This is a genomic window from Duganella sacchari (genome assembly GCF_900143065.1).
GTDB classification, from domain to species: Bacteria; Pseudomonadota; Gammaproteobacteria; order Burkholderiales; family Burkholderiaceae_D; genus Rugamonas; species Rugamonas sacchari.
Window position 1 is genome coordinate 1 of sequence record NZ_FRCX01000008.1, and the last position, 55,679, is coordinate 55,679.

A 55,679-nucleotide genomic window follows, 5' to 3' on the forward strand; every position below is an offset into this window, starting at 1 on the left:
ACGTGTTCTCGATCTCGGGCCGCGGTACCGTGGTTACCGGTCGTGTTGAGCGCGGCATCATCAAAGTCGGCGAAGAGATCGAAATCGTCGGTATCGTTGACACCGTGAAAACCACCTGCACCGGCGTGGAAATGTTCCGCAAACTGCTGGACCAAGGTCAAGCAGGCGACAACGTTGGTCTGCTGCTGCGCGGCACCAAGCGTGAAGACGTGCAACGTGGTCAAGTTCTGGCAAAACCAGGCTCGATCAAACCGCACAACCACTTCACCGGCGAGATCTACGTTCTGTCGAAAGATGAAGGCGGCCGTCACACCCCGTTCTTCAACAACTATCGTCCACAGTTCTACTTCCGTACGACTGACGTGACCGGTTCGATCGAACTGCCAGCGGACAAAGAAATGGTTATGCCAGGCGACAACGTGTCGATCACTGTGAAGCTGATCAACCCGATCGCAATGGAAGAGGGTCTGCGTTTCGCTATCCGTGAAGGCGGCCGTACCGTTGGTGCAGGCGTTGTTGCTAAAATCATCGCCTAATTTTTAAGCGCTGATGTAAGCAGGGGCGGCATGGTTGTGCTACCATGTCGCCCCTGCTGTACCACAATCGTTCTTTTTAAAATTGCTGGCGCTACAAAGTTGCCAGTTCGCTCTTTGAGGGAATTATCATGACCGTTACCAATCAAAAAATCCGCATCCGCCTGAAGGCTTTCGACTACAAGCTGATCGACCAGTCCGCACTGGAAATCGTTGACACCGCTAAGCGCACCGGCGCCGTTGTCAAAGGTCCAGTCCCACTGCCAACCCGCATCCAGCGTTTCGACGTTCTGCGTTCGCCGCACGTCAACAAAACCTCGCGCGACCAGTTCGAAATCCGTACCCACCAGCGCCTGATGGACATCGTTGACCCAACCGACAAGACCGTTGACGCACTGATGAAGCTGGACCTGCCAGCTGGCGTTGATGTCGAAATCAAACTGCAGTAATCGATTTTAAGCAGGCAGCTTCGGCTGCCAGCTGATGATGGGCCCGGACGTGCAAGCGTCCGGGCCCATTGTTTTTTTGGTTGGTTTGTTTTTCAGTCGCTACAGCTTGCAAATAGCAATTAATTAAAAGTATTGTTTTGGTAATTACTATATGATAATTTTATATAAATAAAACGAAGACAGGGGATGCAATGCTGACCGCCAAGCGTTTGAAGGAACTGATGTTTTATTTGCTGTTGCTGGCCGCAGGCCTGGGCGTGGGCTATGCCGCCACCCACGTGCGCGAGTGGATGGCGCCGCGCTACACGGAAGGCGATTATGCCGCCTATTTCGCGCAACACCAGACCCGGGTGGTCATGTACGGCACCAGCCATTGTCCCTATTGCGCCAAGACGCGCGACTATTTGCGTGAGCACGGCATTGCGTTTGCCGATCGCGATATCGAGAAGTCTGACCGCGCGCGCCAGGAATTCGAGCAATTGGAAGGGCGCGGCGTGCCGGTGATCCTGATCGGCAATCGCCGTATTGTTGGCTATCAGCCCGCCACGATCGCTGCGGCCCTTCAGCGCAGCACTGCGCTGGCCCGCCAGTGAGCTGAACTACACGCAGCACCCCGTTGTCGTGTCGGGGGCGCGCGTAGCGGCGTGCGCTCTGCCGTTCATCATCCGCTTGCATCTCTCTTGGAGCCATGAATATGAATAAAAAAATTGGGGTATTCCTGTTCGCCCTCGGCCTGGGCGTGTCGTCGGCGTTTGCCGGCACCCGTTGCACCAATAATTGCGATTACCTGGAGCAATATTGCCTGCGCCATGGTGGCAGCTATCACGACTGCTACGTCCAGCGTCTGGACTGCTACGACACCTGCTCTGGTATCGACGGCAACTAAGTAGCGCTAAGCTCGGGGTCCTGGACCCCGATGTCGCTACCATGGTGCCGGATACACGCCAGCCCATTGTCTTTTGGGGCGCGAACCGCTACAGTCCGTTGCCATGTTAGCTACCCTCGACGCCCACCTGCTTAATCTCAACGACCGCCAGCATCTGCGCGGCTGGCAGCGCTTTGCGCTGGAGTTCCTGTATTTTGGTATCAAGGAAGCGCGCGCCTGCCTGTTTGTCGCGCTGTTCTTTGCGGCCGTGGTTCTGGTACCGCGCGCCGGCCTGCTGGGCGTGCCGCGCTATGACTTGCTGCTGCTCATTGCGCTGGCCATCCAGGGCTGGATGGTGTGGGCCGGTCTGGAAACCTGGGACGAGCTCAAGTCCGTCTGCCTGTTCCACCTGGTGGGCTTCGGGCTGGAAGTGTTCAAGGTGTCGGGCGCGATCCAGTCATGGAGCTATCCCGATTTTGCGTACACCAAACTGTTCGGCGTGCCGCTGTTTTCCGGCTTCATGTATGCGGCCGTGGGCAGCTACGTGATCCAGGCCTGGCGCCTGTTCGACCTGCGCATCCGCCATCATCCACCGTACTGGATGGCGGTGCTGATTGCGCTGCTCATCTACGCCAACTTCTTTACCCACCATTACATCGGCGACTACCGCTGGTATCTGGCCGCGTGCGCGCTGGGCCTGTATGCGCGCACCACGGTGCTGTTTCGTCCGCTCGACCGCGAACGGCGCATGCCGCTGCTGCTGGCGTTTGTGCTGATCGGCTTCTTCATCTGGCTGGCGGAAAACATCAGCACCTTCTGGGGCGTGTGGCGCTATCCCAACCAGCTGGGCGCCTGGTCGGTGGTGCATGTCAGCAAATGGAGCTCATGGTCGCTGCTGGTGGTGATGACGTTTACCATCGTTGCCCATCTCAAGCATGTGAAAGCCCGGATTCACGTGCCGGAATAAAATATCCGCCAGCCTGGTTCGTCTCCAGGCTATGGATACCCCTACCTCTCCCCAACGCGCTGGCCGGTTCGAGTCGGCGCTGCAAAAATGGTTCACGCGTAGCGCGCAAGTGCTGGCGGTGGAACCGATTGGCGACCGCTTCCGCCTGGTCACACTGGGCGGCGGCGCATTGCGCAACGTGGCCTGGACGCCCGGCGACAAGCTCCAGGTGCAGTTTGGCGGCTGGGTGCAGCGCACCTACACGCCGATAGACTGGGACGCCACCAACGGCCGCACCCGCATCTTGGTCTACCTGCATGGCGACGCGCCCGGCACCCGCTGGGCACGCGCGCTGCGTGCCGGCGACCCTTGCGTGTTCTTCGGGCCACGCCGCTCGGTACGCCTGGCGCCCGGCGCGTCGCCGGTGGTGCTGTTTGGCGATGAAACCTCGCTGGGACTGGCCGCTGCGTTGTCACGCCAGGCGACCTTGCACATGCTGTGCGAAGTCACGGCGCGCGCGGAGGTGCTGGCGGTGATTGCGGATCTGGGGCTGGAGCATGTGCGGCTGGCCGCGCGCGGGGAGGGCGCCGCAGGCATGGCGGCTCTACTGCAGGCCGATCCCATGGCCGACATCGTGCTGACCGGTCAGGCCAGCGCCATCCAGCAGGTCACCCGGATGTTGCGTGAACAGGGCCTTGCTAGTGGGCAGCGGCACAGCAAAGCCTATTGGGCCGCCGGCAAAACCGGACTCGATTAAGGTGGTCAGGCCCGCTTGCCCGATCACGATTGGCTGCCGGCGATGATCGTGTTTTGCTGCGGAATGGCAGGTCCTGGCGGGCATGCCGCCCGCCGCCTGCACGCCCGGCGAGGCCGCCCTGCAGTCGTGATCGTTTCTTATTTTATTTGGCGTTTTTGCAAGAGTGATTGCGTAAATGTGGTCGCGCTTGATACAAAAAAACAACAAAAATATGGCGAAAAGTTGTCACGGCCATAAAAAAAGTGAAATTTTCCTTTGTGAAGCTTGCAATATTGTGCGAAATTGCGCCCTTGGCGTTGAAAGTGACGGTCGCAGCAAGACGGCCGCGTTGATCAGTGCCTGGAGAGAAGTACGAAATTCGAGAACCACCACTTCAGGGAGTAGTTTTGAAACACGAGCAGTTCTTCAAACAGAGCGCGCTGTCGCTGGCGCTCGCCATGGCTTTTGCCAATCAAGCCTCTGCACAACAAGCAGCAGAGCCAGAAAAAATCCAACGCGTCGAAATCACCGGTTCCAGCATCAAGCGCACCGCCGCTGAAGCCGCCGGTTCGATCCAGGTGCTGGGCCGTGATGACATCGCCCGCACCGGTGAAACCACCGTGCTGGGCATCCTGAGCTCGTCGTCGGCGATCGGCACCGACATCAGCTCGGCCAGCTCGTCGTCGGGTAGCTTCGCGACCGGTTCGTCCGCCGCCGGCATGCGTGGTCTGGGCAAGGTTGCCACGCTGGTGCTGGTCAACGGCCGCCGCATTGCACAGTACGGTCTGTCTGACGGCGCGCAGCAGAACTTCACCAACCTGGATGCGATCCCGGCTGCAGCCGTTGAGCGTATCGAGATCCTGAAAGATGGCGCATCGGCCATCTACGGCTCCGACGCGATCGCCGGCGTGATCAACATTATCCTGATGAAGGACTATGTAGGCGCCGAGATCAGCAGTAACTACAAAGAAGCCGATGGCTTCCGCGACATGCGCAACCGCAGCGTATCGGGCAAGATCGGCTATGGCGACATCGACGAAAACGGCTTCAACACCTACCTGACCTACGAAGCGTACAAGAGCGACGGCTACACCACCGACGACCTGCGCAACCACGTACCGGACTGGCACCGCCTGACCCCGGGCCGTTCGACCTGGGACAACCGCAGCTCGTTCTCGCCAACCGGTAACTACTTCCTGAGCGCGACCAACATCGTTGCCGCTCCAGGCTGCCCTGCAGGCAATGTGGATGCCAACGATAAACAGTGCAAAATGGATGCGCTGCCCTACGCTGGCCAGACCACCGATGCCAAGCGCTATGCGGTTGCCAGCAACACCCACTTCCGTCTGGGCAAAGAGATCGATGCCAACTTCGAGCTGACCTACGCCAGCGCATCGAACGCCTACATCGTGCCACCATTCTCGACCGCCAACGGCGGCACCACCACCTCGACCAACATCTGGTACAACGTGTACGGCGGCAAAATGGTCGGCCCGTTCAGCTATCCTAAGCTGCCAGTCGGTCACCCGAACAATCCCTACGCGGTGCCGGTGGAATACCGCGCCCGCCTGATGGATACCGGTGATGGCTTCAACTTCAACCGCACCGAATCCGACCAGTACCGCGCCATGTTGAGCCTGACCGGCGAAATCGCCGGCTTCGACTGGAAATCGGCGTTCGGCCACATGGAGTCGAAAGCCACCAAGGCTACCCGCGCACCGAGCGCCAAGGGTTATACCGACGCGATCGTCAACGGCACCTACAAGTTCGGCCAGAAGAACGACAGCGCGCTGCTGGAATCGATGTTCCCAGTCCGTACCACCGAAGGCAAATCGAAGATCACCTTCTTTGACGCCACCATTTCGGGCGAAGTGGCACAGCTGCCAGCCGGTCCGCTGGCGATCGCGGTGGGCACCGACATCCGCCGTGAATCGTACGAGATGAAGAGCTCGGACAACGTGCTGAACGGCGACCTGGTCGGCATCTTCGGTCTGCAGGTGAAAGACGCGGTGGACCACTACGCCATCTTCACCGAAGCCACCATCCCGGTGGTGAAGAAGGTGGAACTGAGCGCCGCACTGCGCGCCGACAAATCCAGCCACAGCGAAGCCCACATTTCGCCTAAACTGGGTCTGCGCTACAACGTGACCGACAGCCTGTTGCTGCGTGCGACCGCTGCGGGCGGCTTCCGTGCGCCTAACATCGTTGAATCCGGTAACGGCCTGGGTCGTAGTGCCATCACCAATTCGGTGGAAGATCCACGCCGCTGCCCGATCGCCAACCAGCTCAACGCGCTGGTGCAGAACGCCCCTGGCGCCACGGCCGGCGACAAGGCACTGGCCAACACCTACCGCGGCTACGACTGCGCCGGCTCGCTGCCAAGCTTCGCTTCCTCGAACCCTAACCTGAAGCCAGAAACCTCGCGTTCGCTGACCGCCGGTTTCGTGATCGAGCCAGTCAAGAACTGGACCGCAGCAGTGGACTACTTCTTCATCGAGCGCCGTAACGAAATCGGTACCCGCGGCACCATCGACATCCTGAAAGGCGAGGCAGGCCTGCCAGCCGGCCAGCTGGTGCGTATCGACAACACCGCGACCGACAACGAGTTCCTGGCGCTGGTGAAGAAATACGCACCGGGCACCACCCTCAACTACGGTGGCGTTGGCAAGCTGGGCATGGCGTATGATCCTTACGTCAACAGCGGCCGTACCCGTGCTTCGGGCTTCGACTTCGACGCGTCGGGCCGTTTCGATACCGATCTGGGCCAGGTCCGCATGAAGCTGGAAGGGGCCTACCTGTGGAAATACCAGGCCTTCTCGGTGGCGGACAACGCCTACGGTCCTAACCAGGCTGGCATGTACGTGGCTGGCAACAATACCTTCGCCAGCGGCTACCAGGGCATGTCCCGCCTGAACACCAAGTTCCGTCTGTTCCTGAAAAAGGGCGCCTGGGATAATGGTGTGACTGTCAACTACCGTAGCGGCTACAGCAATAACGACGAGTCGTCGCCGAACTACTGCGCTACCCAGAAAGTGGCGGCCCAGTACCTGGACACCTGCGGCAAAGTGGGCAGCAACACCACCGTCGACTACAACCTGGCTTACACCGGCATCAACCATGTCCGCCTGAGCCTGTACATCGACAACATCTTCCAGATGGAAGCGCCGATGCAATGGCGTGATGGCTACCAGCCACAATTCCGCAAGATTGGCGTTGGCGCAAACTACAAGTTCTAATCAGGTAGTGTGCTAAGCCCGAGGGGCCGGTCTGCCGCAGCAATGCGGTGGACCGGCCCTTTTTTGCATGGGACGCCGCTTTGCGGCCCGGGCAGGGTGGTGAAATGGACAAGCTGGACCCGGTAGCAACGCCATCTTCCGCACCCGTCGGCCTGCGCCGCAAGCCGCATGGCGCCGTGGTTTGCGCGGGGCTTGGCGACCGCCGCAAAAAACTGACATACCTCGTACTAAGTTGTTGCGTCAAGCCCCAAATCAAGATACACTAGCCGGCTTCGGTATGGATTCATCTTTTTATTGGTCCGTACTAATTTTAGTAGTTCAACATATCCCCGCCCAATCGTAGGTGGGAATTGGAGAAAAAATGAGCCTTGGCCTCCTCGGTCGCAAGGTTGGTATGATGCGTATCTTCACCGATGACGGGGACTCGATCCCAGTCACCGTGGTGGACGTATCGAACAACCGTGTTGCGCAAATCAAAACCCCTGAAACTGATGGTTACACTGCAGTTCAGGTCGCATTCGGTCAACGTCGCGCTTCCCGCGTGACCAAAGCCGTTGCTGGTCACCACGCTAAAGCGGGTGTTGAAGCTGGTACTCTGCTGAAAGAGTTCCGCGTTGACGCTGCCAAAGCTGCCGAACTGAAAGCTGGCGAAGTTGTCGCCGCTTCGCTGTTCGAAGTTGGTCAAAAAGTCGACGTACAAGGTGTATCGATCGGTAAAGGCTACGCCGGTACCATCAAGCGCCACAACTTTGCTTCGGGTCGTCAGACCCACGGTAACTCGCGTTCGCACAACGTTCCAGGTTCGATTGGTATGGCGCAGGATCCAGGTCGTGTATTCCCTGGTAAGCGCATGACCGGTCACATGGGTGACGTCACCACGACCGTGCAGAACCTCGAAATCGCCCGTATCGATGCCGACCGCCAGCTGCTGCTGGTCAAAGGTGCGATCCCTGGCGCCAAAAATGGCCAGGTAGTGGTTTCGCCGGCTGTCAAAGTTAAAGCAAAGAAGGGAGCTTAAACGATGGAACTCAAGCTCTTGAACGCTCAAGGTCAAGCCGCCTCTAACGTAGCAGCTGCCGATACCGTCTTCGGCCGTGACTACAACGAAGCCCTGATCCACCAGATCGTCGTTGCTTACCAAGCCAATGCTCGCAGCGGCAACCGTAAACAAAAAGACCGTGAAGAAGTCCACCACACGACCAAAAAGCCATGGCGCCAAAAAGGTACCGGCCGTGCTCGTGCAGGTATGTCGTCGTCGCCACTGTGGCGCGGCGGTGGTCGCATCTTCCCGAACTCGCCTGACGAGAACTTCACCCACAAAGTGAACAAGAAGATGTACCGCGCTGGTCTGTGCTCGATTCTGTCGCAGCTGGCCCGTGAAGACCGTCTGGTCGTGATCGAAGATCTGTCGATCGAAGCACCAAAAACCAAGCTGCTGTCGCAAAAGCTGACCGGCCTGGGCTTCGACTCCGTGCTGATCATCACCGATACCGCCAACGAAAACCTGGAACTGGCTTCCCGCAACCTGCCGAACGTGCTGGTTGTCGAGCCACGTCACGCTGATCCAATGTCGCTGGTCTTCTACAAAAAGATCCTGGTGACCAAGGCTGCGCTGGCGAAGATTGAGGAGATGCTGGCATGAGCGCATTGAAATTTAGCGAAGAGCGCCTGCTGAAGGTGCTGGTAGCTCCAGTGATTTCCGAGAAGGCCACCCTGGTCGCGGAAAAGAACGAGCAGATCGTGTTCCGTGTTACCACCGACGCGACCAAGCCAGAAATCAAAGCGGCCGTTGAACTGCTGTTCAAAGTCCAAGTGGAATCGGTGCAAACCGTGAACCGCGAAGGTAAGCAGAAGCGTTCCGGCGCCCATATCGGCCGTCGCAACCACACCAAGCGTGCTTTCGTGTGCCTGAAACCAGGCCAGGAAATCAATTTCACCGAGGAGGCTAAATAATGGCACTCGTTAAGATGAAGCCAACCTCCCCAGGCCGTCGCGGCATGGTGAAAGTTGTGAACTCGGACCTGTTCAAAGGCCGTCCGTTCGCAGCCCTGGTTGAGAAAAAATCGAAAACTGCTGGCCGTAACAACAACGGTCACATCACCACCCGCCATATCGGTGGTGGTCACAAGCAGCACTACCGCGTGATCGACTTCAAGCGTAACAGCAAAGATGGCATCCCAGCGAAAGTGGAGCGTATCGAATACGATCCAAACCGCACGGCCCACATCGCACTGCTGTGCTACGCCGACGGCGCGCGCAGCTACATCATCGCCACCAAAGGCATGGCGGTGGGCGATGCGGTGATGACCGGTTCGGAAGCGCCGATCAAGTCGGGCAACTGCCTGCCGATCCGCAACATCCCAGTCGGCACCATCATGAACTGCGTGGAAATGCTGCCAGGTAAAGGTGCCCAGATGGCCCGTACCGCCGGCGCTGGCGTGGTGCTGATGGCGCGTGAAGGTACTTACGCTCAGGTGCGTCTGCGCTCGGGTGAAGTGCGTCGCGTGCACATCGAGTGCCGTGCGACCGTGGGTGAAGTCGGCAATGCCGAACACAGCCTGCGCAAGATCGGTAAAGCTGGTGCGATGCGTTGGCGCGGTGTTCGTCCTACCGTTCGCGGTGTGGTCATGAACCCGGTCGATCACCCGCACGGTGGTGGTGAAGGTAAAACCGCAGCTGGTCGTCACCCTGTTTCGCCATGGGGCCAACAGACCAAGGGTAAGAAGACTCGCAGCAACAAGCGTACTTCTTCGATGATCGTCTCGCGCCGCGGCAAGAAATAAGGATAAATCATGACTCGTTCATTGAAAAAAGGGCCGTTCTGTGACGCCCACCTGGTGAAAAAAGTCGAAGCCGCGCAAGCGACCAAAGACAAAAAGCCAATCAAAACCTGGTCCCGTCGCTCGACCATCATGCCTGACTTCATCGGCCTGACGATCGCTGTTCACAACGGCAAGCTGCACGTGCCAGTGTACGTTTCCGAGAACATGGTAGGTCACAAGCTCGGCGAATTCGCGCTGACCCGCACGTTCAAAGGCCATGCCGCTGACAAGAAGGCGAAGAAATAATGGAAACCAAAGCTATCCTCAAAGGCGTGCGCCTGTCGGACCAAAAGGGCCGTCTGGTTGCTGACCTGATCCGTGGCAAGAAAGTTGACGCAGCCCTCAACATTCTGCAGTTCAGCCCGAAAAAAGGCGCCACCATCATCAAGAAAGTGCTGGAGTCGGCTATCGCCAACGCCGAGCACAACGATGGTGCCGACATCGACGAACTGTTCGTGAAAACGATCTACGTTGAAAAGGGCCCGATCCTGAAGCGCTTCACCGCGCGTGCAAAAGGTCGTGGCGATCGTATCTCGAAACAATCGTGTCACATTTATGTGACCGTCGGCAACTAAGGAGCCAAGATGGGTCAGAAAATTCATCCAACTGGTTTCCGCCTGGCGGTAACCCGTAACTGGGCTTCGCGTTGGTACGCTGGCAATGGTAACTTTGCCGACATGCTGAACGAAGACCTGAAAGCACGTACCTACCTGAAAGCCAAGCTGAAGAACGCTTCGGTCGGCCGCATCGTCATCGAGCGTCCTGCCAAGAATGCGCGTTTCACCATCTACAGCTCGCGTCCAGGCGTGGTCATTGGTAAAAAAGGCGAAGACATCGAAGTACTGAAGTCGGCGCTGACCAAGATCATGGGCGTGCCGGTGCACGTGAACATCGAAGAAATCCGCAAGCCGGAAATCGATTCGCAGCTGATCGCTGACTCGATCGCTCAGCAGCTCGAAAAACGTATCATGTTCCGCCGCGCCATGAAGCGCGCGATGCAGAACGCGATGCGCCTGGGCGCCCTGGGCATCAAGATCATGTCGTCGGGTCGTCTGAACGGCATCGAGATCGCCCGTACCGAATGGTACCGCGAAGGCCGTGTGCCACTGCACACCCTGCGCGCTGACATCGACTACGGCACGTCGGAAGCTTCGACCACCTACGGCATCATCGGTGTCAAGGTCTGGGTCTACAAGGGTGACCGCTCGCCGACCGGCGAAGCCCCTGTGATCGATACCCCGCCAGACGAGAAAAAGCCACGTGGCCCACGTCGTGAAGACGGCAAGCCAGCTGGCCGCCCACGCCCAGCTGGTGCTGGTGGCGCCCGCCGCGCTGCTAAGCCAGCCGAGAAAGCAGGAGAATAATCATGCTGCAACCAGCACGCAGAAAGTATCGTAAAGAGCAGAAAGGCCGTAACACCGGCATTTCGCACACCACCGGCACCAACGTGTCGTTTGGCGAGTTCGGTCTGAAAGCCGTGGCTCGTGGCCGTATCACTGCCCGTCAAATCGAAGCAGCGCGTCGCGCCATGACCCGCCACATCAAACGTGGTGGCCGTATCTGGATCCGTGTGTTCCCGGACAAACCGATCTCGAACAAGCCTGCCGAAGTCCGTATGGGTAACGGTAAGGGTAATCCAGAGTACTACGTTGCTGAAATCCGTCCGGGCAAAGTCCTGTACGAGATGGACGGCGTAGGCGAAGAACTGGCGCGCGAAGCATTCCGCCTGGCCGCTGCCAAACTGCCACTGGCGACCACGTTCGTGGTCCGTCAAGTTGGTCAATAACAGGAGTGAATTATGAAAGCATCTGAACTCCGCGGCAAAGACCAGGCAGCTCTGCAGAAAGAGCTGAACGATCTGCTGAAAGCCCAGTTCGGCCTGCGTATGCAAACCGCTACGCAACAGCTGAGCAACACTTCGCAGCTCAAGAAGGTACGTCGCGATATCGCACGCGTAAAAACGGTAATGAACACGAAGGAAGCAAAATGACCGAGCAAGTAAAGCTGAAGCGTACGCTGATCGGTAAAGTTGTGTCCGACAAGATGGACAAGACCGTTACCGTGCTGATCGAACGTCACGTGAAACACCCTCTGTATGGCAAGATCATCGTTCGTTCGGCCAAGTACCACGCCCACGACGAGACCAACCAGGTGAAAGCCGGTGATACGGTGGAAATCACCGAAGGTCGTCCGATCTCCAAAACGAAGGCATGGACCGTGACCCGTGTGGTGCAAGCCGCACAAATCGTTTAATTGAGAAGCGCGCCGCCAAGCCTGTGGTGTTGGCGGTGTTTTTCAATTAGTTCTTGCAAGCCCGCGAGTTGTATGTAATACTCGTGGGCTTCGTTCATGTAACGCCGCAAAGTGTCTGGCCACAGACGCTGAACCGTGCGGTCAGTATGCAGTTCGAAGGTCAAGCACCCAAGCAGCGGCGCCAGCAGGCGCTTCTGGCGGGACCAAGACTGACCGCAGGTCCGCATTGTGTGGATTCTTCGGCTTAAGTTGGGAAAGAGAATATTATGATTCAAACTGAAAGCCGGCTCGAAGTAGCCGACAACACCGGTGCCAAGGAAGTCATGTGCATCAAGGTGTTGGGCGGTTCCAAGCGCCGTTATGCTGGCATTGGCGACGTGATCAAGGTCACCGTAAAGGTGGCTCAGCCACGTGGTCGTGTCAAAAAAGGTGAAATTTATAACGCCGTGGTAGTGCGCACCGCTAAAGGTGTTCGCCGCCAAGACGGTTCCCTGGTGAAGTTCGACGGCAATGCCGCCGTACTGCTGAACGCCAAGCTGGAACCGATCGGTACGCGTATCTTTGGACCAGTGACGCGCGAACTGCGCACTGAAAAGTTCATGAAGATCGTGTCCCTGGCACCTGAAGTACTGTAAGGAGTCAGTAATGGATAAGATTCGTAAAAACGACGAAGTCATCGTTCTGGCCGGTAAAGACAAGGGCAAACGCGGTGTCGTTTCGCGTCGCGTAGACGCAGAACACGTTGTGGTTGAAGGCGTCAACGTTGCTAAGAAAGCGACCAAGCCGAACCCAATGACTGGCGTTCAAGGTGGTATCGTCGACAAGACTATGCCGATTCACGTGTCCAACGTTGCATTGTTCAATGCAGCGACTGGCAAGGCAGACCGTGTTGGTTTCAAAGATGTCGACGGCAAAAAAGTCCGCGTCTTTAAATCGTCCGGCGAAGTAGTGAAGGCTTAAGAAATCATGGCACGTCTCCAAGAATTCTATAAAGAAAAAGTCGTCGCTGACCTGACCGAGAAATTCGGCTACAAGTCGGTGATGGAAGTTCCGCGTCTGACCAAGATCACCCTGAACATGGGTGTGGGCGAGGCGATTGCGGACAAGAAGGTCCTCGAGCACGCGGTAGGCGACCTGACCAAGATCGCTGGCCAGAAGCCAGTGACCACCAAGGCACGTAAAGCGATCGCGGGTTTCAAAATCCGTGAAGGCTACCCGATCGGTACGATGGTGACCCTGCGCGGCGCCCGTATGTACGAGTTCCTCGACCGCTTCATCACCGTGGCCCTGCCACGCGTGCGTGACTTCCGCGGTGTGAATGGCAAGGCCTTCGATGGTCGTGGCAATTACAACATCGGTGTGAAAGAGCAGATCATCTTCCCTGAGATCGAGTACGACAAGATCGATGCGCTGCGTGGTATGAACATTTCGATCACCACCACCGCTAAGACCGACGACGAAGCGAAAGCTCTGCTCGCCGCCTTCAAATTCCCGTTCAGGAACTAAGAGATCATGGCAAAACTCGCACTGATTAACCGTGAAGCGAAACGCGTAGCGCTGGCGAATAAATTCGCCGCCAAACGCAGCTCGCTCAAGGCCATCATTGATGACCAGTCGAAGTCGGAAGAAGAACGTTACGAAGCGCGCCTGAAACTGCAAGCGCTGCCACGTAACTCGGCCCCGACCCGCCAGCGTAACCGCTGCGCCATCACCGGTCGTCCGCGCGGCACCTTCCGTAAATTCGGTCTGGGCCGTATCAAGCTCCGTGAATTCGCCATGCGTGGTGAAATTCCGGGTATGACTAAAGCTAGCTGGTAATAGGAGAATAAGCAATGAGTATGAGCGATCCTATCGCCGATATGCTGACCCGCATTCGCAACGCCCAAGGCGTTCAAAAAACGACCGTGGCCATGCCATCGTCGAAAGTCAAAGTAGCGATTGCCAACGTCCTCAAGGACGAGGGTTACATTGAAGATTTCGCAGTCGCTGAAGATGGCGGCAAGTCGGAACTGAAAATCGGTTTGAAGTACTACGTAGGCCGTCCTGTTATCGAGCGCCTGGAACGTGTTTCGCGTCCAGGTCTGCGCGTCTACAAAGGCAAGGACGAAATCCCATCGGTCATGAATGGCCTGGGTGTGGCAATCGTGTCGACTCCGCAAGGCGTCATGACCGATCGTAAAGCACGCGCTACCGGTGTCGGCGGCGAAGTGATTTGCTTCGTGGCTTAAGGAGTTAGACATGTCCCGTGTAGCTAAAATGCCAATCGCTGTGCCAGCTGGCGCTGAAGTCGCCATCTCCGCAGCAGCGATTACCGTCAAGGGCCCGCTGGGCGTCTTGACCCAGAGCCTGAACGGCCTGGTTAAAGTGGAAAACAACGCTGGTACCCTGAGCTTTGAGCCGTCCAACGACAGCCGCGAAGCCAACGCCATGTCCGGTACGCTGCGCGCACTGGTCAACAACATGGTGAACGGTGTGACCAAGGGCTTCGAGAAAAAGCTGAACCTGGTGGGCGTGGGCTACAAAGCCCAGGCCCAAGGTGACAAGCTGAACCTGTCGCTGGGTTTCTCGCACCCGGTCGTGCACGCCATGCCAGAAGGCGTGACCGTGACCACCGCCACCCCGACCGAGATCGTCATCAAAGGCATCGATCGTCAAAAGGTGGGTCAGGTTGCTGCAGAAGTTCGTGCTTACCGCGCTCCGGAGCCTTACAAAGGCAAGGGCGTCCGTTATTCGGACGAAGTGGTTAAGATCAAAGAAACCAAGAAGAAGTAATTAGGGGCTGACGATGGATAAAAAAGAATCTCGTCTGCGTCGCGGACGTCAAACCCGGATCAAGATTGCGCAACTGAAAGTGAACCGCCTGTCGGTTCACCGCACTAACCTGCACATCTACGCAAACCTGATCAGCCCGGAAGCCAAAGTACTGGTTTCGGCCTCGACCGTTGAAGCGGAAGTACGCGCTGAACTGGCTGGCCAATCGGGCAAGGGTGGCAACGCCGCCGCCGCCGCACTGGTCGGCAAGCGCGTAGCAGAAAAAGCACTCAAAGCCGGTATCACCGAAGTCGCCTTCGACCGTTCCGGTTTCCGTTATCACGGCCGTGTGAAGGCGCTGGCAGAAGCCGCGCGTGAAGCCGGTCTGAAGTTCTAAGGAACGATCATGGCAAAAATGCAAGCAAAAATGGCAAGCGACAAGCCGGATGATGGCATGCGCGAAAAAATGATCGCGATCAACCGCGTGACCAAAGTGGTCAAGGGTGGTCGTATCATGGGTTTCGCCGCGCTGACCGTAGTAGGTGACGGCGATGGCCGCATCGGCATGGGCAAGGGCAAGTCGAAAGAGGTACCAGTCGGTGTGCAGAAGGCAATGGAAGAAGCCCGTCGCAACCTGATCAAAGTACCACTGAAGAACGGCACGCTGCACCACACCGTCCTGGGTCGCCACGGCGCCTCGAAAGTCATGATGTCGCCTGCTAAACCAGGTACCGGCGTCATCGCTGGCGGCGCAATGCGCGCGATCTTCGAAGTCATGGGCGTTACCGACGTGGTCGCGAAATCGACCGGTTCGAGCAACCCGTACAACCTGGTTCGCGCCACGTTGGACGGCCTGGCTAAACTGAGCACTCCTGCTGACATCGCTGCGAAACGCGGCAAGTCGGTGGAAGAGATCCTGGGCTAAGGTGACCACATGACTACGAAAACCCTCAAAGTACAACTGGTGAAGGGCCTGATCGGCACCCGTCAAGACCACCGTGCCACCGTGCGCGGCCTGGGCCTGCGTCGTGTCAACTCGGTTGCAGAACTGCAGGACACCCCATCGGTACGCGGCATGATCAACAAAGTGTCGTATCTCGTTAAAGTAGTTGCGTAAGCCCCGGCTTACTCACGGAGAAATCATGGAACTGAATACCATTCAACCAGCCGACGGCGCCAAGCACTACAAGCGCCGCGTCGGCCGCGGTATCGGCTCCGGCCTGGGTAAAACCGCAGGCCGCGGCCACAAGGGTCAGAAATCGCGTTCGGGCGGCTTCCACAAAGTCGGCTTCGAAGGCGGTCAGATGCCTCTGCAACGTCGTCTGCCGAAGCGCGGTTTCAAGTCGCTCAACGCCACCTTCAAAGCTGAAGTGCGTCTGTCCGACCTGAACCACCTGGCCGTTGGCGATGTCGACATCCTGGTGCTGAAACAAGCTGGCGTACTGAGCGTGCTGGCACGTGATGTACGCGTCATTCTGTCCGGCGAGATCACCAAAGCGGTGAACCTCAAAGGCCTGAAAGTGACCGCTGGCGCGAAAGCCGCCATCGAAGCAGCCGGCGGCTCGGTAGCTTGAGCCACCGCTAACAGCTTGATCGGAGCGAAAATTGGCGACTAATCCACAATTGGCTAAAAGTGCAGCAGCTGGTTTCCCTTGGGGCCGGCTCTGGTTCCTGCTTGGCGCATTGGTGGTTTATCGTATCGGCGCTCACATCCCGGTTCCCGGGATCGATCCGGTACAATTGGCCGCGCTGTTCAAGTCGCAAGAGGGCGGCATCCTGGGCATGTTGAACATGTTCAGCGGTGGCGCGCTCGCGCGCTTCACGGTGTTTGCGCTGGGTATCACGCCGTACATTTCGGCCTCGATCATCATGCAGTTGGTGTCGATCGTGTCGCCGCAGATGGAAGCGTTGAAGAAGGAAGGCGAGGCTGGCCGACGCAAGATCACGCAGTACACCCGGTATTTCACGGTGTTGCTGGCGGCGTTTCAGGCGTTGGGCATTGCAGTCGCGCTGGAGTCGCAGGCAGGTCTGGTGCTGGATCCAGGCTATGCATTCCGTTTCGTGACGGTCGTTACGCTGTTGACCGGAACCATGTTCGTGATGTGGTTGGGCGAGCAAATTACCGAGCGTGGTCTGGGTAATGGCATCTCGATCATCATTTTCGCGGGTATCGCTGCCGGTCTGCCGGGCGCACTGGGTGGCCTCGGCCAGTCGGTGAGCAACGGTTCGATCGGTGCCTTGTCCGCGATCATCATCATGGCCTTGGTGGTGGCGGTGACGTTCCTGGTGGTATTCGTGGAACGTGGCCAACGCAAGATTCTGGTGAACTATGCGAAACGCCAGGTGGGTAACAAGATTTACGGTGGACAAACCTCGCACCTGCCATTGAAGTTGAATATGGCCGGCGTGATCCCACCGATCTTCGCTTCGTCGATTATCTTGTTCCCAGCAACGATCGTGGGCTGGTTTACGACGGGCGCCGATACGGCCAACCCGGCGGTCCGGTTCCTGAAAGATTTGGCAGCATCGATGGGGCCAGGCGAGCCCATCCACGCACTGTTGTACGCCATTGCGATCGTGTTTTTCTGTTTCTTCTATACAGCGCTGGTCTTCAACAGCAAGGAAACAGCAGATAACTTGAAGAAGAGCGGGGCCTTTGTGCCAGGGATCCGTCCCGGTGAGCAGACTGCCCGCTACATCGACAAGATTCTGACCCGATTGACACTGGCTGGCGCCATCTACATCACCTTGGTGTGTTTGTTGCCGGAATTCATGGTAGCCGAGTGGAAAGTGCCGTTTTATTTTGGTGGTACTTCTCTGTTGATTATTGTGGTTGTGACCATGGACTTCATGGCCCAAGTACAAAACTACGTGATGTCGCAGCAATATGAATCGCTGCTGCGCAAAGCAAACTTCAAAGGCGGAATTCCGACGCGATAAGCGCGGTTTCAAACATACCGAATGGCAAAAGACGACGTCATACAGATGCAGGGCGAGATCCTAGAAAATCTCCCTAATGCAACATTTCGAGTAAAGCTGGAAAACGGGCACGTGGTGCTGGGGCATATTTCAGGTAAAATGCGGATGAACTACATCCGCATCCTGCCTGGCGATAAGGTGACGGTCGAACTGACACCTTACGACCTGTCCCGCGCCCGCATTGTGTTCCGGACCAAGTAATTTTAGATAATCGAACCTTAGAAGAGAGTTCATCATGAAAGTTAACGCCTCAGTCAAGCGGATCTGCCGCAACTGCAAGATCATCAAGCGCAAGGGCGTTGTTCGCGTAATCTGCGTCGAACCACGTCACAAGCAGCGTCAAGGTTAATAACCGTTATTTATCGAGGAATAACGAATGGCACGTATTGCAGGGGTTAATATCCCAAATCATCAGCACACCGTTATCGGCCTGACCGCCATCTACGGTGTTGGCCGTCCACGCGCGAAGTTCATCTGCGCGCAGACCGGTATTGCGACCAACAAAAAGGTCAAAGACCTGGACGACAGCGAACTGGAAAAGCTGCGCGATGAAGTAGCAAAATTCATCGTTGAAGGCGATCTGCGTCGCGAACTGTCCATGAACATCAAACGTTTGATGGACCTGGGTTGCTACCGCGGTATGCGTCACCGTAAGGGCCTGCCGGTCCGCGGTCAACGCACCCGTACCAATGCACGTACCCGCAAGGGCCCGCGCAAAGCCGCTCAATCGCTCAAGAAATAATCTAGGGAAATCACATGGCTAAGCAACAAAGCAGCGCAGCAGCAGCGCGCGTACGCAAGAAGGTCAAGAAGAACGTTGCCGAAGGTATCGCACACGTTCACGCTTCCTTCAACAACACCATCATCACCATCACCGACCGTCAGGGCAATGCCCTGTCGTGGGCGACCTCCGGTGGTGCTGGCTTCAAGGGTTCGCGTAAATCGACCCCGTTCGCAGCGCAGGTTGCTGCTGAAGCCGCTGGTAAAGTCGCGATCGAATGCGGCGTGAAGAACCTGGAAGTACGCATCAAGGGCCCAGGCCCAGGCCGTGAATCGGCCGTGCGTGCACTGAACAACCTGGGCATCAAGATCACCGAGATCCAGGACGTGACGCCAGTTCCACACAACGGCTGCCGCCCTCCAAAGCGTCGTCGTATCTAATGGCCGAGACCGGCGTTGCCGGTCTCGCTGTTACACAATAAAGCTGGTGCAGGAAGCTGGTGACGGCTATACTGCCCGGCTATTGTCGTCTGTTGGCTTGCCGGCAGACTTTAAGCCACGTCTGGCTCCCCGCAGACCAGACTAGCGTTCAGCCCGCGTGGGTTGGGACGTCATTATTTTAAAAAGGAAGTACCGTGGCACGTTATATCGGACCAAAAGCAAAACTTTCCCGCCGTGAAGGCACTGATCTGTTCCTGAAGAGCGCCCGTCGCTCGCTGGACAGCAAATGCAAACTGGACGTCAAACCAGGTCAGCACGGCGTGAAGTCGGGCGCTCGTACCTCGGACTACGGCAACCAGCTGCGCGAAAAGCAAAAAGTCAAACGTATGTACGGCGTGCTGGAACGTCAGTTCCGTCGCTACTTCGCAGAAGCCGACCGTCGCAAAGGCAACACCGGCGAAACCCTGCTGAAGCTGCTGGAAGCCCGTCTGGACAACGTTGCGTACCGTATGGGCTTCGGCTCGACCCGCGCTGAAGCACGTCAGCTGGTATCGCACAAAGCCTTCACCGTGAACGGCAATGTGGTGAACATCGCTTCGTACTCGGTTAAAGTGGGCGACGTCGTTGCTGTGCGCGAAAAAGCCAAGAAACAAGTGCGTATCGTTGAAGCGCTGTCGCTGGCGGAACAAGTTGGCATGCCAGCTTGGGTGTCGGTGGATGCCAAGAAAATGGAAGGTACTTTCAAGTCCCTGCCAGAGCGCAATGAGATCGCTGCTGACGTCAACGAATCGCTGATCGTCGAACTGTACTCGCGTTAATCTGTCGTCTAAGTAGCACCAAAACCCGCCCGCTTTGTTAAGCGGGCGTTTTCACTAATGCCATCAGCCTTATCGGCCTAACGCGCCGAGGGTATTGAAAAGGACATTTCATGCAAAACAGTTTGTTGAAACCACGTATTATCGATGTAGAAGCGCTGGGCGCCGGTCACGCCAAAGTCGTGATGGAACCATTTGAACGCGGCTACGGCCACACCCTGGGCAACGCGCTGCGCCGCGTACTGCTGTCCTCGATGATCGGCTACGCGCCGACCGAAGTGACCATCGCCGGTGTGGTGCACGAGTACTCGTCGCTGGACGGCGTGCAAGAAGACGTGGTTGACCTGTTGCTGAACCTGAAGGGCGTTGTGTTCAAAGTGCACAACCGTGACTCCGTCACCCTGACCCTGAAAAAAGAAGGCGAAGGCGCTGTGCTGGCATCGGACATCGATCTGCCGCACGACGTCGAGCTGATCAACCCGGACCACGTGATTGCTCACCTGACCGCCGGCGGCAAGCTGGACATGCAGATCAAGGTTGAAAAAGGCCGCGGCTACGTTCCTGGTAACGTGCGTCGCCTGTCGGAAGACACCAACAAAACCATCGGCCGCATCATTCTGGACGCGTCGTTCTCGCCAGTGCGCCGTGTGTCGTACTTCGTTGAGTCCGCCCGTGTGGAACAGCGTACCGACCTGGACAAGCTGATCATCAACATCGAAACCAACGGTGTGATCTCGCCAGAAGAAGCGATCCGTCAATCGGCGCGCGTGCTGGTGGACCAGCTGAATGTGTTCGCGGCACTGGAAGGCACCGAAGCGGCGGCGGAAGCGCCATCGCGTGCGCCGCTGGTCGATCCGATCCTGCTGCGTCCAGTCGACGACCTGGAACTGACCGTGCGTTCGGCCAACTGCCTGAAAGCCGAAAACATCTACTACATCGGCGACCTGATCCAGCGTTCGGAAAACGAACTGCTGAAGACCCCGAACCTGGGCCGCAAGTCGCTGAACGAGATCAAGGAAGTCCTGGCTTCCCGTGGTCTGACCCTGGGCATGAAGCTGGAAAACTGGCCGCCTGCTGGTCTGGAAAAGTAATTTTTGTAGCACCGCCTGCTGCATGTCGTAGCGGGCGTATTTAACTGAAACCGGTCCGCGCTCCTGCCTGGCTTGAGCGATCGAAGAACTCGGGTATAAACATCGAAAGGAAGTACCATGCGTCACCGTCACGGCCTCCGTAAACTGAACCGTACCTCGTCCCACCGTCTGGCTATGCTGCGCAACATGACCGTCTCGCTGCTGCGTCATGAAGCCATCAAAACCACGCTGCCAAAAGCTAAAGAACTGCGCCGCGTTGTTGAGCCTATCCTGACCCTGGGCAAGACCGACACCCTGGCAAACAAGCGTCTGGCATTCGCCCGTCTGCGCGACCGCGAAATCGTAGGCAAACTGTTCTCGGAACTGGGCCCACGTTACGCTGCACGTAACGGCGGCTACCTGCGCATCCTGAAAATGGGTTTCCGCGTTGGCGACAATGCTCCTATGGCTTACGTTGAACTGCTGGACCGTCCAGAAGTCACCGCTGTAGAAGACGCTCCAACCGCTGAGTAATCCGGTTCTCGCATCACTGAAAAGCCAGGCCTAGCCTGGCTTTTTTTTCGTCTGTTGCCGAGAAGACGATTGACTTTGAAATAGGAATCGTTATCATTCGCGTTTCTATATTAAAGTCAATACTGGGGAACTGATGGATAAGCAAGTCACAATGAAGCCGTTGGCCATGCTGGTCAGCCTGGCCCTGCCGCTGCTGGCGCAGGCGCAAAGCGGCGCGGAACAGGCGCTGCCGACGGTGCAGGTCACCTCGCAGAAGATGTCGGACACCACCGAAGGCACCGGCTCCTACACCACCGGCAAGGCGCGCAGCGCAACCCCGCTGGACATGTCGCTGCGCGACACGCCGCAATCCATCACCGTGGTGACCCAGCAGCGTATCGAAGACCAGGGCATGGTCACCGTAACCGACGTGGTCAACAACACCACCGGCGTCTCGGTCAACCAGTACGAAACCCACCGCGCCGGCTTTACCGCGCGCGGGTTCGACATCGACAACCTGCAGATCGACGGCGTACCGACCACCTGGGAGCAGCCATGGTCGTCCGGCGAAGTGCTGAGCACGCTGGCGATCTACGACCGCGTGGAAATCGTGCGCGGCGCCACCGGCCTGATGACGGGCGCTGGCAATCCGTCGGCCTCGATCAACCTGGTACACAAACGCGCCACCAGCAAAGAGCTGAGCGGCACCGCTGAACTGGAAATCGGCAGCTGGAAACAGCGTCGTGGCCTGGTCGATGTTTCGACCGCACTGAACCAGGAAGGCACGGTGCGCGGCCGCGTGGTGGGCGAATACCAGCAGGGCGACAGCTGGGCCGCGCTGCAAAAGAACAAGAGCAAAACCTTCTACGCAACCGTGGAAGCGGATCTGACGCCCAAGACCCTGCTCGTGGCCGGATTCAGCCGTCAGGAAACCGAACCGAAAGGCCCGATGTGGGGCGGCCTGCCAGTCTGGTATTCGAACGGCCAGGAAGCCAACTGGGATGTCTCCAAAACCACCTCGGCCAGCTGGACCGATTGGCAGACCGCGTACAACAACACCTTCGCGCGCCTGGAGCACACCTTCGACAACGGCTGGAAAGTCACCGCCACCGCCGCCCATGGCGACCGCAAGGCCGACTCGCACCTGCTGTACCTGTCCGGCGTGCCGGTGAAGGGCGCGGACGGCGGCATGTCGCTGTTTGCCGGCTCCTACCTCACCCACACCAAGCAGGACAATTTCGGCCTGATGGCCAGCGGTCCGTTCGAACTGCTGGGCCGTAAGCACGAAGCCGCGTTCGGCTACACCTACGCCAACCAGAAGTTCAACGCTGACAGCCGCACGGCCAACTTCGGCGCCACCTACCCAGCCGTCGGCAATTTCGACCAATGGAATGGCGCGGCTTTCCCGGCGCCGAGCTGGAGCGCACCAGGCTTCTATGAAAGCACCACCACCAAGCAGGACGCGGCCTACGGCGTGACGCGCTTCTCGCTGGCCGATCCGCTCAAGCTGATCGTCGGCGCCCGCGTCTCCAACTATGACAGCATCGACACGCAGGCTGGCGCCAAAGCGCCGAGCAGGATCAAGAACGACAACGAGCTGACCCCGTACGCCGGCATCGTGTACGACATCAACGACACCTATTCGGCCTATGCCAGCTACACCAGCATCTTCAAGCCGCAGAGCTATAAGGACAAGGCCGGCAATGTGCTGGACCCGGTCCGCGGCAAGGCGGCCGAGACCGGTATCAAGGGCGAGTTCCTGGACGGCCGCCTGAACGCCTCGTTTGCCCTGTTCCACATCAAGCAGGACAACCTGGCACAGGAAGTGGACAAGATCACCCGTCCTGGCAGCGACCTGCCGGAAGCCTACTATGTGGGCGTGGACGGTGCGACCAGCCGCGGCTACGAGTTTGACGTGAACGGTGAACTGGCCCGTGGCTGGAATGCCAGCGTCGGCCTGAGCCAGTTCCGCGCCAGGCAGGCGAACGGCACGGATTTCAACAGCATCTACCCGCGCAAACTGTTCCGCGTCTTCACCACCTACGACCTGGGTGGCCAGCTCAAAGGCCTGACCGTGGGCGGCGGCGTCAACTGGGAAAGCCGCACCTACACCCGCGACCCGGGCGCACCGGCCGGTACGCCGACCAATGGCAACATCGTGCAGGACGGCTTTGCCCTGGTCAACCTGATGGCGCGTTATGACATCAGCAAGAACCTGTCGGCCCAGCTGAACGTCAACAACGTCACCGACAAGAAGCATTTCGGCATGTTTGCCGCGTACGGCGCGATTACTTACGCCGCACCGCGCAGCACGTCGCTGAACCTGAAATACCGCTTCTAACATTGTCCGCCGGGGCCTGACGGTCCCGGCTTTTTCTTGGGGAAGCTGCCATGCGAGCCTTCTGGACTTTGGTACACCGATATGCCGGCCTGCTGACTGCAGGCTTTTTGTTTATCAGCGGTTTTACTGGCGCCATCATTTCGTGGGACCACGAGCTGGACGACCTGCTCAACCCGCACCTGATGCACGCCCCTACGCCGGGTACGCCGCAATCGCCGCTGGCACTGGCGCAACAGCTGGAGGCGCGTTATCCGCAGATTACGGTTTCGTATATTCCGATCGCGCTGGAGGCGGGCGAGTCGATTGCATTCGGCGTATCGCCGCGCGTGAATCCGGCGACGCAGAAACTGTACGAGCCGGGATTCAATCAGATCTTTGTTGATCCGGTCAGCGGCGCGGAATTAGGCAAGCGTGAATGGGGCGCGGTCTGGCCCATTACCAAGGAGACCTTTGTTTCCTTCTTATACCGTCTGCATTACACCCTGCATATTCCCGAAATGTGGGGCATTGACCGCTGGGGTGTATGGCTTATGGGCGGTATTGCCATGATCTGGGTTGTTGATAGTTTTGTGGGGTTTTATCTGACGCTGCCTTTACGCCGAAAAGGTGCATCCAAATCCTGGATGGAACGCTGGAAACCTGCCTGGAAAGTTCGCTGGAGCGGCGGCGGCAATAAACTCAACTTCGATTTACACCGTGCATTCAGTCTGTGGACCTGGGCTTTACTGATTATTTTGTCTTTTACCGCCTTTTCGCTGAATTTATACAGTGAAGTGTTTTATCCGGTCATGAGCAAAATATCGAAAGTCACACCCACACCATTTGATGTTATTCCGATGGCCGAGCTGCATAAGCCCTATACGGCAAAAATCGAATATGCGTCGATAATTGAAACTGCTGACAAGGAAGCCCGGCAGCGTCAATGGAGTGAACCAGTCGGCGCGGTGTTTTATACGAATTCGTATAACGTCTATGGTGTGAGTTTCTATAAAGCTGGTAATGACCACGGTGCAGGCGGCGTCGGCCCGGCCTATTTATATTTCGACGGCACTGACGGTAAATTACTGGGCGAACGTCTGCCGTGGAAAGGCACGGCCGCGGATATCTTCGTGCAGGCGCAATTCCCGCTGCATTCCGGCCGCATACTCGGCTTGCCCGGCAGGATACTGATTTCCTTCATGGGCGTGGTGGTAGCGATGCTGAGCGTGACCGGTGTCATCATCTGGTGGCGCAAACGCGCGTCCCGCGTGGTGACTGCGGAACGCCGCGCAGGGGAACTCGCGGAAGTCTAGGGAAGTACATGCCAGAAATTGGCATGTACAAACCATTTTTGAGTCTGCTTTACTTCAAGCGGCGGTCGCCGGCGGCCTTGAATTCGGAGCCGGCGTTCCAGCTTGGCGTGACGCCCTGGGCAATCTCCAGCCCAACCTGGAACAGCAGCTGGATATCCTGCACACCGCCGCTGAAATCCCAGTCATGACGGAAACCGTCGGTGGGTTGGTGGTAATCGTGGGTGAAATAGTTATCCACGACTTCACGCGCATAATTCTCCGGTTTATCCAGATACCGGCTGCGTGCCTTGGTATATAAAACCGGCACGCCAGCGCGTGCGAATTCCAATTGGTCGGCGCGATAGAAACTGCCCAATTCTGAGCGGGTATCCTTTTCCATTAAACGGCCTTGGGCCTTGGCATATTTTTCCAATATGCCGTCGATGCTGGAATGGCCAGCAGTGACATTTTCAATCTGCGCCGTTTTACCCCAGGCGTTGATGCCATCGATATTGATATTGGCGACAGTATTTTTCAAAGGGTAGAGTGGATGGGCAGCATAATACCTGGCGCCTAACAGGCCTTTTTCTTCCGCTGTCGTAGCAATAAACAGGATTGAACGCTTAGGTGCTTTGGGCAGGGATTTATAGGCCTTTGCCAATTCCATTAACGCAGCGACGCCGGATGCGTTATCCAGGGCGCCGTGATAAATCTGCTTGTCGCGGCCGCCGGGCAATTTCTCATCGATACCCAGGTGATCCCAATGAGCGCTGTAAATGACGTATTCATTTTTCAGCTTGGGATCGCCGCCTTCAATTTTTGCCACCACATTCCTGGAATCGACGTTACGGGCGACATTCTCGATATGAAAATCTGCCGTGGCGTTTAAACTGACGGGACGAAATTCTTTGCTGAGCGCCTGTTTTTTCAAGGCGTCGAAATCGTAGCCGGCCGCCTGCATCATGGCCTTGGCTTTATCCAGTTGAATCCAGCCCGGTACGGCAGGCGCGTCTGGGTCATCGCCGCTGCGCAGCAGGCTGAAGTGTTCAGCGACGCCGCCGCTGCGCACCACGTCCCACGGATACGCTGCCGGTTTTGTTTCATGAATAATCATGACCGCCGCCGCCCCGAGCTTGGCGCCGATTTCGTATTTGTAGGTCCAGCGGCCGTAATACGTCATGGCCTTGCCCTTGAACATAGTCGGATCCAGCTCCGCCGGGTTATTCGGATCGGGGATGGCCGGGTCGTTAATCAGCATCAGCAGAGTTTTGCCGCGCACGTCCACGCCCTTGTAGTCATCCCAGCCGTATTCCGGCGCCTGCACGCCGTAGCCGACAAACACGATGTCCGAGTGCTTGACGTCCACCGTGCTTGGTTGGCTGGTCGAATGGGCAACATAGTCATCCGGGAAATTCAGCGCCACTTTCTGGCCGCCGATGGTGTAGCTGAAACTTGGCGCCGGTTTCTGGCCGCGCATCGGCACGGCTTGTACCCAGCTGCCATCCGGATTGCCTGGCTTCAGGCCGAGCTTCCTGAATTCCTGCTGGATGTAGGCCACGGTCCTGGTTTCACCGGCGGTGCCGGGCGCGCGGCCTTGAAATTCGTCGGAGGCCAGCGTTTGGATGTGGGGCAGCAGGTCCTTGGACGATACGGCGTTCAGCGCTTTGGCCGGCGCTTGGGCCAGCGCGGGCAGGGCGCTCAGCGCCAGGGCGGATAACAGCAGGGGACGTAGAGAAGACATGGGGCTGGGCTCCAGTGACATGAAAAACCGAGTTTCGCATAAATCAATTTTTAAGGCCCGGCTCAGGCGGGAAAAACGCGCCCGGTGTACTATGCCTGTTGCTCCAATGACCAGTTCCTCTGAGAGAAGATTTCATGCCCCGTTTTGCCCGTTTTATCGCGCCATTGCTGGCGCTGATCGCGCTGCTGCTGCAGCCTGCCCGTGCCCAGGAGTTCCTTGATCCGTCCGAAGCGTTCAAGTTTTCAGCGCGCATGGTGGACGGGCATACGGTTGCCGTGACCTTCCAGATTGCCGACGGCTACTATATGTACCGCGAGCGCTTCAAGTTCAGCGCGCAGGGCGCCAGGCTGGGCGCACCGCACATCCCGCCGGGCAAGGTGCATTACGACGATACCTTTGCCAAGGACGTGGAAACCTATCGCAAGGGGCTGACGATTACGATACCGGTCGACGTCAACGGTCCGTTCACGCTGCTGGCGAGCGGGCAGGGCTGTTCGGAAAAGGGTTTGTGCTATGCGCCGCAGGATTACAAGGCTGCGCTGACGGGTAGCGGATCGGTGCCCGTGCCGGCGCCAGCCGCTGCAACCGCACCTGCCGCCGCGCAGGCCGCCCCATCTGTCCCGGCGCCAGCCGCTACGGCAGCGCAACCAGCCGCCGCAAGCGTCGCGACCGCCGCCACAGCCGCTGCCATATCCGCCACACGGCCAGCCGAAGGCGCCGTCAACCTTGGCGTCGACGGCGGCAAAGCGGCCTCAGCCGCTCCAGGCGTCAAGATTTACACCGTCCCTAATCCAACCGCCACCGACCTGCCGCAACCTGCACCTGCTGTCGCAACCACCGTGGCGCCGGCGAGTGAAGCCGGCCGTCTGGAAGCTGCGTTGAAGAGTGGCAAACTGCTGGTCATCCTGCCGTTGTTCGCCTTGCTGGGCCTGGGTCTGTCGTTCACGCCATGCGTGCTGCCGATGGTGCCGATTCTGTCCTCGATCATTGTCGGCGAAGGTGCGCAGAGCAGCCGCAGCCGCGGCCTCGCTTTGTCGGTAACCTATGCGCTGGGCATGGCACTGGTCTACACCGCACTGGGCGTTGCTGCCGGCCTGGCCGGTGAAGGGCTGGCCAGTGCGCTGCAAAATTCATGGGTGCTGGGGGCATTTGCCTTGCTGATGGCGCTGTTGTCGTTGTCGATGTTTGGCTTTTACGAGCTGCAAGTCCCGGCCGCGCTGCAAAGCAAACTGAGCACCGTCTCCAACCGCCAGGCCTCCGGCAAGCTGGCCGGCGTGTTCGTGATGGGAGCGATTTCCGCGCTGATTGTCGGTCCGTGCGTGGCCGCGCCGCTGGCGGCAGCGCTGGTCTACATCAGCCAATCGCGTGACATCGTCATCGGCGGCGCCGCCCTGTTTGCGATGGCGGTTGGCATGAGCGTGCCGCTGATCCTGGTGGGCGTGTCGGCTGGCACGCTGCTGCCGAAAGCCGGTGTCTGGATGGATGCCGTGAAGCGCTTCTTTGGCGTGCTGATGCTGGCGGTCGGCTGGTGGCTGGTGTCGCCGGTGCTGCCGGGCGCCGTGCAGATGCTCGGCTGGGCCGCGCTGTTGGTCGGCTACGGTATGTATCTGCTCATGAACTCCGGGCAATGGAACGCCAAGTCGGTCGGCGTGATCGTCGCCGTGCTGGGTGTGGCGCAACTGGTCGGGGTGGTCAGCGGTGGCCGTGATCCGCTGGCGCCGCTCGCGCATCTGGGCAGCAAGGCACACGAGGCGCCGCTGGCCTTCCAGCGCATCAAAACCACCCAGCAGCTGGACGCTGTGCTGGCGCAAACCGGCGGCAAGACCGCCATGCTGGACTTCTATGCCGACTGGTGCGTGTCTTGCAAGGAAATGGAAAAGCTGACGTTCGTCGATCCGCAAGTGCGCGCCAAACTGGCCAACACCGTGCTGCTGCAAGTGGACGTCACCGCCAACGATGCCGACGACAAAGCCATGCTGAAACGCTTTGGCCTGTTCGGCCCGCCGGGCATTATCCTGTTTGACCGCCAGGGCAAGGAAATTCCGAACGCGCGCGTGATCGGCTTCCAGGATGCGGCCAAATTCACCGCATCCCTGTCCGCCCTGAACTGATCAGCCCTGGCGCGGGCCGCCCCAGCCTTCATGCTGGTCGTGGCCCCTGCCACCGTGATGGCCGCGGTGGCGCCAGCTGGCACGCATGCCGCCGCGCTCGCCGCCAAAGCTGTGCTCATCAAACAGCGTCTGCTGCGCTGGATTTAGCTGGCCGTAGAACGCGGTCACCGCCTTCAGATGAGTTTCCAGCATCGCTTCCCGTTTCTTGCTCATGTCCAGTGCCAGCGTCAGGCGCTCAGGCGCCGTCAGTTGCTTGAATGGCTTGTGTTCCGGACGGGCGCCCATGGCTGCCGGCTTGATTGCCGCCTGATAGGTGGCCCAGGCCGATTCCTGCTGCGTGGTCAGTTTCAGCAGGTCATGCAGGCGCGCCTGGCGTTTGGCGTACATATCGGCCATCTTGGCCTGCATCTGCTCCTTGCTTGGACGGGCGTCGTGCTGTTTCTGAGCAGGTTGGGCTTCCTGTGCCTGGGCGGCGGCCATGCCCAGTACCGTAAAACCGATCAGTATGCTTTTGCGTAAGGTGTTCATGGTCGTTCCTTCATGGTTGAGAGTTGAATCATCGCGGCGCCATATGTGCCGCGCTGGTAACCATAGTGGCGGCCCAAGGTTGCTCTTACGTTGCGCGCGCCGAAGTTTTTGTATCCAGATGTTTCGCCCCCCGCAATGCCCTATATGGATATACAAGACGATACAATTGGTGCATGGTCTTGCATGGATAATGAGCGCATGGAACCGACATCTACTATTTTGATCGTTGACGACGATCGTGACATTCGCACTTTGCTGGCGGATTACCTTGAATCCAACGGCTACCGCGCGCTGTGCGCCGCCGATGGCGCTGCGATGTGGAAACTGCTGGACGAAGCCCGCCCCGAGCTGGTGGTACTGGACCTGAACCTGCCGGGCGACGATGGCCTGACCCTGTGCCGCAAGCTGCGCGCGCACTCGACGCTGCCGGTCATCATGCTGACCGCCCGCAACGAGCCGCTGGACCGCATCCTCGGCCTGGAAATGGGCGCCGACGACTACCTGCCGAAACCGTTCGAGCCGCGCGAACTGCTGGCCCGCATCCGCAGCGTTCTGCGCCGCAGCAATGCGATGCCGGTGGGCGTGGGCACGGACAAGGCGCAGCAAATGAAATTCTCGGGCTGGACGCTGGACCTGACCGCGCGCCACCTGCTCAATCCGGAAGGCATCGTCATCATGCTGTCGGGCGCCGAGTTCCGCCTGCTCAAGGTGTTCCTCGAGCATCCGAACCGCGTGCTGAACCGCGACCAGCTGCTCAACCTGACCCAGGGCCGCGACGCCGATCCGTTCGACCGTTCGATCGACATCCAGATCAGCCGCCTGCGCCAGAAGCTCGGCGAAGACGCGCGTATGCCGCAAATCATCAAGACCGTCCGTAACGGCGGGTATGTGCTGGCCGGCCAGGTCAGCGTGGAGCCGCAAGCGTGAGAGCCTTCCTCGGTTCGATGACCGGACGGGTATTCCTGGTCCTGTTGCTGGGTATCGTGGCGTCGGCCGCGCTGACCCAGTGGCTGGCCGTGAACGAACGCACGCGCGCGCTGGAGCGCTACCGCGACTTCCACGCGCTGGAACGGGCCGAGCAATTGATCACCACCGCCGACGTGATGCCGGAAAGCGCGCGCCCCACCTATCTGGTGGCGGCCAACCGCGGCACGGTGCGGCTGGAAATCAGCGATGTGCCGCAGGCGCAAGGACTGCCGGCGACCGAATTCTCCACCTTGCTGCAACAGCGCCTGGGCGAGCGCTATTCGCTGGGACCGCTGGCCGAACATCCGGCCGCCTGCGACCAGCCACGCCAGAGCAACAGCATCTTTGCGCCGTCGCAGTGGCGCGGCACCTGTGAAACCATGAATGTGCGCCTGCACGACGGCCAGACGCTCAAGCTGTCGGTGTTGCCGCCGCGCCAGCCGCCGCCATCGGGCCATAGCGAGCTGCTGTCGCTGCTGCCGTTCCTGGTCTCGATTGCCTTCCTGGCCTACCTGGTGGCGCGCATGACCATGCGCCCGCTGAAGCGTCTGGCGCAGGCAGCCAAGGATCTCGGCAACGACATCAACCACCCGCCCGTGGTGCTGAGCGGCGCTGCTGAAATCCGCCAGGCCAGCGCGGCGTTCAACGCCATGCAGGCGCGCATCCGCCAGCACATCACCCAGCGCACGCAGATGCTGGCCGCCATCACCCACGACCTGCAAACGCCGCTGACCCGGCTGCGTCTGCGGCTGGAAAAAGTCAGCGACGCCGAGCTGCAGCAGCGTCTCATCGACGACCTGTCGGCCATGCAGCAAATGGTCAAGGAAGGCCTGGACCTGGCGCGCAGCATGGATTCCACGGAAACCATGCAGGCGCTTGACCTCGACGCGCTGCTCGACAGCGTGTGCAGCGACGCCACCGACGTCGGCCAGCAGGTGGAACTGCGTGGCCGAGCGGCGATGGCGCTGATGGGCCGGCCGCTGGCGATCCGCCGCTGCCTGGTCAACCTGATCGACAACGCCGTCAAGTACGGCCAGTACGCCCACGTGACAGTGGAGCGCATGGCTGGCGCGGCGCGCATCCGCATCCGCGACGGCGGTCCCGGCATTGCCGCGGACCAGATGGCGCGCGTGTTCGAACCGTTCTACCGCATCGAAACCTCGCGCTCGCGGGAATCGGGTGGTACCGGCCTGGGGCTGACCATCGCCCGTAACATCGCCGAGCAGCACGGCGCCAATGTCTCGCTGTCCAACCACAAGGACGGCGGCCTGGAAGTGACACTGGTGGTGCCGGAGTACTACGCCGGCAGCTAACGCAACGCTCTACAGAAAAACTGGCAACTGGTCATATTGTTGCAGTTTTTCTCGTGGATACTATGCGACAATATTTTGCCCCTAGGCACGGCGGCAATATTTTCGACGGCAAAAACATTATTAAAATGAAAAAATCATCCATAGCATCTTTGGTCGGCGCAATCGTGGTAGTGGCAGGGGGCATCTGGTACATGACGCACCAAGGCGCCGAGCCAGTCGGCGCCCACAAGCCGGGCAACGGCCCGCAAGGCCCCACCACGGTCAGCATTGTTGCCCCCAAGCGGCAGGATGTGCCCGTGACCCTGGAGGCCAACGGTACGGTGACGCCGATCAGCACCGTGGACCTGCATCCGCAAACCACCAGCACCATCGCCAAAGTGCATATCAAGGAAGGGCAGTTCGTCAAATCAGGCGAGCTGATGTTCACGCTGGACGACCGCACCGAGCGCGCCAATATGGACAAGGCGCAGGCGCAGGTCGAGCGTGACCGCGCCGCGCTGGCCGACTACGAGCGCCAGTACAAACGCGCGCTGGAACTGCTGGAGAAAAAATTCATCGCCCAGGGCGCGGTCGATACGCTCAAGAGTCAGGTCGATTCCGCGCGCGCGCTGCTGCAGGCCGACGTTGCCGCCGCCCGCTCGGCCAGCGTGGACGCCAGCTACACCGCCATCCGCGCGCCAATGACGGGCCGGGTCGGCGCCATCAACGTCTTCCCGGGCAGCCTGGTGCAGATGACCACCTCGCTGACCACCGTCACCCAGCTGGACCCGATCACGGTGGCCTTCACCTTGCCGGAAACCGCACTGTCCGGCCTGATGGCGGCCCAGCGTCAGGGCGCGGTGCCGGTGCAGGTGACGCTGGACAATTCCAGCGTGGCCATCAATGGCGCGCTGAGCTTTATCGACAACACGGTCGATCCGGTGGCGGGCGTGATCCGCGTCAAGGCGCAGTTCGACAACCGGGACACCAATCTGTGGCCTGGCCAATACGTCAACACCAAGCTGGTGTCCCACATCATAAAAGATGCGACGGTGATACCGCAAAACGCTATCATTAGCAATACCCGCGGGACCTTCATCTACGCGGTGGACAAAGACCAGTCCGCCAAAGTGGTCAACATCAAGCGGCTGTACGCGTTTGGCGAAAATGCCGCCGTGTCCGGCCTAAGCGGTGACGAGCAGGTGATCGTCGACGGCAAGCAGAACCTGCGGCCGGGCGGCAAGGTGCGTATCGCCTCCGCCGACAAGCCAGCCGATGCCAAGGCCGATGGTAATAAGCAGAAAGGCTAAGCGATGAACCTTTCCGAGTTGTGCATCCGCCGTCCCGTCATGGTGGTGCTGTTGTCGGCCACCCTGATCCTGGCCGGCGTGCTGGCGTATTTCTACATCCCGGTGGCGGCGCTGCCGAGCTACAACACGCCGGTGATCAACGTCTCTGCCGACCTGCCGGGCGCCGCGCCGGAAACCATGGCGTCCTCGGTGGCGCTGCCGCTGGAGAAACAGTTCTCCACCATCGCCGGCCTGGCGATGATTACCTCCACCAATACGCTGGGCAATTCCTCGCTGACGCTGGAGTTTGACCCGAGCATCAACGTCAACGAGGCGGCGGTCGATGTGCAGGCCGCGTTGCTGCGCGCGCAGCGCCAGTTGCCGATCGAGATGACCGATCTGCCGTCCTACCGCAAGGTCAATCCGGCCGATGCGCCGGTGCTGTTCATGACCATGAACTCGCCCTCGCTGACCTTGTCCGAGCTGAACGACTACGCCGAAAACCTGATCGCGCCGAGCCTGTCGACGCTGCCGGGTGTGGCGCAGGTCACGGTCAACGGCCAGAAGCGCTTTGCGGTGCGCATCCGCGCCAAGTCGGACCTCATGAACGCGCGTAACCTGACGCTCGACGAGCTGCAGCAAGCGATCAAGTCGGCCAACGCCAACACGCCACTGGGCATTCTCGACGGCCCGAGCCAGACGCTGACCATCCAGGGCAACGCCCAGCTCATGAAGGCGGCCGACTATGCCAACCTCATCGTCGCCCAGCGCAATGGCGAGCCGGTGCGCCTCAAGGATGTGGCCGACGTGCAGGACAGCTTCCAGTCGACCAAGGCGGCCGGCAGCTACAACGGCGAGCGTTCCATCGTGCTGCTGGTGCAGCGCCAGCCGGACGCCAACACCGTGCAGGTGGTGGACGGCGTGCGCCGCCTGCTGCCGCAGTTCAAGGCGCAGCTGCCGGCGTCGATCAACATCAACCTGGTCAACGACCGCTCGGTGTCGATCCGCGAAGCGATCCACGACGTCAACCTGACGCTGCTGCTGACGGTGGCGCTGGTGGTGATGGTGATTTTCCTGTTCCTGCGCCGCGCGGCGGCCACCTTCATCCCGGCCATCACCATGCCGATTTCGCTGCTGGGCGCGCTGGCGCTGCTGTACGCATTCGGCTACTCGCTGGACAACGTCTCGCTGCTCGGCATTACGCTGGCCGTGGGCCTGGTGGTGGACGACGCCATCGTGGTGCTGGAAAACATCGTGCGCCACATCGAGATGGGCAAACGGCCGCTGGAAGCGTCGCTGATCGGCGCCAAGGAAATGGGCTTCACGATTATTTCGATTTCCGTGTCGCTGGTGGCGGTGTTCATTCCGATCTTCTTCATGCCTGGTGTGATTGGCCTGATGTTCCACGAATTTGCCGTGGTGGTGGCCTTGTCCGTGCTGGTGTCGGCGGCCGTGTCGCTGATGCTGGTGCCGATGCTGGCCAGCCGCCTGCTGCCGCCGGACGCCATCGATCCTGAACACGACAAGGGCAACTTCATCGGCCGCTGGTTCGAGGCCGGCTTTGGCGCGCTGCGCGATTTCTACGCGCGCACGCTGGACGTGTCGCTGCGCCACCGCTACATCGTGCTGCTGGCCGCGTTCATCACGTTCGCGCTGACCGTCGTGCTGTACGTGACCATCCCCAAAGGCTTCTTCCCGGAAGAAGACCTGGGCCAGATCCGCGTCAACACCGAGGCGTCCGAAGACATTTCCTCGGTTGCGCTGATGGACCTGCAGGAGAAAGTCGCGGCCGTCATCAAGGCCGACCCGAACGTGCAGGATGTGACTTCGTTTGTCGGCGGCGGCAATACCGGCCGCATGTTCCTGGTGCTCAAGCCGCGCGACCAGCGCAAGAAAATGCCGCAGGTGCTCGACAGCCTGCGCAAGGCCACCAAGCAGGTGCCGGGAATTGCCGTCTACCTGAGTCCGGTGCAGAACTTGCAGCTAGGCGGGCGCCAGTCCAAGAGCCGTTACCAGTACACGCTGCAATCGGTGAGTCCGGGCGCGCTGAACGAGTGGGCGGAAAAATATATGGACCGCATGCGGGCCGACCAGGACTTCCGCGACGTCACCAGCGATTCGCAGAACAAGGGGCTGCAAGCCTCGCTCAAGATCGACCGCGACAAGGCCAACAACCTCGGCGTGGCGATCGGCGACATCCGCACCGCGCTGTACCTGGCCTTTGGTGAACGCCAGGTCTCGACGATTTACTCGCCGGCCGCCAGCTACTACGTGATCCTGGAAGCGGCCGATGCCGACCGCCAGTTCGACAGCGCGCTGACGCGCATCTCGGTGCGCAACAAGAGCGGCCAGCTGGTGCAGCTGTCCAGCTTTGCCACGGTGGAACGCACCATCGGCCCGACTGCGGTGAACCACCAGGGCCAGCTGCAGGCGATCACGCTGTCGTTCAATCTGGCGCCGGACGTGCCGCTGGGTATCGCCACAGCCAAGATCGACCAGTGGGCGGCGGACATGCACCTGCCACCGTCCATCATCACCAACTACGGTGGCGATGCGGCGGTGTTCCAGAGTTCGCAGGGCAGCCAGCTGATCCTGATTGTCGCCGCACTGGGCGTGATCTACGTGCTGCTGGGCGTGCTGTACGAGAGCTACATCCACCCGCTGACGATTCTGGCCGGCCTGCCGTCCGCTGCGGTCGGCGCGCTGCTGACGCTGCGCCTGTTCAACCTGGACCTGACGATGATCGCGATTATCGGCATCCTGATGCTGATTGGTATCGTCAAGAAGAACGCCATCATGATGATCGACTTCGCGCTGCACGCGCAGCGCAATGAAGGGCTGACACCGGACGTGGCGATCCGCCAGGCCTGTATCCTGCGCTTCCGTCCGATCATGATGACCACCATGGCGGCGCTGATGGGCGCACTGCCGATCGCGCTGGGCCTGGGCGCAGGCGCCGAGTTGCGCCAGCCGCTGGGCCTGGCGGTGGTGGGCGGCCTGATCTTCTCGCAAGTGATCACGCTGTACATCACGCCGGTGATCTACCTGTTCCTCGACAAGTACAGTGGCACCGGTCCGATGAGCGACAAGGAAATCGCCGACGACGCCGCCACCCCGGCGCCGGAACGCGAAGCCGTCCACGCAGTGCCGTTGAAAGCCGTGAACAAGCATTGAGCGGTGACAAGCTGATCTGAACATCGCCTCTTTATCATGGGCAAGTTTTCCAGGATAAAGAGGCGATACGATGCAACGCTATACCGTCACCCTGATCGGCATGGGTCCGCGCGGACTCAGCGTTTTTGAACGCCTCGCCGCCGCCGCGCTGGCCCGCCAGCTCCCCCTTGATATCGTGGTCGTCGATCCCGGCGAATGCGGGCAGGGCGCGCATCTGGCGCAGCAGCCGCCGTATTTGCTCATCAACACACTGGCCTGCCAGGTCACGCTGTTTCCCGCTGCTGGCGCTGTACAGCACGCGCCCGTCTGCGCGACGCCGACCCTGACGGAATGGGCGCGGCAGGCCGGCATCCCCGTCACCGATGCCGACTATCTGCCGCGCAGCCTGCTGGGCGAGTACCTGGGCTGGTGTTATGCGCAAATTGCCGCCGCCTTGCCGGCTTGCGCCGCGCTGACCCATCGCCGCCGGCTTGCCATCGACCTGCAGCGGCGTCAGGACGGCCGCTGCGAGGTGGTGCTTGAAGATGGCAGCGTGGTGGTGAGCGACTTTGTGTGCCTCACCACGGGCCATGGCGCCGGCCATGCCTATCCGGCACAGCAGCTGGCGCATATCGCTGCCGGTGCGCGCGTGGCGATCCAGGGACTGGGCCTGACCGCGCACGATGTGATTGCCGGCTTGACTGTGGGACGCGGCGGCAGCTTTGTCGCCAGCGGCAGCGGCTTGCGTTATCTGGCCTCCGGCCGCGAACCGCAGCTGACGCTGTGCTCGCGCAACTGCCTGCCGTATGCCGCGCGCGGCATCAACCAGAAGGGCGTGGACGGCCGCCACCAGCCGCGCTACTTCACGCTGGATGCGGTGGCCATGCTGCGCCGCCAGTCGCTGATCCAGCGCGGCACCACCCAGCTGGACTTCGAACGCGACCTGTTGCCGCTGCTGAAGCGCGAAATGGCCGAGGTTTACCGCGCCACGCCTGGCGCCGCCGCGCGGGACAATGATGCGCTGTTTGCCGAACTGCTGTTTCCCACACAGGACCGGCAGTTCGCCTCGCTGGCCGAATTCCGCCGCTATTTCCGCGACTGGCTGGAACGCGACCTGGCCGAGGCCCGCAAGGGTAATGTGGCCAGTCCCACCAAGGCCGCCACCGATGTGCTGCGCGACGTGCGCGCGGTGCTGCAGGCCGTGGTCGAACATGGCGGCCTGACGCCGGCCTCGCATCGCCGCTACCTGGCGGTATATCACCCGGCCATCAACCGCACGGCGTTCGGGCCGCCGTTGCGGCGCAATGAGGAACTGCTGGCGCTGCTCGACGCCGGCGTCATCGCGCTCCATGCCGGCCCCGGCAACAGCATCGACGCCCATACGCTGCGCACGCCGTTTGCCCAGGGCGTCGAATGCTGGACGGCGGATGTGATCGTGATGGCAAGACTGGCGGGGTTTTCGCCCAAAACCGACACATCCTTACTCATCCGTAATGTGTTGCAGCGCGGCCTCGTGCAGCCCTATTACAACGGCGATTTTCACCCCGGCGGCCTGGCCATCAACCGTGCCGGCCAACTGCTCGACGCGCAGGACAAAGTGCAGCCCGAGCTCTGGGCGCTGGGCTATCCGGCAGAGGGGCCGCACTACTACACCTATGCCTTGCCACGCCCGCAGCTGCGCTCGCGCCAGGTGTTGGATGCCGAACAATGCGTGATGGCCATGGCCGCTACAATGGAAGGGCATCGGGAGGACCGGCAGCCGTATGAGACCATGGCAGCGCAAGTTCATGGCACTGTGTAAAGCAATTGATACATACGGTAACATCCGTCAAGGGCCGTAACTTGTACAGTGGCTACCCTGGAGCGGTTCCCAAAAGAGCGGGACTCTGGCACTATGGCCCCATTTTGACGACTTCTGCGTTCCACAAGGTTTGTATCTTGCACCACGATTCCCACATCCTCTCAGCGCACTCTGAATACTGCGAGACTTGCGGCCAGCGCCTGCCGTCGGCGCAGCAGGGCTATGCGACGTGGGAACGCAAATCGAAGAACAACCGCATCGGCATCGGCATCTCCATCGCGCTGCACGTGCTGGGCGTGCTGTACTACCTGTTCGCGCCGTCGCACAAGCCGGTGCCGCCATCCACCGCCAAGCGCGGCGAAATGGTCTACATCGCGCCGCTGGCCGAACCCAAGAAGCCCAAGCCCGTCACCAAGCCGGAAACGCCAAAAGCCATCAAGCCGCCAACGCAGCAGCCGCGCAAGCAGGTCGTCAAGCGCAGCGAGCCGGCGCCGGCCGCGCCGAAACTGGAAACCTACGTGCCGCCGGTGCAGGCCAAGATGACGCCGCCGCCGGAGCAGGATATGTCGGAAATGATCGCCAAGCGCCGCGCCGCGCGTGAGGCGCAAAATCCGCAGCCGACGCCGCAGCCGCCCGCCGAGAGCGAAGCCGACCGCGCCAAGCGCATCGCCATGGCCAACATCATGGGCGCCCAGGGCCGTTCGGCCTCGGGTGAGCGTGAGCAGAAGGGTGGCATGATTGAGATTGTGGACCTGCGCGCCAATTCGGCGCAGGTCAAGTTCCGTCACTGGAACTCGAACTTCAAACGGGAATGGCTGCAGGATGTGCGCGTCGACCGTGGCGCCGAGCAGGATATTGAAACCGCCGTCGTCAAGCGGCTCATGGAGCTGATTCGCAAGGACTGGCCGGAAGAAGTGCCGTTCCAGTCGCAGCGTCTGGGCAAGACCATCGTGCTGGGCACCCGTCCGTCGGACGAGGCCCAGATGTCGGCGTTCCTGATGAAAGAATTCTTCCCGGATTACCGCCGACGTTAAACCCGCGGCTTACTGGGCCTTGAGCTTGCGCGCCACGTCCAGCGCAAAGTAGGTCAGGATGCCGTCGGCGCCGGCGCGCTTGAAGGCCAGCATCGATTCCATCATCACCTTGTCGTGGTCCAGCCAGCCGTTTTGCGCGGCGGCCTTGAGCATGGCGTACTCGCCGCTGACCTGGTAGGCAAAGGTCGGCACCTTGAATTCATCTTTCACACGGCGCACGATGTCCAGGTAAGGCATGCCGGGCTTGACCATGACCATGTCGGCGCCTTCGGCCAGGTCCAGGCCGACTTCGCGCAGCGCTTCATCGCTATTGCCCGGGTCCATCTGGTACTGGTTTTTGTCGCCCTTGCCCAGGTTCTTGGCCGACCCGACCGCATCGCGGAACGGGCCGTAGAACGCCGACGCATACTTGGCCGAGTAGGCCATGATGCGAGTGTGGATGTGGCCGGCCGCTTCCAGCGCCTCGCGGATGGCGCCGATACGGCCGTCCATCATGTCCGATGGCGCCACCACGTCTACCCCTGCCTCTGCCTGGCACAGGGCCTGGCGCACCAGCAGGTCGGTGGTGATGTCGTTGATGACGTAGCCGTTGTCATCGATCACGCCGTCCTGGCCGTGGCTGGTGTACGGGTCGAGCGCCACGTCGGTCAGGATGCCCAGCTCCGGGAACGCCTGCTTGAGTGCGCGCACGGCGCGTGGCACCAGGCCGTCCGGGTTGGTGGCCTCGATGCCGTCCGGGGTTTTCTTGGCCGCATCGATGACCGGGAACAGCGCCAGCACCGGAATCCCCAGCGCCACGCATTCTTCCGCCACCTTCAGCAGCAGGTCCACCGAGACGCGCTCCACGCCCGGCATGGACGCCACGGCCTCACGCTGGTGCGTGCCTTCGAGGATGAATACAGGGTAGATCAGGTCGGCGCTGGTGACGACGTTTTCGCGCATCAGCGCGCGGGAGAACGGATCGCGGCGCATGCGGCGCATGCGGATCGCGGGGAATTGCGCAGAAACTTTAGTCATTGCTGTCACTTTCTACATCGGGAGGAGGGACGTCTTCGTCGTCCAGCAGTCCCGCCAGTTCAAGAATCTTGTCGTTGGCTTCATCGATGCCCACGCGCTTGATGGCGGAAAACAGCTGTACGGTGAACGGGAAACCTTCACCGTCTTCGTCCACATAGCTGTCCAGCTTGGCTTTGGCCTGGCGCAGCACGTTGACGGATTCGTTACGGTTCAGCTTGTCAATCTTGGTCAAAATGCAATGAATCGGCTTGCCGGTCGGGGCGAACCATTCGAGCATCTGCACGTCGAGCTCGGTGAACGGGCGGCGCGAGTCCATAATCAGGATCAGCGCGGCCAGCTGGTCGCGGCGCTGGACGTAGTCGCCCAGCAGGCGCTGCCAGTGCAGCTTGGCCGAGCCGGACACTTCCGCATAGCCGTAGCCCGGCAAGTCGACCAGCAGCGCCTGGATTTCCTCGACGATGGTCGGATCCTTGCGGTGCTGTGCGACGTGGGCGCCACCGATCGAGAAGAAGTTGATGTGCTGGGTACGGCCAGGGGTCTTGGACGCAAACGCCAGGCCCTTCTGGTTACACAGAATATTGATGGCGGTCGATTTACCGGCATTGGAACGACCTGCAAAAGCAATCTCCGGCACTTGGGTGTCAGGGAGGTCGCGTAATTGGTTAACGGTCGTGAAGAAACGGGCTTGCCAGAGTTTGGACATGGGGGAGTGGGGAAAAAAGCAACAGTTTAAAGCAGGTATTTTTTTAAGCTATTGTACAATGAGTAGTTCCCAAGTGCTTCTACGCACGGTCTGGTGCTGCGCAGGTACACTTTGGTGCACAACTTTTTAGACTCCTACTAGGGTGCTTGAATGAATAGTGTGTTTTCACCTTTTGTAAAATCCCTGCTCGTCGCTTTGATCGCCGTGACGGCCACTGCCTCCGCGGACGACAAGAAGCCAGCCCCTGCCGCTCCGAAAATTGATCCGGCCAAAGGCGCCACCCTGTTTACCGACGGCGACAACGCCCGCGGTCTGCCGGCCTGCGTGTCCTGCCATGGCGCCGGCGGCAATTCCACCATCGCGGTCAATCCCAAGCTGGCTGGCCAGCACGAAGGATATATTTACAAGCAGCTGGTGAACTTTACGACCGCCGACCGGAATCAACCGGTCATGACGACCTACGCCAAGATGCTGACCGATGAGGAAAAGCACAACGTCGCGGCATGGCTGGCAACGCAGCAGCAGAAACCGGGCGCGGCCAAGAGCAAGGATACGATTGAGCTGGGCAAGAAGATTTACCGTGGCGGCATCGCCGAGAAGAGCGTGCCGGCCTGTGCCAGCTGTCACGGCGCGTCGGGTGCGGGGATTCCCGTGCAGTACCCGCGCATCGCTGGCCAGCATCAGGACTACACGGTTGCTCAGCTGGGCCTGTTCAAGGCGGGGACCCGCAAGAGCATCGAGATGGCGCCCATTTCGAAGCGCCTGTCCGACGAGGAAATGAAGGCCGTTGCGGATTACGTAGCAGGCTTGAAATAAACTTGATTTCTCGGCATGACTGAGGAAAAAGAAGGGGGCGGCGGCGTGAGCATGCCGCCCTTTTTGTTGGTATGCTGCGGCTGCCACCATTAATTAAAGAACTTGAATACGCATGAGTAGCCCAAGTACCACCGGCATCCAGCTGAAAACCCGCCGCCCCCTCGTGGGCGAAGTCGTTGAACTGATTTCCTCCATGCGTTTCGCCATCGCCCTGCTGGCGATGATCGCGATTGCCGCCGTGGTCGGCACGGTCATGAAGCAGGGCGAGGCCAGCACCAGCTACATCAACCAGTTCGGGCCGTTCTGGTATGAAGTGTTCCGCAAAATCGGCCTGTACACGGTCTACTCGGCGTGGTGGTTCCTGCTGCTGATGGCCGTGCTGGTACTTTCCACCTCGCTGTGCATCGTGCGCAACGCGCCCAAGATGCTGAAGGACATGCGCAGCTGGCGCGAGAACGTGCGCGAACAGTCGCTGCTGAACTTCCACCACAAGATGCAATGGCGTTCGCCGCTGGCGCGCACCGCGCTGGCGCAGCAGAGCGCGGCGCGGCTGGCCGACGCCGGCTACCAGGTCAAGCTGGTGGAGAAAGACCATGGCACGCTGGTCGCCGCCAAGCAGGGCGCCGCCAACAAGTTCGGCTACATCTTTGCGCACTCCGCCATCGTGGTGATCTGCCTGGGCGCCGTCATGGATTCGGACGTGCCGATCCGCCTGCAGGAATGGTTCCTCGGCAAAACGCCATTCAATGGCAGCGGCCTGATTTCGCAAGTGCCGCAGGCCAGCCGCCTGAGCACCAGCAACCCTACCTTCCGCGGCAATACCATGATCCCGGAAGGCCAGACCAGCAATACCGCCGTGCTCACACGCCCGGATGGCGTGCTGATCCAGGAGCTGCCGTTCACCATCAGCCTGAAAAAATTCACCATCGATTTCTACAGCACCGGCATGCCCAAGCTGTTTGCCAGCGACGTGGAAGTGCGCGAGAACGAGAGCGGCAAAATCACCAAGGGCACCATCGAGGTCAACAAGCCGCTCATCGTCAACGGCATCGCCATCTACCAGTCCAGCTTTGAGGATGGCGGCAGCAAGCTCAAACTGACCGGCTTCCCGATGGTGGGCACCATCAACAACCGCTTCGATATCGCCGGCGAGGTCAACGGCACCACGCCGATGGGCGACGCCTACACGGTGGAATGGTCGGGCTTCCGTCCGTTCAACGTCGAGAATATCGCGCCCGTTGATGATGCGCGCGCCGTCAAAAAAGGCGTGAGCCTGGCCGACGAGCTGGACAAGCACACCGGCTCGGCCGGCAAGAACGCCGTCAATAAAGACCTGAAAAACATCGGCCCGAGCGTCAGCTACAAGCTGCGCGACAAGACTGGCCAGGCGCGCGAGTTCAACAACTACATGCAGCCGGTCACCATCGACGGCGCCACCGTGTTCCTGGCCGGCATGCGCGCCAACCCGTCGGACAACTTCAGCTACCTGCGCATTCCCGCCGACGACGGCCACAGCGTCAACGAATGGATGCGTCTGCGCGCCGCGCTGCAGAATGCCGACCTGCGCGCCGCCGCCGCCCAGCGCTACGCCCAGCGCGCCATGCCGCAGGCGGCCAGCAACGACGCGCTGCGCGTGCAATTGCAGGCCGCCGCCGAAAAAGGCCTGACCATCTTCGCCGGTGACGATAAGATGGCCGGCTTTGCCGCCGTCGCCAAGTTCCTCGAAAAAATGCCGGAAGAAGCGCTCAAGAAAAACGCCGACGTCTTCATGCGTATCCTGAACGCCAGCCTGTGGGACTTGTGGCAGATTGCCCGTATCAAGGATGGCTTGCCGGCCGTGGTGGAAGACGAACAGCACGCGCGCTTCCTCAACCTGGCCATCAACGCGCTGTCGGATGCCTTCTTCTACGGCGCTCCCGTGTATCTGCAGCTGGACGACTTTACCCACGTGCAGGCCTCGGTGTTCCAGGTCACGCGCTCGCCGGGCAAGAGCGTGGTCTACCTGGGCTGCCTGTTCCTGGTGCTGGGCGTGTTTGCCATGTTCTACATCCGCGAACGCCGCCTGTGGATCTGGATCAAGGACGACGCTGCCGGCAGCGAAGCACTGATGGCCATGAGCACCCAGCGCAAGACGCTGGACTTTGAGCGCGAATTTGAAGTACTGAAAGAAAAACTGCCGCAATCGGCGGCTTAAGCAGGAGAAAATGATGGAACTGACTCAATCCCGGCAAACTCCGCAGACCTACCAGCAGGCGCCAGGCTACTTCAAGCGCCTGAACCTGATTGACTGGCTGTTCGCGCTGGCGCTGCTGGCCGGCGCGGTGTTCTCGCTGAACCGCTTTGGCCATTTCATGGACATCTACGAACAGGGCGTGCTGCTGGGCGCGGTACCGGTGTTTGCCGCGCTGGGCTGGCACTGGAAGCCGGTGCGCTGGGTGATGCCGCTGGTGGCGCTGCTGTCGCTGTGGGCCATTTATATGTACGCGGGCCAGCTGGACAACGGCAGCAAGAAATTCTGGCTGCGCATGATGCTGTCCAGCCAGTCGGCGGTGCTGTGGATGAGCGTGATGTTTGTCATCTCCACCGTGTTCTACTGGATCGGCTTCGTCGGCCGTTCGGGCGCGGCGTCCAGCATCGCCACCAAGCTCAGCTGGGCGGCCGTGGTGCTGGGCTGGACCGCGATGATGGTGCGCTGGTTCGAGTCCTACCTGATCGGCGCGGACGTCGGCCACATCCCCGTGTCCAACCTGTACGAAGTGTTCATCCTGTTCTCGCTGATTACCGCGATGTTCTACCTGTACTTCGAGCAGCGCTACGCCACCCGCCAGATGGGACCGTTCGTGCTGCTGGTGATCTCGGCTGCGATCGGCTTCCTGTTCTGGTACACCACCTCGCGCAACGCGGCCGACATCCAGCCGCTGCTGCCGGCGCTGCAAAGCTGGTGGATGAAAATTCACGTGCCCGCCAACTTTATCGGTTATGGCAACTTTGCACTGGCGGCCATGGTCGCCGCCGCCTACCTGCTGAAAACCGCAGGCTACCTCAAGGACCGCCTGCCGTCGGAAGAAGTGCTGGATGACGTGATGTACAAAGCCATCTCGGCCGGCTTCGCCTTCTTCACCATTGCCACCATCCTCGGGGCGCTGTGGGCGGCCGAAGCGTGGGGCGGCTACTGGTCGTGGGATCCGAAAGAAACCTGGGCGCTGATCGTCTGGCTCAACTATGCGGCCTGGCTGCACATGCGCCTCATGAACGGCCTGCGCGGCCGTCCGGCGGCATGGTGGGCGCTGGTGGGCCTGCTGGTGACAACGTTTGCCTTCCTGGGCGTCAACATGTTCCTGTCCGGCCTGCACTCGTACGGGAAGTTGTAAACGCAAGTTTAATATTTGCTCCGGAGGATTGGTGTAAGGTGGAGCCCTGCACACATCTACCGGAGCCATCATGCTGATCAAGCGCAGCCCCAACGGCATCGACTTGCCGTTTTCTTCAGAAATCACGCCGCGCGCGGTGTACGAATCGCGCCGCAGCTTCATGAAGCAGATCGCCATGGGCGCGGCCGGCAGCGCCGCGCTGCTGGAGATGGCGCAGCGCGCAGCGTTTGCCCAGGGCGGCAGCAAACTGCCCGCCAGGCTGAATCCGGCCTACTCGGCGCTCGACAAGCAGACGCCGTACAAAGACGCCACCACCTACAACAACTACTACGAATTCGGCACCGACAAGAGCGAGCCGGCCATGTACGCAGGCACGCTCAAAACGCGGCCGTGGACGGTCAGCATCGAAGGCGAGGTCAAGAAACCGGTCACGCTGGACCTGGATGCGCTGCTGAAGCTGGCGCCGATGGAAGAGCGCGTCTACCGCCTGCGCTGCGTGGAGGGCTGGTCCATGGTGATTCCGTGGATAGGCTATTCCTTCTCCGAGATCATCAAAAAGCTCGAGCCGACCGGCAATGCCAAGTACGTGGAATTTGTCACGCTGGCCGACAAAAAGCAGATGCCCGGCGTCGGCAGCCGCGTGCTGCAATGGCCGTACACCGAAGGCCTGCGCATCGACGAAGCCAACCACCCGCTGGCGCTGCTGACCTTTGGCATGTATGGCGACGTGCTGCCCAACCAGAACGGCGCGCCGGTGCGCATGGTGCTGCCGTGGAAGTACGGCTTCAAATCCGCCAAATCGATCGTCAAGATCCGCTTCGTGAAAGACCTGCCGCGCACCTCATGGAATTTGTCGGCGCCGAATGAATACGGCTTTTACTCCAACGTGAATCCGGACGTCGACCATCCGCGCTGGTCGCAGGCCTCCGAGCGCCGCATCGGCGAAGACGGCTTCCTGTCGCGCAAACGCAAGACCCTGATGTTCAACGGCTATAACGACGTCGCGCCGCTGTACGCGGGCATGGACCTGAAGAAGTTCTACTGATGCTGAGCCCAAAACAAGTCAGCTGGCTCAAAGGCGCCATCTTTGTGCTGGCGCTGGCGCCCCTGCTGCGCATGGCCTACCTGACCGTGACCGGGCAACTGGTCGATCCACTGGAATTCATCACGCGCGGCACTGGCGACTGGACCTTGTACTTACTGTGCATCACGCTGGCGGTGACTCCGCTGCGGCGGCTGAGCGGCTGGAACTGGCTGATCAAGCTGCGTCGCATGCTGGGCCTGTACACCTTCTTCTACGGCCTGCTGCACTTCACCACCTTCCTGTGGTTCGATCACTTCTTTGATGTGCAAGAGATGTGGAAAGACGTGCTCAAGCGGCCTTTCATCACGGTGGGCTTCATCGCCTTCGTGCTGCTGATTCCGCTGGCGCTGACCAGCACCAACGGCATGATCAAACGCCTGGGGGGCAAGCGGTGGCAATGGCTGCACCGGCTGATCTACGTGATCGCGCCGCTGGCCTTCCTGCACTTCTGGTGGATGAAAGCGGGCAAGCACAACTTCACCCAGCCCATCCTGTTCGGCAGCATCGTTGGCATACTGCTGCTGACACGCGTCTGGTGGGCCATCCGCAAATAAATCCGGGGTCTAAATCCGGGGTCAGTTCTTGCAATCCAACACGAGCTCTGCTGTCGCGACAGCAGAGCTCGTGTTGGATTGCAAGAACTGACCCCGGATTGGGTTTATTTGATGAGCGATTCCAGCGCGTAGAGGTCGGCCGGGTTTTCGCGCTGGCGGACCAGGTGGCAGACGCTGCCATCGACGATCACTTCGGCTGCGCGGCCACGCGTGTTGTAGTTGGACGCCATCGTCATGCCATAGGCGCCTGCGGTGTGCATCACGAGCAGGTCGCCAGCTTCTACCGCCAGTGCACGGTCGCGCGCCAGCCAGTCGCCGGATTCGCAGATCGGTCCGACCACGTCGTAGGTCGCAGCGGCCGCGCCGTTTTGCACCACCGGCTGCATGTCCATCCAGGCCTGGTACAGCGCCGGACGTGCCATGTCGTTCATTGCCGCATCGACGATGCAGAAGTTTCTCTCTTCACCGTGCTTGAGGAATTCCACGCGCGTCAGCAGCACGCCGGTGTCGCCGACAATCGAACGGCCCGGCTCGAAGATCACCTTGATTGGCTTGCCGTCGTGACGCGCGTTGCGCCAGGCATCAATTTTGGCGAACAGGCGGCCCAGGTAGTCGCCCACCGGCACTGGCGCCGATTCGCCGGCTTCACGGTAGTCGATGCCGATGCCGCCGCCGATATCCAGGTGGTGCAGTTCAATGCCTTCCGCACCGAGTTGGTCGATGAGCTCGATCAGGCGGTCCAGCGCTTCCAGCAGCGGCGCGTCGTCCAGCAGTTGCGAGCCGATGTGGCAGTCGATGCCGCTCACTTGCAGGTGCGGCAGCGCGGCGGCCGTGCGGTAGGTTTCCAGCGCATCGGAGAAGGCCACGCCAAACTTGCTGGCTTTCAGACCGGTGGCGATGTAAGGATGGGTCTTGGCATCCACATTGGGATTCACGCGCAGCGAGATGCGCGCTTGCTTGCCCATGGCGCCGGCCACTTCGTTCAGGCGGTGCAGCTCGGGAATCGATTCGACGTTGAAGCACAGGATGTCATGCGACAGCGCCAGGCGCATTTCTTCCACGCTCTTGCCGACGCCGGAGAAGATCACCTTGCGCGGATCACCGCCCGCCGCCAGCACGCGCAGCAGTTCGCCGCCGGAGACGATGTCGAAGCCCGCGCCTTCGCGCGCCAGCAGGTCGAGGATGGCCAGGTTGGAGTTGGCTTTCATGGCGTAGCACACCAGCGCGTCGCGGCCCTGGCAGGCATCGGCGTAGGACGCAAAGTTGGCCAGCAGCCGGGCCTTGGAGTACACATAGGTCGGGGTGCCGAACTCGCCGGCAATGGCGCTCAGCGACGCGCCTTCGGCGTGCAGCACGCCGTCTTTATACGAAAATTGGGACATTATTGTTGAGGGGCTGGAGTAACAGGGCTGGAGGACGAAGCAGGGGCGTCGCCGCTCTTGGCTGGCTTGGCCGCTGGTGGCTTGGGCAGATACAGGGGGCCGGGTTGGCCGCAGCCGCTCAGCAATACGCTCAGACACAGGGTGGCTGTGCCGATAATTAAACGGAATGTGGACTTCACGATAAAATCATGGATTATTTTGTGCAGATACTGGAGTGTAGCATGGGCGAATCAGAATTCCTGGCGCAAGCCGAGGCCACCCTTAACGCGATTGAGGCCAAACTGGACCAGCTCAACGACGAAGACGTGCTGGACGTCGAGTGCAGCCGCAGCGGCAATGTGCTGGAAATCGAGTTTATCGACAATGGTTCCAAGATCATCGTCAACAGCCAGGCCGCGATGCAGGAGCTGTGGGTGGCATCCCGTTCGGGCGGTTACCACTACCGGCAGATCGACGGACGATGGATCAACACGCGCGATAACACCGAGCTGTTTGCTTCGCTGTCGGAGATGGTCAGCGCCCAGGGCGGCAGCCAGGTCAGCCTGGCCTGAACCAGGCGTTTGCGCCGGCGGACACACCAGTCCGCCGGCCTGCCGTCAGAACAGCTCGTTCTTGACGGCGTCCTTGGCTTTTTCTTCAGCCGGGGTGCCGTGTCCCGGCGCGTCGAGGTTATTCACGCCGGCGCCTGGCGGATTCTCCGCGTAGTAGTACTCGTCTCCCACCAGCATCACACCTTCCGGCACCGCGCGTTCTTCGATCGGAATATTCTTCAACGCCTTCTGCATGTAGCCGATCCAGATTGGCAGTGCCAGGCCGCCGCCGGTTTCGCGGTTGCCCAGATTCTTCGGCTGGTCGTAGCCGATCCAGGCAATGCCCACCAGCTTGGCCTGGTAGCCGGCGAACCAGGCGTCGATCGAATCATTGGTGGTACCGGTCTTGCCGGCGATATCGCGGCGGCCCAGCACATTGGCCTTGGCCGCCGTGCCGAAGCGCACCACGTCCTTGAGCATCGAATCCATCAGGAAGGCGTTGCGCTCGTCGATCACGCGGTTTTTCTCGTCGCCCGCCACGTCCGGATGGGCTTGCGACAGGATCTTGCCATCGGCATCGGTCACCTTGGAAATCAGGTAAGGGCTGACCTTGTAGCCGCCATTGGCAAACACCGCGTAGGCGCCGGCCATCTGCAGCGGCGTGACGTTGCCCGCGCCCAGGGCCAGCGTCAGGTAGGGCGGGTTCTTGTCGGCGTCAAAGCCGAAGCGGGTCGCGTATTCCTGGCCGTACTTGGCGCCGATGCGGTGCAGAATGCGGATCGAGATCATGTTCTTGGACTTGGTCAGGCCCTTGCGCATGGTCATCGGGCCTTCGTACTTGCCGTCGTAGTTTTTCGGTTCCCACGCCTGGCCGCCGGTCTGGCCGGCGTCAAACGAGATGGGGGCATCGTTGATGACGGTGGCCGGCGACAGGCCGCGTTCCAGCGAGGCCGAGTAGATGAACGGTTTGAACGACGACCCCGGCTGGCGCCACGCCTGCGTCACGTGGTTGAACTTGTTGCGGTTGTAGTCGAAGCCGCCCACCATGGCCTTGATCGCGCCGTCGGTGGTGCTGGCCGCCACGAACGCCGATTCGATTTCCGGCATCTGCGCCACCTGCCAGTCTTTCCCTTCCTGCATTACGCGGATCACGGCGCCACGGCGGATGCGCTTGTTCGGCGGGTTCTTGTCGGACAGCCATGAGCGGCCCATTTCCAGACCGGGACCGGTGATCTTGATTTCCTCGCCGGACGCGGTGACGGCGGTAATCATCTGCGGCGTGGCTTGCAGCACCATGGCCGCGACGATGTCGTCGTTGTCCGGGTGCTCGGCCAGCGCGGTTTCGATGGCGTCGTCCGCTTCTTCCTTGTTGTTCGGGATGTCGATATAGGCTTCCGGACCACGGTAGGCGTGGCGGCGCTCGTAATCCATCACGCCCTTGCGCAGCGCCAGGTAAGCGGCGTCCTGGTCGGCCTTGGTGATGGTGGTGAACACGTTCAGGCCGCGTGTGTAGGTGTCTTCCTTGAACTGCTCGTACACCAGCTGGCGCGCCAGTTCGGCCACGTACTCGGCATGCACGCCGAATTCGCTGCTGTCGGTTTTGACTTTCAGCTCTTCCGCCTTGGCCGTTTCATATTGCTTGTCCGTGATATAGCCCAGATCGTGCATGCGCTGCAGGATGTACTGTTGCCGGGTACGCGCGCGCTTGGGATTGACTACCGGATTGTAAGCCGATGGCGCTTTGGGCAAGCCCGCCAGCATGGCCGCTTCCGCGATGCTGATGTCGCGCAGGTTTTTGCCGAAATAGATTTGTGCGGCGGACGAGAAACCATAGGCGCGCTGGCCCAGATAAATCTGGTTCATATAGACCTCGAGAATCTGGTCCTTGCTGAGGTTTTTCTCGATCTTCCAGGCCAGCAGCATTTCGTAGACCTTGCGCTTGATGGTCTGCTCGCTGGACAGGAAGAAGTTACGCGCCACCTGCTGGGTGATGGTCGATGCGCCCTGGCGGCCGCCGCCGCCCATCGCATTGTGCACGGCCGCGCGCAGGATGCCGGTGTAGTCGACGCCGCCGTGCTCGTAGAAGCGGTCGTCTTCAATCGCCAGCACGGCTTTTTTCATGACGTCGGGGATGTCCTTGATACGCACCAGGTTGCGGCGCTCTTCACCGAACTCGCCGATGAGGACGTTATCAGCCGAGAAGATGCGCAGCGGCATCTTGGGACGGTAGTCGGTCAGCGTGTCGAGTTCTGGCAGGTTGGGATAAGCCATCGCCAGGCCGAACACAACCAGCAGCACGCCTGTCAGGCCCAGGCCGGCAATGGACAGGCCAGCCGTGAGCAGGAAGCGGGACGCAGGTTTGCGCGGTTTGCCGTCCGCCTTGTCGGCAGGCGGCGAGGGTGGAGGTGCCGAATTGGAATAGGCCATGCAGTACGATCTTTCTATGGAAATGTGCGAGCCATTATAAGCGAGCGCCGCGCCGTACCCTACGACAGTAATATTTCTGCATGAGCAACAAAACAATGGAGTTGCTTTGTTGCTTACGATGGCGAAATAAAGTGTGGCGAAACCCTCACACCAAGGCAATTGTGCACGGTAGAAATACCTTTACACTTAAATAGGCTCGTTTTAATGTACGAGCATATATAAGCCTTCTAAACGCAGGTTTTTAAACGAGTTTCCTTTTATGCAAACAGTTCGACCCCGTGTTCGGATGTACTGCAGAACAGGCGCCAGCCATGACGCCGGAGGAAACGTATGATCGATTTCAAGGCCCTGCTGGGCCAAGGCAACCCGCCGCTGGTGGGCATCGACATCAGCACCTCCAGCGTCCGGCTGGTGGAGCTGGTGCAAGGCGCCAAGGGCGAACTCCGGCTGGAACGCTACGCCGCCGAACCGCTGCCGCGCAACGCCGTCACGGACGGCAATATCGAGAACATGGACCAGGTGGTGGAAGCCGTGCGCCGCGTCTGGAAGAAGAGCGGCACCAAGGCGCGCCATGCAGCGCTGGGCATGCCGCCCGCCGCAGTGATCACCAAGAAAATCATCCTGCCGGCCGGCATGCCGGAAGACCAGCTGGAAGTGCAGGTCGAGTCCGAAGCCAGCCAGTACATTCCGTTCGCGCTGGACGAAGTCAGCCTGGACTTCGACGTGATCGGCCCGGCCGCCAATTCCGCCGAGGATATCGAAGTCATGCTGGCCGCCTCGCGCCGCGAGAAAGTCGAAGACCGCGTGGCGATTGCCGAAGCCTCCGGCCTCAAGGCCAGCGTGATGGATATTGAATCCTATGCCGCGCGCGCCGCGCTGGACCGCGTGATCGCGCAACTGCCCGAGGCGGGCGCGGGCCAGATCATTGCGCTGTTCCAGATCGGCGCCCAGGTCACCCACATTTCCGTGATGCTGGACGGCGCCACCGTCTACGAGCGCGAGCAGCCGTTCGGCGGTACTGCGCTGACGCAGGACATCGTGCGCAGCTACGGCCTATCCTTCGACGAAGCCGAGGCGCGCAAGAAGACCGGCGACCTGCCGGACAACTACCACGCCGAACTGCTCACGCCGTTTCTGGAAAGCGCTGCGCTGGAAGTCACGCGCGCCATCCAGTTCTTTTACACGTCCACCCCGTACACGCGGGTCGACCAGCTGTTCCTGGCCGGCGGCTGCGCGGTCATTCCGGGCCTGCTGGAACTGGTGGCCGCGCGCACGCGCATCTCGAGCGCGGTGATCTCGCCGTTCAAGGGCATGCAGATCGGCCCATCGGTACGCGAATCGCAGTTGCGGCTGGATGCGCCCGCCTACCTGGTGGCCTGCGGCCTGGCCCTGCGGAGGTTCGACTGATGATACGGATTAACCTGCTGCCGCACCGCGAAGCGAAACGCAAGCAAAAGAAGCAAGCCTTCTATGCGCTGCTGGCGTTGGGCGGCGTGGTGGGCGTGGGTGTCGTGCTGCTGGTGGGCGCCTACAACGCGCGCGCCATCTCGATTCAGGAGCAGCGCAATCAGGTGCTGAAAACCGCGATTGTCGATCTCGACCGGAAGATCGCCGAGATCGCCACGCTCAAGCAGGAAATCGAAGCGCTCAAAGCGCGCCAGCAAGCGGTGGAGGATTTGCAGGGCGACCGCAACCAGCCCGTGTATCTGCTGGACGAACTGGTCCGGCAGACGCCGCCCGGCGTGTATCTCAAGGCGTTCCGGCAGGATGGGCAAAAGGTGGCGGTGAATGGCTATGCGCAGTCGCAGGAGCGGGTGTCCGAGCTGCTGCGCAACCTGGCTGGTGTGTCGCCGTGGCTGGAGCGGCCAGACCTGATTGAAGTGAAGTCCACCGGGCTGGGGCAGGGCAAGACGGCCAAGAAGGTGGTGGAGTTCAACCTCAACGTCAACATCAAGCGGCCGCGCGACAAGGACAAGCCGGAAGACGGCGCCAAGGGCAAAGCACCCGCTGCCCCTGCGGGCACGCCCGCCAACGTTCCCGCCAGCGGCTCGCCGCCAGCGCACGCCTAGGAGCGCCGGCGATGGCCAAAGCCACCCTCAATCTGAATTTGCTGTTTGCGCAGTTCGCCGACCAGTTCCGCGACCTGAATGGCCGCCACCCAGGGCAGTGGCCGCTGGCGCCGCGCGTGCTGTGCGCGGTCGGCGTGACGGCGGTGGTGTGCGTGGCTGGCTATTTCGGCTACTGGAGCTCGCAGTTCGAGGAGCAGGATGCGGGCGCGCAGGTCGAGGCCAAGCTGCGCGACGAATACAAGATCAAGATGGCGCAGGCGATCAACCTCGATGCCTTGCGCGCACAAAAGGCCCAGGTCGACCAGTACGTGGAGCGGTTGCAGAAACAGCTGCCCAGCAAGGCCGAGATGGCGGCGCTGCTGACCGACATCAACCAGGCCGGCGCCGGGCGCGGCTTGCAGTTCGACCTGTTCAAGCCGCAGCAGGTGGTGGTCAAGGATTACTACGCCGAGCTGCCGATCGACATCAAGGTGACCGGCAATTACCACGACATCGGTGCCTTCACCGGCGACATCGCCAATCTGCCGCGCATCGTCACGCTCAACAACATGGCGCTCAGCACGGGCAAGGATGGTGTGCTGACACTGGAGGCGGTGGCCAAGACCTTCCGCTACCTGGATCCGGAAGAGGTGGCAGCGCAGCGCAAGGCCGCCGCGGACAAGAAGAAGGCGGCGAAAAAATCATGAGGACGCTGACCGCATTGATGGCATTGCTGCTCTTGGCTGGTTGTGGCGACAGCGACGTGCAGGAAGTCCGTACCTGGATGAAGCAGGTGGACGCCCAGACCAGGGTCAAGGTGCCGCCATTGGCCGAGCCGAAAACCTTTATTCCGTTTGCCTACGTGCACAAGGATGAGCTGGACCCGTTCAATCCCAACAAGCTGCTGGCCGAACTGGCCCGGCAGGCCGCCAGCGGCGGCGCCAGCGGGCTGCATCCCGATACGCAGCGCCGCAAGGAGCTGCTGGAGACGTATCCGCTGGACACCATCAAGATGGTGGGCACCATCGAGAGCCAGGGCGTGCTGTATGCCGTGCTGCAGGTTGACCGCGCTTTGCACCATGTGGTGGTGGGCCAGCACCTGGGCCAGAACTACGGCCGCGTCACCCGCATTGACGATGACAGCGTCAGCCTCAAGGAAATCGTTCAGGACGCCACGGGTGACTGGGTGGAGCGCCTGTCCAGGTTGGAACTGCAGGAAAACAAGGAGACTGCCAAATGAACGCTCATCACACGGCCCGGCGCCTGTTCGCCGCCGCATACTGGGCGCCATTGTTCGCCCTGGCGCTCTGCCTGCAGCTGGCGCCCGCGCGTGCTGACGACCGCGTCGGCAATGGCATTGAATCGATTACCGCCAGCCAGCAGGGCGCCAACCTCATCGTCAAGATCACGATGACCAATAAACCGGCGGAACCGCTGATTAACTTTGCCATCACCAATCCGGCGCGCATCGTCATGGATTTTGGCGCCACCGTCAATGCCACCGGTAAAACCTCGCAGGAGCTGAACCAGGGCGACCTGCGCAGCGTGAATGTGGTGCAGGCCGGCGAACGGTCGCGGCTCGTCTTCAACCTGAAACGTTCGCTCAATTACGCCACTGCGGTGGACGGCAAGTCGGTCATCCTGACCATCGATGGTTCGGGCGGCATCGCTACCGCAGTGGACGCCAGCGGCTTGCCGGTCAAGGCGGCCACGTCGCCAGCACCGACGGGCCGCCAGATGTTGCGCGACCTCGATTTCCGCCGTGGCGCCAACGGCGAAGGCCGGGTGGTGGTCGATCTGCCCAACAACCAGGTGGCAGTCGATGTGCGCCAGACGCCCACCGGCGTGGTGGTGGACTTCCTGCGCACGGGCGTGCCCGACAATCTGCGCCGCCGCCTGGACGTGAGCGACTTTGGCACGCCGGTAGCGCAGGTCACCGCCGTGCCGCAGGGCGAAAATACACGACTGACCATCGAGGCGCGCGGCCTGTGGGAACAGACCGTGTACCAGAGCGACACCCAGCTGGTGGTGGACGTCAAGCCGATCAAGGAAGACCCCAACAAGCTGACGCAGGGCTCGCAAGGCTACCGTGGCGAGAAGCTGTCCTTCAACTTCCAGAACGTGGAAGTGCGCGCGGCCTTGCAGGCGATTGCCGACATTTCCGGTCTCAACATCATCACCAGCGATAGCGTCAGCGGCAACCTGACCCTGCGCCTGAAAGAGGTGCCGTGGGATCAGGCGCTGGATGTGATCCTGCAAGCCAAGGGCCTGGACATGCGCAAGAACGGCTCGGTAATCTGGATCGCGCCCAAGGAGGAATTGCTGACCAAGGAAAAACTGGAGCTGGAGCAGCGCGCGCAGATTGCCGACCTGGAGCCGCTGAAGTCGGAAATCTTCCAGCTCAATTACCAGAAAGCGGAAGCGTTCAAGGTAGTGTTTGGCCTGGAGGGCGGTGATGCCAAAAACCGCATCCTGTCCAAGCGCGGCAGCGCCATCATCGAACCGCGCACCAACCAGCTGTTTGTGACCGACATCGCCTCCAAGCTGGAAGATGTGCGCCGCCTGATTGCCAAGACCGACGTCGCCACCAAGCAGGTGCTGATCGAGGCGCGCATCGTCGAGGCCAGCGACACATTCACGCGCAACCTCGGCGCCAAGCTGGGCTTTTCCGACATGCGTACCATCCGCGGCGGCGATACTGGCTACCAGCTGGGCAACAGCAATACCCGGGTGGCAGTGAGCGGCAACCTGACCGGTGTCGGCGAAAGCACGGGCCAGGTCAAGGTCACGGACAGCAGCTACAACAACACCCAGTTCATCAATCTGCCGGCGGGCAACATCAACGGCGCGCAGGCGGGCAGCCTGGCGGTGAGCCTGTTTTCCTCGGCCGCCAACCGTTTCCTGAACCTGGAGCTGTCCGCGCTGGAAGAAGACGGCACCGGCAAGATCATCTCCAGCCCACGCGTGATCACGGCCGACAAGGCGGTGGCGCTGATCGAGCAGGGCATCGAGCTGCCGTACCAGGTGGCGACCAGCAGCGGCGCTACCTCGATCATGTTCCGCAAGGCCAACCTGCGGCTGGAAGTCACGC

The 55,679-nt window shown here is 60.4% G+C and carries 62 protein-coding genes (1 of these 62 running past the window's edge); 55 read left to right on the forward strand and 7 right to left on the reverse strand.

The genetic code is table 11. The features are described 5' to 3' along the window. The 37 genes from BUA36_RS18480 to BUA36_RS18665 all read left to right on the forward strand — a co-directional run. Positions 1-536, forward strand: a 536-nt coding sequence (locus BUA36_RS18480) for an EF-Tu C-terminal domain-related protein (RefSeq protein WP_267875114.1), incomplete at its 5' end; no start/stop codon positions are given. A 128-nt stretch (positions 537-664) separates the two neighbouring features. Beyond that, positions 665-982: a 30S ribosomal protein S10 gene (rpsJ, locus tag BUA36_RS18485; protein ID WP_072786805.1), complete on the forward strand. Its 318-nt coding sequence runs from the start codon at positions 665-667 to the stop codon at positions 980-982. Between the two features lie 191 nt (positions 983-1,173). Continuing rightward, positions 1,174-1,575 carry a glutaredoxin family protein gene (locus BUA36_RS18490; RefSeq protein ID WP_139260636.1) on the forward strand — a complete coding sequence of 134 codons (402 nt, stop codon included), beginning with the start codon at positions 1,174-1,176 and terminating at the stop codon, positions 1,573-1,575. A 101-nt stretch (positions 1,576-1,676) separates the two neighbouring features. After that, on the forward strand, positions 1,677-1,868 hold the full coding sequence (locus BUA36_RS18495; RefSeq protein ID WP_139260637.1) for a hypothetical protein: 192 nt from the start codon (positions 1,677-1,679) through the stop codon (positions 1,866-1,868). Between the two features lie 103 nt (positions 1,869-1,971). Beyond that, positions 1,972-2,814 carry a DUF817 domain-containing protein gene (locus tag BUA36_RS18500; protein WP_072786807.1) on the forward strand — a complete coding sequence of 281 codons (843 nt, stop codon included), beginning with the start codon at positions 1,972-1,974 and terminating at the stop codon, positions 2,812-2,814. 31 nt (positions 2,815-2,845) lie between these two features. After that, entirely contained in the window at positions 2,846-3,550 is a 705-nt protein-coding gene (locus tag BUA36_RS18505; RefSeq protein WP_072786808.1) for a siderophore-interacting protein, read from the forward strand. Between the two features lie 386 nt (positions 3,551-3,936). Then, complete coding sequence (locus BUA36_RS18510; protein WP_229255752.1) at positions 3,937-6,765, forward strand: TonB-dependent receptor plug domain-containing protein; 2,829 nt, start codon at positions 3,937-3,939, stop codon at positions 6,763-6,765. A 361-nt stretch (positions 6,766-7,126) separates the two neighbouring features. Further along, positions 7,127-7,783, forward strand: a complete 657-nt coding sequence (gene rplC, locus BUA36_RS18515; RefSeq protein ID WP_072786809.1) for a 50S ribosomal protein L3 — start codon at positions 7,127-7,129, stop codon at positions 7,781-7,783. A gap of 3 nt (positions 7,784-7,786) precedes the next feature. Next, entirely contained in the window at positions 7,787-8,407 is a 621-nt protein-coding gene (gene rplD, locus BUA36_RS18520) for a 50S ribosomal protein L4 (protein ID WP_072786810.1), read from the forward strand. Further along, positions 8,404-8,718, forward strand: a complete 315-nt coding sequence (gene rplW / locus BUA36_RS18525; protein ID WP_072786811.1) for a 50S ribosomal protein L23 — start codon at positions 8,404-8,406, stop codon at positions 8,716-8,718. Before rplD ends, rplW begins: the two co-directional genes overlap by 4 nt. After that, on the forward strand, positions 8,718-9,548 hold the full coding sequence (rplB, locus tag BUA36_RS18530; protein ID WP_072786812.1) for a 50S ribosomal protein L2: 831 nt from the start codon (positions 8,718-8,720) through the stop codon (positions 9,546-9,548). The genes rplW and rplB overlap by 1 nt, the downstream gene beginning before the upstream one ends. Before the next feature lie 9 nt (positions 9,549-9,557). Next, positions 9,558-9,833 carry a 30S ribosomal protein S19 gene (gene rpsS, locus BUA36_RS18535; protein WP_050409767.1) on the forward strand — a complete coding sequence of 92 codons (276 nt, stop codon included), beginning with the start codon at positions 9,558-9,560 and terminating at the stop codon, positions 9,831-9,833. Beyond that, entirely contained in the window at positions 9,830-10,162 is a 333-nt protein-coding gene (gene rplV / locus BUA36_RS18540; protein ID WP_174864456.1) for a 50S ribosomal protein L22, read from the forward strand. The genes rpsS and rplV overlap by 4 nt, the downstream gene beginning before the upstream one ends. 9 nt (positions 10,163-10,171) lie before the next feature. Next, complete coding sequence (gene rpsC / locus BUA36_RS18545) at positions 10,172-10,951, forward strand: 30S ribosomal protein S3 (RefSeq protein ID WP_072786813.1); 780 nt, start codon at positions 10,172-10,174, stop codon at positions 10,949-10,951. A gap of 2 nt (positions 10,952-10,953) precedes the next feature. Continuing rightward, positions 10,954-11,373, forward strand: coding sequence for a 50S ribosomal protein L16 (gene rplP, locus BUA36_RS18550; RefSeq protein ID WP_072786814.1), 420 nt, complete (start codon positions 10,954-10,956; stop codon positions 11,371-11,373). A 12-nt stretch (positions 11,374-11,385) separates the two neighbouring features. Next, the gene (rpmC, locus tag BUA36_RS18555; RefSeq protein WP_020704377.1) at positions 11,386-11,577 is read left to right on the forward strand and encodes a 50S ribosomal protein L29; all 192 of its coding nucleotides are present in this window, start codon (positions 11,386-11,388) and stop codon (positions 11,575-11,577) included. Continuing rightward, entirely contained in the window at positions 11,574-11,840 is a 267-nt protein-coding gene (gene rpsQ / locus BUA36_RS18560; RefSeq protein WP_072786815.1) for a 30S ribosomal protein S17, read from the forward strand. Before rpmC ends, rpsQ begins: the two co-directional genes overlap by 4 nt. A gap of 266 nt (positions 11,841-12,106) precedes the next feature. Then, the gene (gene rplN / locus BUA36_RS18570) at positions 12,107-12,475 is read left to right on the forward strand and encodes a 50S ribosomal protein L14 (protein WP_050409761.1); all 369 of its coding nucleotides are present in this window, start codon (positions 12,107-12,109) and stop codon (positions 12,473-12,475) included. 10 nt (positions 12,476-12,485) lie between these two features. After that, on the forward strand, positions 12,486-12,800 hold the full coding sequence (rplX, locus tag BUA36_RS18575) for a 50S ribosomal protein L24 (RefSeq protein WP_056151015.1): 315 nt from the start codon (positions 12,486-12,488) through the stop codon (positions 12,798-12,800). Positions 12,801-12,806: 6 nt separating this feature from the next. Continuing rightward, positions 12,807-13,346 (forward strand): 50S ribosomal protein L5, encoded by a 540-nt coding sequence (rplE, locus tag BUA36_RS18580; RefSeq protein ID WP_072786817.1) that lies wholly within the window; start codon positions 12,807-12,809, stop codon positions 13,344-13,346. 6 nt (positions 13,347-13,352) lie between these two features. Next, complete coding sequence (gene rpsN / locus BUA36_RS18585; RefSeq protein ID WP_072786818.1) at positions 13,353-13,658, forward strand: 30S ribosomal protein S14; 306 nt, start codon at positions 13,353-13,355, stop codon at positions 13,656-13,658. A gap of 14 nt (positions 13,659-13,672) precedes the next feature. Next, entirely contained in the window at positions 13,673-14,068 is a 396-nt protein-coding gene (gene rpsH, locus BUA36_RS18590; RefSeq protein WP_072786819.1) for a 30S ribosomal protein S8, read from the forward strand. 10 nt (positions 14,069-14,078) lie between these two features. Then, positions 14,079-14,612, forward strand: a complete 534-nt coding sequence (rplF, locus tag BUA36_RS18595; RefSeq protein WP_072786820.1) for a 50S ribosomal protein L6 — start codon at positions 14,079-14,081, stop codon at positions 14,610-14,612. Between the two features lie 13 nt (positions 14,613-14,625). Next, on the forward strand, positions 14,626-14,988 hold the full coding sequence (rplR, locus tag BUA36_RS18600; protein ID WP_072786821.1) for a 50S ribosomal protein L18: 363 nt from the start codon (positions 14,626-14,628) through the stop codon (positions 14,986-14,988). 9 nt (positions 14,989-14,997) lie between these two features. Then, positions 14,998-15,516 carry a 30S ribosomal protein S5 gene (gene rpsE / locus BUA36_RS18605; protein ID WP_072786822.1) on the forward strand — a complete coding sequence of 173 codons (519 nt, stop codon included), beginning with the start codon at positions 14,998-15,000 and terminating at the stop codon, positions 15,514-15,516. A 9-nt stretch (positions 15,517-15,525) separates the two neighbouring features. Then, the gene (gene rpmD / locus BUA36_RS18610) at positions 15,526-15,708 is read left to right on the forward strand and encodes a 50S ribosomal protein L30 (RefSeq protein ID WP_072786823.1); all 183 of its coding nucleotides are present in this window, start codon (positions 15,526-15,528) and stop codon (positions 15,706-15,708) included. 25 nt (positions 15,709-15,733) lie between these two features. Then, positions 15,734-16,165, forward strand: a complete 432-nt coding sequence (rplO, locus tag BUA36_RS18615; protein WP_072786824.1) for a 50S ribosomal protein L15 — start codon at positions 15,734-15,736, stop codon at positions 16,163-16,165. A gap of 31 nt (positions 16,166-16,196) precedes the next feature. Continuing rightward, positions 16,197-17,531 carry a preprotein translocase subunit SecY gene (gene secY, locus BUA36_RS18620; RefSeq protein WP_072786825.1) on the forward strand — a complete coding sequence of 445 codons (1,335 nt, stop codon included), beginning with the start codon at positions 16,197-16,199 and terminating at the stop codon, positions 17,529-17,531. A gap of 21 nt (positions 17,532-17,552) precedes the next feature. Further along, entirely contained in the window at positions 17,553-17,771 is a 219-nt protein-coding gene (gene infA, locus BUA36_RS18625; protein WP_005663428.1) for a translation initiation factor IF-1, read from the forward strand. 34 nt (positions 17,772-17,805) lie between these two features. Continuing rightward, complete coding sequence (gene rpmJ / locus BUA36_RS18630; protein WP_005663407.1) at positions 17,806-17,919, forward strand: 50S ribosomal protein L36; 114 nt, start codon at positions 17,806-17,808, stop codon at positions 17,917-17,919. Positions 17,920-17,946: 27 nt separating this feature from the next. Continuing rightward, positions 17,947-18,312 carry a 30S ribosomal protein S13 gene (gene rpsM, locus BUA36_RS18635; protein ID WP_072786826.1) on the forward strand — a complete coding sequence of 122 codons (366 nt, stop codon included), beginning with the start codon at positions 17,947-17,949 and terminating at the stop codon, positions 18,310-18,312. 14 nt (positions 18,313-18,326) lie between these two features. Next, entirely contained in the window at positions 18,327-18,731 is a 405-nt protein-coding gene (gene rpsK / locus BUA36_RS18640) for a 30S ribosomal protein S11 (RefSeq protein ID WP_072786827.1), read from the forward strand. Between the two features lie 194 nt (positions 18,732-18,925). Continuing rightward, a complete protein-coding gene (gene rpsD, locus BUA36_RS18645) occupies positions 18,926-19,549 on the forward strand; it encodes a 30S ribosomal protein S4 (protein ID WP_072786828.1) in 624 nt (207 codons plus the stop codon). Positions 19,550-19,659: 110 nt separating this feature from the next. After that, on the forward strand, positions 19,660-20,637 hold the full coding sequence (locus tag BUA36_RS18650; protein WP_072786829.1) for a DNA-directed RNA polymerase subunit alpha: 978 nt from the start codon (positions 19,660-19,662) through the stop codon (positions 20,635-20,637). Positions 20,638-20,754: 117 nt separating this feature from the next. Then, positions 20,755-21,150, forward strand: coding sequence for a 50S ribosomal protein L17 (rplQ, locus tag BUA36_RS18655; protein ID WP_072786830.1), 396 nt, complete (start codon positions 20,755-20,757; stop codon positions 21,148-21,150). Between the two features lie 133 nt (positions 21,151-21,283). Continuing rightward, positions 21,284-23,470 (forward strand): TonB-dependent siderophore receptor, encoded by a 2,187-nt coding sequence (locus tag BUA36_RS18660; RefSeq protein WP_072786831.1) that lies wholly within the window; start codon positions 21,284-21,286, stop codon positions 23,468-23,470. A 50-nt stretch (positions 23,471-23,520) separates the two neighbouring features. Then, on the forward strand, positions 23,521-24,762 hold the full coding sequence (locus BUA36_RS18665) for a PepSY-associated TM helix domain-containing protein (RefSeq protein WP_072786832.1): 1,242 nt from the start codon (positions 23,521-23,523) through the stop codon (positions 24,760-24,762). A gap of 49 nt (positions 24,763-24,811) precedes the next feature. Here BUA36_RS18665 and BUA36_RS18670 read toward each other — a convergent pair whose 3' ends face one another. Beyond that, on the reverse strand, positions 24,812-26,482 hold the full coding sequence (locus BUA36_RS18670) for a M20/M25/M40 family metallo-hydrolase (protein WP_072786833.1): 1,671 nt from the start codon (positions 26,480-26,482) through the stop codon (positions 24,812-24,814). Between the two features lie 134 nt (positions 26,483-26,616). Here BUA36_RS18670 and dsbD point away from each other — a divergent pair, with 134 nt between their 5' ends. Further along, a complete protein-coding gene (dsbD, locus tag BUA36_RS18675; protein ID WP_072786834.1) occupies positions 26,617-28,593 on the forward strand; it encodes a protein-disulfide reductase DsbD in 1,977 nt (658 codons plus the stop codon). Here the strand turns inward: dsbD and BUA36_RS18680 are convergent, their stop codons facing one another. Beyond that, positions 28,594-29,121: a Spy/CpxP family protein refolding chaperone gene (locus BUA36_RS18680; protein WP_072786835.1), complete on the reverse strand. Its 528-nt coding sequence runs from the start codon at positions 29,119-29,121 to the stop codon at positions 28,594-28,596. It lies immediately after the preceding gene. A 198-nt stretch (positions 29,122-29,319) separates the two neighbouring features. On the opposite strand from BUA36_RS18680, the gene BUA36_RS18685 reads away from it, so the two are divergent. From BUA36_RS18685 to BUA36_RS18710, 6 genes are all read left to right on the forward strand, one after another. Continuing rightward, the gene (locus BUA36_RS18685; protein ID WP_072787071.1) at positions 29,320-30,048 is read left to right on the forward strand and encodes a response regulator; all 729 of its coding nucleotides are present in this window, start codon (positions 29,320-29,322) and stop codon (positions 30,046-30,048) included. Further along, on the forward strand, positions 30,045-31,400 hold the full coding sequence (locus BUA36_RS18690; RefSeq protein ID WP_072786836.1) for an ATP-binding protein: 1,356 nt from the start codon (positions 30,045-30,047) through the stop codon (positions 31,398-31,400). The genes BUA36_RS18685 and BUA36_RS18690 overlap by 4 nt, the downstream gene beginning before the upstream one ends. A 125-nt stretch (positions 31,401-31,525) precedes the next feature. Then, positions 31,526-32,689, forward strand: coding sequence for an efflux RND transporter periplasmic adaptor subunit (locus BUA36_RS18695; RefSeq protein WP_072786837.1), 1,164 nt, complete (start codon positions 31,526-31,528; stop codon positions 32,687-32,689). A 3-nt stretch (positions 32,690-32,692) separates the two neighbouring features. Further along, complete coding sequence (locus tag BUA36_RS18700; RefSeq protein WP_072786838.1) at positions 32,693-35,842, forward strand: efflux RND transporter permease subunit; 3,150 nt, start codon at positions 32,693-32,695, stop codon at positions 35,840-35,842. Between the two features lie 70 nt (positions 35,843-35,912). Then, positions 35,913-37,622 (forward strand): FAD/NAD(P)-binding protein, encoded by a 1,710-nt coding sequence (locus BUA36_RS18705; RefSeq protein ID WP_072786839.1) that lies wholly within the window; start codon positions 35,913-35,915, stop codon positions 37,620-37,622. A gap of 257 nt (positions 37,623-37,879) precedes the next feature. Then, positions 37,880-38,656, forward strand: coding sequence for a hypothetical protein (locus tag BUA36_RS18710; protein WP_371851466.1), 777 nt, complete (start codon positions 37,880-37,882; stop codon positions 38,654-38,656). 9 nt (positions 38,657-38,665) lie between these two features. Here BUA36_RS18710 and hemB read toward each other — a convergent pair whose 3' ends face one another. Together hemB and yihA are read right to left on the reverse strand one after the other, a co-directional pair. Next, complete coding sequence (gene hemB, locus BUA36_RS18715) at positions 38,666-39,673, reverse strand: porphobilinogen synthase (RefSeq protein WP_072786841.1); 1,008 nt, start codon at positions 39,671-39,673, stop codon at positions 38,666-38,668. Then, positions 39,666-40,376, reverse strand: a complete 711-nt coding sequence (gene yihA / locus BUA36_RS18720) for a ribosome biogenesis GTP-binding protein YihA/YsxC (RefSeq protein ID WP_072786842.1) — start codon at positions 40,374-40,376, stop codon at positions 39,666-39,668. The genes hemB and yihA overlap by 8 nt, the downstream gene beginning before the upstream one ends. A gap of 150 nt (positions 40,377-40,526) precedes the next feature. On the opposite strand from yihA, the gene BUA36_RS18725 reads away from it, so the two are divergent. The 5 genes from BUA36_RS18725 to msrQ all read left to right on the forward strand — a co-directional run bounded on the left by BUA36_RS18725 (position 40,527) and on the right by msrQ (position 46,201). Continuing rightward, the gene (locus tag BUA36_RS18725) at positions 40,527-41,192 is read left to right on the forward strand and encodes a c-type cytochrome (protein WP_072786843.1); all 666 of its coding nucleotides are present in this window, start codon (positions 40,527-40,529) and stop codon (positions 41,190-41,192) included. Between the two features lie 112 nt (positions 41,193-41,304). Continuing rightward, positions 41,305-43,386 carry a cytochrome c biogenesis protein ResB gene (locus BUA36_RS18730; RefSeq protein WP_072786844.1) on the forward strand — a complete coding sequence of 694 codons (2,082 nt, stop codon included), beginning with the start codon at positions 41,305-41,307 and terminating at the stop codon, positions 43,384-43,386. Positions 43,387-43,399: 13 nt separating this feature from the next. Then, positions 43,400-44,563 carry a c-type cytochrome biogenesis protein CcsB gene (gene ccsB / locus BUA36_RS18735; protein ID WP_072786845.1) on the forward strand — a complete coding sequence of 388 codons (1,164 nt, stop codon included), beginning with the start codon at positions 43,400-43,402 and terminating at the stop codon, positions 44,561-44,563. 70 nt (positions 44,564-44,633) lie between these two features. Continuing rightward, positions 44,634-45,608 carry a protein-methionine-sulfoxide reductase catalytic subunit MsrP gene (gene msrP / locus BUA36_RS18740; RefSeq protein ID WP_072786846.1) on the forward strand — a complete coding sequence of 325 codons (975 nt, stop codon included), beginning with the start codon at positions 44,634-44,636 and terminating at the stop codon, positions 45,606-45,608. Next, the gene (msrQ, locus tag BUA36_RS18745) at positions 45,608-46,201 is read left to right on the forward strand and encodes a protein-methionine-sulfoxide reductase heme-binding subunit MsrQ (protein WP_072786847.1); all 594 of its coding nucleotides are present in this window, start codon (positions 45,608-45,610) and stop codon (positions 46,199-46,201) included. Before msrP ends, msrQ begins: the two co-directional genes overlap by 1 nt. A gap of 104 nt (positions 46,202-46,305) precedes the next feature. Here msrQ and lysA read toward each other — a convergent pair whose 3' ends face one another. Together lysA and lptM are read right to left on the reverse strand one after the other, a co-directional pair. Further along, entirely contained in the window at positions 46,306-47,583 is a 1,278-nt protein-coding gene (lysA, locus tag BUA36_RS18750; protein ID WP_072786848.1) for a diaminopimelate decarboxylase, read from the reverse strand. Continuing rightward, the gene (gene lptM / locus BUA36_RS31645) at positions 47,583-47,762 is read right to left on the reverse strand and encodes an LPS translocon maturation chaperone LptM (protein ID WP_139260638.1); all 180 of its coding nucleotides are present in this window, start codon (positions 47,760-47,762) and stop codon (positions 47,583-47,585) included. The genes lysA and lptM overlap by 1 nt, the downstream gene beginning before the upstream one ends. Positions 47,763-47,804: 42 nt before the next feature. Here lptM and cyaY point away from each other — a divergent pair, with 42 nt between their 5' ends. Next, entirely contained in the window at positions 47,805-48,134 is a 330-nt protein-coding gene (cyaY, locus tag BUA36_RS18755; protein WP_072786849.1) for an iron donor protein CyaY, read from the forward strand. 45 nt (positions 48,135-48,179) lie between these two features. Here the strand turns inward: cyaY and BUA36_RS18760 are convergent, their stop codons facing one another. Beyond that, positions 48,180-50,540: a penicillin-binding protein 1A gene (locus tag BUA36_RS18760; RefSeq protein ID WP_072786850.1), complete on the reverse strand. Its 2,361-nt coding sequence runs from the start codon at positions 50,538-50,540 to the stop codon at positions 48,180-48,182. 330 nt (positions 50,541-50,870) lie between these two features. Between BUA36_RS18760 and BUA36_RS18765 the strand changes: the two genes are divergently transcribed. The 5 genes in view from BUA36_RS18765 to BUA36_RS18785 are tightly spaced (at most 11 nt apart) and all read left to right on the forward strand, a layout consistent with a single transcriptional unit that may run on beyond the window. Beyond that, positions 50,871-51,947, forward strand: a complete 1,077-nt coding sequence (locus tag BUA36_RS18765; RefSeq protein ID WP_072786851.1) for a pilus assembly protein PilM — start codon at positions 50,871-50,873, stop codon at positions 51,945-51,947. Beyond that, on the forward strand, positions 51,947-52,609 hold the full coding sequence (locus BUA36_RS18770; protein WP_072786852.1) for a PilN domain-containing protein: 663 nt from the start codon (positions 51,947-51,949) through the stop codon (positions 52,607-52,609). The genes BUA36_RS18765 and BUA36_RS18770 overlap by 1 nt, the downstream gene beginning before the upstream one ends. An 11-nt stretch (positions 52,610-52,620) precedes the next feature. After that, positions 52,621-53,295 (forward strand): type IV pilus inner membrane component PilO, encoded by a 675-nt coding sequence (locus BUA36_RS18775; protein ID WP_072786853.1) that lies wholly within the window; start codon positions 52,621-52,623, stop codon positions 53,293-53,295. After that, positions 53,292-53,828 carry a pilus assembly protein PilP gene (locus tag BUA36_RS18780; protein WP_072786854.1) on the forward strand — a complete coding sequence of 179 codons (537 nt, stop codon included), beginning with the start codon at positions 53,292-53,294 and terminating at the stop codon, positions 53,826-53,828. The genes BUA36_RS18775 and BUA36_RS18780 overlap by 4 nt, the downstream gene beginning before the upstream one ends. Then, positions 53,825-55,679, forward strand: partial view of a type IV pilus secretin PilQ gene (locus tag BUA36_RS18785; RefSeq protein ID WP_072786855.1) — the 5' portion only. Its footprint extends 320 nt past the window's final position; 1,855 of the gene's 2,175 nt are visible here — the first part of the coding sequence; its start codon is at positions 53,825-53,827; its stop codon lies off the right edge, out of view. The genes BUA36_RS18780 and BUA36_RS18785 overlap by 4 nt, the downstream gene beginning before the upstream one ends.

Excerpts from the sequence above, each read along its gene's own strand:
- rpsJ (WP_072786805.1), top strand. The coding sequence starts at position 665 with ATGACCGTTACCAATCAAAAAATCCGCATCCGCCTGAAGGCTTTCGAC.
- BUA36_RS18490 (WP_139260636.1), top strand. The coding sequence starts at position 1,174 with ATGCTGACCGCCAAGCGTTTGAAGGAACTGATGTTTTATTTGCTGTTG.
- BUA36_RS18495 (WP_139260637.1), top strand. The coding sequence starts at position 1,677 with ATGAATAAAAAAATTGGGGTATTCCTGTTCGCCCTCGGCCTGGGCGTG.
- BUA36_RS18500 (WP_072786807.1), top strand. The coding sequence starts at position 1,972 with ATGTTAGCTACCCTCGACGCCCACCTGCTTAATCTCAACGACCGCCAG.
- BUA36_RS18505 (WP_072786808.1), top strand. The coding sequence starts at position 2,846 with ATGGATACCCCTACCTCTCCCCAACGCGCTGGCCGGTTCGAGTCGGCG.
- rplC (WP_072786809.1), top strand. The coding sequence starts at position 7,127 with ATGAGCCTTGGCCTCCTCGGTCGCAAGGTTGGTATGATGCGTATCTTC.
- rplD (WP_072786810.1), top strand. The coding sequence starts at position 7,787 with ATGGAACTCAAGCTCTTGAACGCTCAAGGTCAAGCCGCCTCTAACGTA.
- rplW (WP_072786811.1), top strand. The coding sequence starts at position 8,404 with ATGAGCGCATTGAAATTTAGCGAAGAGCGCCTGCTGAAGGTGCTGGTA.
- rplB (WP_072786812.1), top strand. The coding sequence starts at position 8,718 with ATGGCACTCGTTAAGATGAAGCCAACCTCCCCAGGCCGTCGCGGCATG.
- rpsS (WP_050409767.1), top strand. The coding sequence starts at position 9,558 with ATGACTCGTTCATTGAAAAAAGGGCCGTTCTGTGACGCCCACCTGGTG.
- rpsC (WP_072786813.1), top strand. The coding sequence starts at position 10,172 with ATGGGTCAGAAAATTCATCCAACTGGTTTCCGCCTGGCGGTAACCCGT.
- rplP (WP_072786814.1), top strand. The coding sequence starts at position 10,954 with ATGCTGCAACCAGCACGCAGAAAGTATCGTAAAGAGCAGAAAGGCCGT.
- rpmC (WP_020704377.1), top strand. The coding sequence starts at position 11,386 with ATGAAAGCATCTGAACTCCGCGGCAAAGACCAGGCAGCTCTGCAGAAA.
- rpsQ (WP_072786815.1), top strand. The coding sequence starts at position 11,574 with ATGACCGAGCAAGTAAAGCTGAAGCGTACGCTGATCGGTAAAGTTGTG.
- rplN (WP_050409761.1), top strand. The coding sequence starts at position 12,107 with ATGATTCAAACTGAAAGCCGGCTCGAAGTAGCCGACAACACCGGTGCC.
- rplX (WP_056151015.1), top strand. The coding sequence starts at position 12,486 with ATGGATAAGATTCGTAAAAACGACGAAGTCATCGTTCTGGCCGGTAAA.
- rplE (WP_072786817.1), top strand. The coding sequence starts at position 12,807 with ATGGCACGTCTCCAAGAATTCTATAAAGAAAAAGTCGTCGCTGACCTG.
- rpsN (WP_072786818.1), top strand. The coding sequence starts at position 13,353 with ATGGCAAAACTCGCACTGATTAACCGTGAAGCGAAACGCGTAGCGCTG.
- rpsH (WP_072786819.1), top strand. The coding sequence starts at position 13,673 with ATGAGTATGAGCGATCCTATCGCCGATATGCTGACCCGCATTCGCAAC.
- rplF (WP_072786820.1), top strand. The coding sequence starts at position 14,079 with ATGTCCCGTGTAGCTAAAATGCCAATCGCTGTGCCAGCTGGCGCTGAA.
- rplR (WP_072786821.1), top strand. The coding sequence starts at position 14,626 with ATGGATAAAAAAGAATCTCGTCTGCGTCGCGGACGTCAAACCCGGATC.
- rpsE (WP_072786822.1), top strand. The coding sequence starts at position 14,998 with ATGGCAAAAATGCAAGCAAAAATGGCAAGCGACAAGCCGGATGATGGC.
- rpmD (WP_072786823.1), top strand. The coding sequence starts at position 15,526 with ATGACTACGAAAACCCTCAAAGTACAACTGGTGAAGGGCCTGATCGGC.
- rplO (WP_072786824.1), top strand. The coding sequence starts at position 15,734 with ATGGAACTGAATACCATTCAACCAGCCGACGGCGCCAAGCACTACAAG.
- infA (WP_005663428.1), top strand. The coding sequence starts at position 17,553 with ATGGCAAAAGACGACGTCATACAGATGCAGGGCGAGATCCTAGAAAAT.
- rpmJ (WP_005663407.1), top strand. The coding sequence starts at position 17,806 with ATGAAAGTTAACGCCTCAGTCAAGCGGATCTGCCGCAACTGCAAGATC.
- rpsM (WP_072786826.1), top strand. The coding sequence starts at position 17,947 with ATGGCACGTATTGCAGGGGTTAATATCCCAAATCATCAGCACACCGTT.
- rpsK (WP_072786827.1), top strand. The coding sequence starts at position 18,327 with ATGGCTAAGCAACAAAGCAGCGCAGCAGCAGCGCGCGTACGCAAGAAG.
- BUA36_RS18650 (WP_072786829.1), top strand. The coding sequence starts at position 19,660 with ATGCAAAACAGTTTGTTGAAACCACGTATTATCGATGTAGAAGCGCTG.
- rplQ (WP_072786830.1), top strand. The coding sequence starts at position 20,755 with ATGCGTCACCGTCACGGCCTCCGTAAACTGAACCGTACCTCGTCCCAC.
- BUA36_RS18660 (WP_072786831.1), top strand. The coding sequence starts at position 21,284 with ATGGATAAGCAAGTCACAATGAAGCCGTTGGCCATGCTGGTCAGCCTG.
- BUA36_RS18665 (WP_072786832.1), top strand. The coding sequence starts at position 23,521 with ATGCGAGCCTTCTGGACTTTGGTACACCGATATGCCGGCCTGCTGACT.
- BUA36_RS18670 (WP_072786833.1), bottom strand. The coding sequence starts at position 26,482 with ATGTCTTCTCTACGTCCCCTGCTGTTATCCGCCCTGGCGCTGAGCGCC.
- dsbD (WP_072786834.1), top strand. The coding sequence starts at position 26,617 with ATGCCCCGTTTTGCCCGTTTTATCGCGCCATTGCTGGCGCTGATCGCG.
- BUA36_RS18680 (WP_072786835.1), bottom strand. The coding sequence starts at position 29,121 with ATGAACACCTTACGCAAAAGCATACTGATCGGTTTTACGGTACTGGGC.
- BUA36_RS18685 (WP_072787071.1), top strand. The coding sequence starts at position 29,320 with ATGGAACCGACATCTACTATTTTGATCGTTGACGACGATCGTGACATT.
- BUA36_RS18695 (WP_072786837.1), top strand. The coding sequence starts at position 31,526 with ATGAAAAAATCATCCATAGCATCTTTGGTCGGCGCAATCGTGGTAGTG.
- BUA36_RS18700 (WP_072786838.1), top strand. The coding sequence starts at position 32,693 with ATGAACCTTTCCGAGTTGTGCATCCGCCGTCCCGTCATGGTGGTGCTG.
- BUA36_RS18705 (WP_072786839.1), top strand. The coding sequence starts at position 35,913 with ATGCAACGCTATACCGTCACCCTGATCGGCATGGGTCCGCGCGGACTC.
- hemB (WP_072786841.1), bottom strand. The coding sequence starts at position 39,673 with ATGACTAAAGTTTCTGCGCAATTCCCCGCGATCCGCATGCGCCGCATG.
- yihA (WP_072786842.1), bottom strand. The coding sequence starts at position 40,376 with ATGTCCAAACTCTGGCAAGCCCGTTTCTTCACGACCGTTAACCAATTA.
- BUA36_RS18725 (WP_072786843.1), top strand. The coding sequence starts at position 40,527 with ATGAATAGTGTGTTTTCACCTTTTGTAAAATCCCTGCTCGTCGCTTTG.
- BUA36_RS18730 (WP_072786844.1), top strand. The coding sequence starts at position 41,305 with ATGAGTAGCCCAAGTACCACCGGCATCCAGCTGAAAACCCGCCGCCCC.
- ccsB (WP_072786845.1), top strand. The coding sequence starts at position 43,400 with ATGGAACTGACTCAATCCCGGCAAACTCCGCAGACCTACCAGCAGGCG.
- msrP (WP_072786846.1), top strand. The coding sequence starts at position 44,634 with ATGCTGATCAAGCGCAGCCCCAACGGCATCGACTTGCCGTTTTCTTCA.
- msrQ (WP_072786847.1), top strand. The coding sequence starts at position 45,608 with ATGCTGAGCCCAAAACAAGTCAGCTGGCTCAAAGGCGCCATCTTTGTG.
- lysA (WP_072786848.1), bottom strand. The coding sequence starts at position 47,583 with ATGTCCCAATTTTCGTATAAAGACGGCGTGCTGCACGCCGAAGGCGCG.
- cyaY (WP_072786849.1), top strand. The coding sequence starts at position 47,805 with ATGGGCGAATCAGAATTCCTGGCGCAAGCCGAGGCCACCCTTAACGCG.
- BUA36_RS18760 (WP_072786850.1), bottom strand. The coding sequence starts at position 50,540 with ATGGCCTATTCCAATTCGGCACCTCCACCCTCGCCGCCTGCCGACAAG.
- BUA36_RS18765 (WP_072786851.1), top strand. The coding sequence starts at position 50,871 with ATGATCGATTTCAAGGCCCTGCTGGGCCAAGGCAACCCGCCGCTGGTG.
- BUA36_RS18770 (WP_072786852.1), top strand. The coding sequence starts at position 51,947 with ATGATACGGATTAACCTGCTGCCGCACCGCGAAGCGAAACGCAAGCAA.
- BUA36_RS18775 (WP_072786853.1), top strand. The coding sequence starts at position 52,621 with ATGGCCAAAGCCACCCTCAATCTGAATTTGCTGTTTGCGCAGTTCGCC.
- BUA36_RS18780 (WP_072786854.1), top strand. The coding sequence starts at position 53,292 with ATGAGGACGCTGACCGCATTGATGGCATTGCTGCTCTTGGCTGGTTGT.